The following is a 41,415-nucleotide window of genomic DNA, read 5'->3' on the forward strand; positions in this document are numbered from 1 at the left end:
TCTGCAAGAAGGCCAAGGACTACGATCTCATTTTTGTTCCTGCCGACGGCTTCGGAGCACCGGGATACTTCCGCATGGCTTACTGCATCGACACCGAGAAGGTTGAGAGAGCAATGGTCAAGCTCCGTGAATTCGTGGAGAAGGAATACAGAAAGTAATCTATTATATGATATGGGGTCAAAAGTCAAAAATGCGTACATGCTTGCATGTTAAGCATTTTGACTTTATGACCCGAACAAATATGAGGAATAAGCAATTTACGCAGTAAATTAGCGGTTTCCGAATATTTGCAGAATTGCGAAAATGACTTTAGTCATGGAGCAATTCGTATATCATATGGTGTCAAAAGGTACTTTTGACACCTACATCATTATATTTGAGGACGGAGATATTAAGAGTATGAAAAAAGAAGTGAAGATTCAGATCGGGGCAGAGGGGATCAAGGCTGCCTTCGTATACCTTATCATTACCGTTATTTATACTCTGCTTGTTATGAATGTGGACAAGGCGCCCATAGGACCAAATGATACAGTGGTGGGCTTTTCCAAGATTAACGGCAAGATGGCGGGAATATTTGGTTACAACTCTCTTTTTGACAAGATAACAGATGTCGCAATGCTTATTGCAATTCTTGTTGCGGCAGGATTTGCAGTGCTGGGACTTATTCAGCTGGTGAAGGGAAAGAGTCTTTTCAAAGTTGATAAGAAGATCTACGGACTGGCGCTGGTGTATGTTGTGGTTATGGTACTATATGTCTTTTTTGACAAAGTGCCCCTTAACTACAGGCCGGTACTGGTGCCCGGTGAGACTGAGCTGGAGGCATCATTTCCTTCCACTCACACCATGGTTATCTGCACGATACTGTCAACAGCTGTTCTTTTCTGGAGAAAGGTATTTGAAGGAGAGGGCAAGTATGTGAAGGATGTCAGTGTCAAGAACCTTGATGAGAAAAAAGGCGCAGCTTCTTCGGTATTTATCTCAGGAGACAGGGCCAAGCTTCGCAAAGGCCTTGAAACATGCGCACGCTTTATCATGTTCGTTGCGGTTATAGGAAGGATACTGGCAGGAGTTCATTGGATAACCGATATTCTCGGAGGCTTACTGATTTCCGCAACCATAACAGAGTTCTATAGCGCTCTTTTTATAGGAAAAACAGAGGAAGCGGACTGAAAGAGCGCATGGATGTTGAACAAATTGAGATGTTTTGTCAGCGGATGCGTTGACAATGCGGATTAAAGGGAGTAAACTCTATTTCGTAATCACTTTAGTGTTTTAACGAGCTGATTAAATCAAATGCGATTTTATGAGGAGGAGAACAAAAATGGCAGAGATTAAGAAGACAGATAGCACCGTTAAACCTGTTGCAGCAGCTACTGTAGTAGTTAAGAAGGCTGAAGTTAAGGCAGAGGCACCTAAGGCTGAGAAGAAAGAGACCAAGGTAGAAGCCAAGAAGCCTGCAGCTAAGAAGCCCGCAGCTAAGAAGCCTGCAGCAGCCAAGAAGGCTGAGCCCAAGAAGGCTACAGTTAAGAAGGAGACCAAGCCTGCAGCTAAGAAGGCTACAGCAGCCAAGAAGCCCGCTACCAAGAAGGCAGTAGCTCCCAAGGAAGATGTTAAGACCAACATCGTTCTTCAGTATGGCGACAGAGCTGTATCCTATGCAGATCTTGTACAGAATGCCAAGAACAAATTCCAGTACGATATGGGCGGAGACGCTGAGGCTGTTAAGAAGATCAATCTTTATGTTAAGCCTGAGGAGAACAAGGTTTACTTCGTAATGGACAACAAGGTACAGGGCAGCTACGATCTGTAATGTTCAATCCCGATATATATTCAGAGGCACTCACATCCGTGGGCGCCTCTTTTTTCTTAAAAAAAATTGGGGTCAGACCCCAATCACAGAATGTTCACAATCTCCTGATAGAATAGATCTTAGGCCCTGGTCAGGGCGACATGCCACATTCGTTGGCAGAGGCGATATCGCCGAAGAATACCCATATTACAATTCAATACAAGGAGAATTTATTAAGAAAAGACTTGACATTGCACAGTGTCAAACTTAAACTTAAAATTAACTTTTTGCAGATGGGGATATTGTACTCCAAACGCTTTAACACATAGAAGTGATAAAAGGCCAACGCTTTAAATCGCATTACGCTTTAAAATGTCACCGGGCCGAATATTATTCTGATAATTTGGAGAACTAAGCGTTTGTTGCAGGTACATTAGATGCAATAAGTCATGGAAAGAGTTTGTGTGGAGGTGTTTTTATGATTAAAGCTTCCTTTGAGAAGGTCAAAAGAGGTGCGTCCTCTGAGGCTTTTAAGGATGAAAACAGGCTTAATCTCGAAAAATCCGTCGGCGACAGTACATCTGAGACTGTCCGGGAGCATGTCTACATCGTCTTTTCCGGGGACATCAGCATCGAAAATGGCATAGAGACCATCGAGAACAAGGTCCTTTCAGGGGATCTGCTTGAGGTATCCAGATTTGATGTCAGAGGTCACGCAGCAGTGGCCATCGTAAGTACCTCCATTAGAAAAAAGATCGAGGATCTTCCTATTGTTGAGAAAGTCAAGGTTATGGAAGCTCTTCACCCAACCGTTGATAAAGCTGCACCGGTAACTTCATATACTAAGTAATCCTATTTAGTTTGAGACCGCTATCGATGCATTTTTATAAAGCACTACTATACTAACGACGGAGGAGAAAGTGTATGAAGAAAAAAATGTGCCCTGAAAAAGCGCTGGCTGTGATCCTTAGTGCATCACTGGCATTATCACCAGCAGTTACAGCTTCAGCTGCTTCAGGCGACGACGCTGAAGAGCTCTTTGAAGAAGTAGTATTAGAAGAGACAGGCGAAGAAGAGGAACTTAGTGAAGTTCCTGTAATGGAAAAGGTTGATCCTGCCAAGGTCGGCCTGGAGACATCCAAAGATGTCTTTGAGGGTAAGCTTGAGGATGTAGATGCCACCAAGCATGATCCCGACGAGCAGACCCGTGTAATTATCGTTATGGAGGGCGACAGCGTAATTGATGCAGGCTTTGATACTGCAGATCTTGCTGAAAATGACGCGGCCATGACTCTTTCCGATAATATCCTCAGTGAACAGGAGAGCACTGTTGAGAAGATCGAAGAGGAAGCTCTTGACGGAGACAAACTTGATGTTAACTTCAATTTCTCAATTCTCACCAATGCTGTATCAGCAGATGTAGCATACGGCGATATTGAGAAGATCAAAGAAGTAGACGGCGTTGCTGCAGTATATGTTGCTCAGCAGTACGAGCCTCTTATGTCAGCAGATCCCATGACAATTACTTCCGGAGATATGGTTGGAAGCTATTCAACATGGGCTAACGGCTATACCGGTGCCGGCACAAGAATTGCAATTATCGATACAGGTATCGATTCTGATCACCCTTCTTTTGACAGCGCAGCTTTTGATGCGCATCTTGCAGAGACAGCTCAGAAGGCAGGCAAAACAGTTGAGGATTACTCACTTCTTACAGCAGAAGAGATTGCCACTGTTCTTCCTAATCTTAATGCTTCCAAGATGAGCAAGGGTGATGATGAAGAAAAGGCAGTTGAACTTACAGCTGACCAGCTCTTTGTAAATGACAAGATTGCTTTTGCATATAACTATGTAGACAAGAACCTTGATATCACACATGATAACGATGAGCAGGGTGACCACGGAACACACGTATCCGGTATCGCTACTGCCAATGCCTATGTACCAAGCGCAGTTACAGAGACAGGCTTCGCTCAGCAGGCAGTAGGTGTTGTAGGTATCGCTCCCGATGCACAGCTCATCACCATGAAGGTATTCGGAACCAACGGTGGTGCATACAGTGATGATTACATGGCAGCTATCGAGGATGCTATCCTTCTTAAGGCTGACGTTGTTAACCTTTCACTTGGTTCATCCGTTGCCGGATATTCAGCTGATTCAGAGCAGTATATCAATGATATCTTTGACAAGCTTCAGGGAACCAGCACTGTTGTATCCATTTCCGCAGGTAACTCCGGACGTTGGGCAGACAGCTCACCTTATGGTGTTAACCTTTCAAAGGATGTTAACCAGGATACAGTAGGATCTCCCGGATCTTATTACAACGCTCTCACAGTAGCCAGTGCCAACAACAGCGGAATCACAGCCAACTACTTTGAGACAAAAGACGGTGCTAAGATCTTCTACAACGATGGTAATGACACACTTGCACCTAAGTTCAGAACACTTGATACATCAGCAGATCAGAACGGAACAGAGTATCCTTACGTTCTTCTTGCTGCCAAGGGTACTCCTGAAGATTACGACGGCGTTGATGTTAAGGGTAAGGTTGTATTCGTTCAGCGTGGTGGCATCACATTCGGTGAGAAGCAGCAGAACGCTGAGAACGCAGGCGCTGTTGCAGCTGTAATCTACAACAATCAGCCCGGCACTATCAGCATGACACTTCAGGGAAGCAAGGCAGTTATTCCTTGCGTATCCATCACTCTTGCAGAGGGAGAGGCTGTTGCAGCACTTTCCGAAGAAGTTGCTGAGGGTGTATATGAAGGAACCTTCAAGGTTGTATATAACGCAGCTACCAACTACAACGCAGCTGACGGCTACACAATGAGCTCCTTCTCATCCTACGGTGTTCCGGGAACTCTTGACCTCAAGCCTGAGATCACAGCACCCGGTGGAAACATCTACTCAACTATCGATAACGGCGATTACGGTCTCATGAGCGGAACTTCAATGGCAGCTCCTTCAGTTACAGGACAGAGCGCACTTGTTGAGCAGTACATCAGAGAGAACGGACTTGCAGAGAAGAACGGATTATCCGTACGTACACTTGCACAGTCACTTATTATGGCAACCGCAGTACCTCTTCACGAGGACAATGATCCTGAGAATCCTGAGGTTTCTCCCAGATCACAGGGTGCAGGTCTTGCCAATGTATATAACGCTGTAACATCACCTGTATATGCTCTTGTTGGTGCTAAGGAAGGCAATGATGGTAAGGTTAAGGCAGTTCTTGGCGATGATCCCAAGAAGAACGGCGCTTACAGCTTCTCATTTGACCTTTACAACCTTTCTGATGTCCCTCAGTACTATGTACTTGATGCATCTGTTCTTACAGAAGAGCTCTATGAGGAGTCAGGAATCAAATACTTTGTAGGATCATCACACAAGCTTAATCCTACAGTAACTCTTAAGGCAGACAAGACCAAGCTCGTATATGACCTTAACGGCGACGGCAAGGTTAACAAAAAAGACCGTGTTCCTTTCCTTAAGGCTGTAAACGGCTCTGTTGTTCTTCCTGCTCTTGAAGCTTGCCCGGATTATTTTGATTTCAACAACGACGGTGTTGTAAATACCAAGGACGTATATCTCTTCGGCAAACAGTTCATTAAGGGCGGCAAAGTAGTTGCTGACACCGCACTTAAGGCAGCAGTTGTTGAAGATAAAACCAATGTTAATGTTTCAATCAAACTGTCAGCAGAAGACAGAGAGTACCTTGCCGGATTTGAAAACGGTATGTATGTAGACGGATATGTATATGCTAAGGGTAATGTAACTCTTTCAGTTCCTTTCCTTGCATTCTATGGAAACTGGGGCGATTCCTCTATGTTCGAGGATTATGACTTCTACCTTGGCAAATATGATAAGGAATATGCAAGTAATGCATATATCTACAGTGGAGTTTCAGCAACCAACTTCCTCTCATTCTTCCCTTACGGAGATACAGATGAGGAAAATGAGTACTTCTTTGTTCCTAACCTGATCGCTACTGATGATGAGTACATTGCCGACAGACTTGCACTTAGTGCATCCAACGGAACAGCTCTTGGCAGCTTCTATTACACTCTTATCAGAAATGCAAGCAGACTGGTAACTACAATCAGCAACAAGAAGACCGGTGAAGTATACTTCCAGAAGCAGGAAGACGAGAACTACGCTTCCTTCGTTTACCAGCAGCAGTGGACAAACAACCTTCAGTCTCAGGATCTTATGTGGACAGGTACAGATGCTGAGGGCAATCCTCTTCCTGATGACACAGAGGTTGAAGTTAAGCTTACAGCAGTACCCAGCTACTATGATGGTGTTGATGATATCAGCACACTTACCGGTAAGGGATTAAGCATCGGATACTCATTTGCTATTGATAACGAGGATCCGGATATCGCAGAGATGTCAGCAAATGAAGACGGAACAATGAATGTCGTTGTTACCGATAACCGCTATGCGGCAGCAGTTATGGTTCTTGATGAGAACTTCGTGACTGTTGGCAAATATGCAGTAAACCAGAAGGTTAAAGGCGAAGATCAGACTCTTACAATCAAGGTTCCCGATGGAGAATTCTATGTAGAGGTTTATGACTATGCGCTTAATACCTGCATATATAAGTTCACACCTGCCGAGAAGGATACAGAGACAACTCAGTTCGTAACAAGCCTCACCGTTGAGAGCGAGGAGATGGACCTTGATGTAGGAAACAGAGCACTCATCAAAGTTACAGTAGGTCCCGAGAACCTTGAGAAAGGTTATGACGCAGTTGAGTTCACAAGCTCAGACGAGTCTGTTGCAACTGTAAGTGAGAACGGTACAGTAACAGCACTTAAGGAAGGCAGATGCACCATCCTTGTTACCACGAAAGCAACAGATAAGGATGGAAAGAACCTTACAGCAACAGTTTGGGTTACAGTAAGGGATTACGGCGGAGCAGATGATGATGAAGACTCAATAGTTGACATTTCAGAAGAACCATCTGAGGACGGAGTTCTGGAAGAAGTCGAAGAAATCGAAGTAGCCGAGGAAGTAGGAGGATCAACTAATGAATAAATTATTTAAAAGAGCAGCTGTTGCAGCTTTAACAGCAATCGTTCTTTTTGCCGGCATGCCTGCTAAATCCGTAAAGGCTGCAGAAGCAGCTCCTGTTCGCACAGTGGCAGAATTATCAGGATTGCCTGACAATCAGAAGATTGTATATAAGCTTAAGATTGAGAAAACAAAAGCAACCGACGGACAGATCGCAGTTTTATACGATCCCGAAGTGCTTAGCCTTGCTAAGAGCAGTGTAAACGGAATTTTTAGAGAGAGCGACGTAAACAAGAACTACACAGACGGCGATGAGACAGGACTTTCTATCGCATTTGTAGGCGACAATGCAGTTAAGGCTGACAGAACACTTCTGACACTTACCTTCAATGTTGCAAAGGGACTCGTAGCTCAGGATACAGTTATCAAGACCAAAGTTATCACACTTAACAATGAAGACGAAGTTCTTCTTGAAGATGTGACAATCGAGGACACCTTCAATGTAGGTAAAGGAAATATCATCGATCCTACGCTTGAGTATGTAAGCCAGACAATCCTCGGCGCAAAGGTTTTTTGGACCAGGGATGACAATGCTGACGGATTCCTTATTTATCGCAGAACAGGCAAGAATGGTGAGTTCGTTCAGGTTGGAGATGTAGGTAACAGAAGATCATTCTATGATTCCAAGGTTGCCAACAGAACAACATATTATTACAAGGTTGTTGCATACCAGAAAAACGGTGATGAGATTATTTACTCAAAAGAGTCAAACATCAAGTTTGTAACAATTGTAAAACTCTTCGGAATTTTCTAATCTGATTTATCCGTAAAGATTATAAAAGGGCTTGTCTCTGAATAGGAGGCAGGCCCTTTTTGCGGCGTTTTAGACAATAAACATTAACTATTTTTTTATAAATACATGGTTGACATTGATAGCCCATAGTGATAATTTATGATACAGAAGATGTTAGCACTCATATGACGTGAGTGCTAACACATTAAAAAGACTAACATACCTGCCAATGAATTTAAGCGCAAAATGCATAGGAAGGTGAACAATTTGGAACTGGATGAGAGAAAAAGAAAAATACTTCATGCCATAGTGAAGAACTACTTAGAGACCGGAGAGCCTGTGGGGAGCCGTACTATTTCCAAGTATACGGATCTTAACCTCAGCTCAGCCACCATCAGGAACGAGATGGCGGACCTTGAAGAGATGGGCCTTATACTTCAGCCCCACACTTCAGCCGGACGTATTCCTTCGGATCAGGGCTACAGAGTCTATGTGGATGAGATGCTCCGCGACAAGGAAAAAGAAGTGGAGAACATGAAGGAAATGCTCCTTGATAAAGAGGAGAAGCTTGAAAATCTCCTTAAGCAGGTAGCCAAGACACTGGCTGTGGATACCAACTACGCCACCATGATATCGGCTCCTCAGATCAGGAAGAACAAGCTGAAGTTCATTCAGATCTCCAAGGTTGACGAAGAACACCTTCTGGCCACCATCGTAATCGAGGGCAACGTGATCAAGAACAAGATCATCGCTGTTGAAGAGGTTCTGGATGATGCCACAATGCTCAAGCTTAACATTCTGCTGAATACAAGACTTGACGGTCTTGCAGTTGAGGACATCAACCTGGGACTTATAGCAGCAGTCAAGCAGGAAGCCGGAATACACAGCGAGATCATAGGCAACGTCATTGATGCAGCTGCCGAGTCCATAACAGCGGATGAGGACCTTCAGATCTACACCAGCGGCACAATGAACATTTTCAAATATCCGGAGCTTACAGACAACGCCAAGGCCAGCGAGCTTATAAGTACCTTCGAGGATACCAAGGATCTGTCGAGTATCGTGGAAGGAACCCTTGCCAACGAAGGCGAGGAGACAGGCATTCAGGTCTATATCGGCAATGAGACACCGGTTCAGGCCATGAAGGACTGCAGCGTGGTAACCGCCACATATGAGCTGGGCGACGGAATGAAGGGAACCGTCGGAATCATCGGCCCCAAGCGTATGGATTATGATAAGGTCATCACAACACTTAAGAATATGAGACATGCACTTGATGATTTATATAAAAAGAACTAGCAATAGGAGGCAAAGGTTTTGGGAAATACAGATAACAAGGCAGCTCATGACAAGAAGAAAACCATGAGTGAAAAAGAGATCCTTGAGAACATAATGGAGGAACTCGAGAATGAGGCCAATGAAAAGGCTGGGTCAGAGAAGTCTTCAGGCCAGAAGAGCAAGGATGAGACAGCTGAGGAAGCTGCAGGTAAAGCAGCTGCTGAGGAAGTAGCCAAGGAAGCGCCCGCAGCAGATAAGGCTCAGGCAGAAGAAACTTCTGATGAAGCATCCGCAGAGGGTGAGGAACCCAAGAAAAAGGGCCTGTTTGGCAAGAAAGACAAAAAGGATCCCCTTAAGGAGAAAGTTGACGAACTCAATGATAAGCTCATCAGACAGATGGCTGAGTTCGAGAACTTCAGGAAGAGAACTGACAAGGAGAAGGCTCAGATGTTTGAACAGGGCCAGGGTAACGTCCTTGAGAAGCTTCTTCCCGTTATAGATAACTTTGAGAGAGGCCTTGCGGCAGTTCCCGAGGAAGAGAAAGAGGGAGCATTCGCAGACGGCATGAACAAGATCTACAAGCAGCTTATCAAGCAGCTGGAGGACCTTGGAGTAACCCCGATTGAGGCTGTGGGTAAGGAATTCGATCCCAACCTTCACAACGCAGTAATGCAGGTTGAGAGTGCGGAATACGAATCCGGATTTGTTGCACAGGAACTTCAAAAGGGATATATGTTCCACGACACCGTACTCAGACACAGTATGGTAGCTGTTGCTCAGTAAGAAATTTAACCGGCGGAGTGGTTCGAATAGATTAAAACATTTGATTAAGTAAAACGGAGGAAAAAAACATGAGTAAGATAATCGGTATCGACCTTGGTACAACCAATAGCTGCGTAGCAGTTATGGAAGGTGGTAAGCCCACCGTTATTGCCAACGCAGAAGGCGCAAGAACAACACCTTCAATCGTTGCTTTCACAAAGAACGGAGAGAGAATCGTAGGTGAGCCTGCTAAGCGTCAGGCAGTTACCAACGCAGACAACACAATCGCATCAATTAAGAGAGACATGGGTACAGACCATGGCCGTACAATTGATGGCAAGAAGTATTCTCCTCAGCAGATTTCAGCTATGATCCTTCAGAAGCTTAAATCTGATGCAGAACAGTATCTCGGCGAAAAAGTTACAGAGGCGGTTATCACAGTTCCCGCTTACTTCAATGACGCACAGCGTCAGGCAACCAAGGATGCAGGCAAGATTGCAGGCCTTGAGGTAAAGAGAATCATCAACGAGCCTACAGCAGCAGCTCTTGCTTATGGTCTTGATAACGAAAAAGAGCAGAAGATCATGGTATATGACCTTGGTGGTGGTACATTCGATGTATCAATCATTGACATCGGTGACGGCGTTATCGAAGTTCTTTCAACCAACGGTGATACACATCTTGGTGGTGATGACTTTGACCAGGCTATCATCAACTGGATGGTTCAGGATTTCAAGAACAAGGAAGGCGTTGACCTTTCAGGCGACAAGATGGCTATGCAGAGACTTAAGGAAGCTGCAGAGAAGGCTAAGAAGGAGCTTTCATCAGCCACAACAACCAACATCAACCTTCCTTTCATTTCAGCAGGCGCTGACGGCCCTAAGCACTTCGATGTAGATCTTACAAGAGCTAAATTTGAGGAGCTCATTCACGATCTCGTTGAGAGAACAGCTATTCCCGTACAGAACGCTATGAAGGATGCAGGTCTTACAAACGCAGATCTTGGCAAGGTTCTCCTTGTTGGCGGATCAACTCGTGTTCCCTGCGTAGTAGAGAAGGTTAAGCAGCTCACAGGTCAGGAGCCTTCCAAGAGCCTTAACCCCGATGAGTGCGTAGCTATTGGTGCAGGTATCCAGGGTGGTAAGCTTGCCGGCGATGCAGGTGCAGGTGATATCCTCCTTCTTGACGTAACACCTCTTTCACTTTCAATCGAGACAATGGGTGGTGTTGCTACAAGACTTATCGAGAGAAATACAACTATTCCTACCAAGAAGAGCCAGGTATTCTCAACAGCCGCTGACAACCAGACAGCTGTAGATATCAACGTACTTCAGGGTGAGAGACAGTTTGCCAAGGATAATAAGTCCCTTGGACAGTTCAGACTTGACGGAATCCCTCCGGCAATGAGAGGAATCCCTCAGATCGAGGTTACCTTCGATATCGATGCAAACGGTATCGTTAATGTATCAGCTAAGGATCTTGGAACAGGTAAGGAGCAGCACATCACCATCACAGCAGGCTCCAACATGTCTGACGAAGATATCGACAAGGCTGTAAAAGAGGCTCAGGAGTATGAGGCTCAGGACAAGAAGCGTAAGGAAGGCATTGATGCCCGCAACGATGCTGACTCATTTGTATTCCAGACAGAGAAGGCACTTCAGGATGTAGGCGACAAGATCGATGCTTCTCAGAAGCAGACAGTAGAGGATGATATCAAGGCTCTCAAGGAAACTCTTGAGCAGACCAAGGATAAGGAGCTTTCAGACTCTGAGATTGATTCTCTTAAGAGCCAGAAGGAGAAGCTCATGAATGATGCTCAGGCACTCTTTGCCAAGATGTATGAGAATGCTCAGGGAGCAGCAGGTGCAGGCCCTAACATGGGTGGTGCAGCAGGCCCTGATATGGGCGGTGCTTCTTCCAGCTCATCATCTAACGATGACAACGTAGTTGACGGTGACTACAGGGAAGTATAACCTTAGTGGTATAATATGTAGCATTGCGAAAGCGTCAGCGGAGCAATGTGTATATCACGATGAGCATAGATGTAGATTAGGAGTAATATGGCAGAACAGAAGCGCGATTATTACGAGGTTCTCGGTGTCAGCAAGAGCGCTACCGAGGATGAGATTAAAAAAGCATACAGAGTCCTGGCTAAGAAGTACCATCCCGATATGAATCCCGGAGACCAGGCTGCAGCCGATAAATTCAAAGAGGCATCAGAGGCCTATGCAGTTCTTTCCGATCCTGAGAAGAAACGTCAGTATGATCAGTTTGGACATGCAGCCTTTGAAGGCGGCGGCAATCCCTTCAGCGGCGGTTTCGATTTTAACGGTGCTGATTTCGGAGATATTTTCGGAGATATTTTCGGAGACTTCTTCGGAGGCGGACGAGCAAGAGGCGGAGCAAGAAGTGGTCCCTCCAAGGGGGCTAACCTTCGTGCCAGCGTAAGGATCACCTTCCTGGAGGCCGTATTTGGCTGTGAGAAGGAGCTGGAGCTTACAATTAAGGATCCATGCCCTACCTGCCACGGCACCGGCGCTAAGCCCGGAACTCAGCCTCAGACCTGCTCCAAGTGCGGAGGTAAGGGACAGATTGTCTATACTCAGCAGTCCTTCTTCGGAACAGTCAGAAATGTTCAGACCTGTCCTGAATGTAGCGGAACCGGTAAGGTTATCAAGGACAAGTGCAGCGACTGTCACGGCACCGGCTATATCGCCAGCAGGAAGAAGATCAAGGTCACTATTCCCGCAGGTATCGATAACGGCCAGAGCGTAAGAATAAGAGATAAGGGTGAGCCCGGCATCAACGGCGGACCAAGAGGAGATCTTCTTGTTGAAGTTGTTGTATCAGATCATCCTATTTTCCAGAGAGAAGGCTATGATATCTATTCCGTAGTTCCCATGTCCTTTGCTATTGCAACACTTGGTGGAACCGTTATCATAGATACCGTGGATGGCAAGGTTGCTTATGATGTTAAGCCCGGAACCCAGACAGACACCAGAGTAAGACTTCGTGGCAAGGGTGTTCCTTCACTTCGTGATAAGGAAGTCAGAGGTGACCATTATGTGACCCTCGTTGTTCAGGTTCCTGAGAAGATTTCCAAGGAAGCCAAGGAGATTCTTAAGCAGTTCGATGAGAAAACCGGCGATTCCCTTACAGCAGCTGACCGTATCCTGGGCAGCGACGACAAGGGACCCTCAGACGGATCCGGCGGAAAGAAGAAAAAGGGCTTTTTCGGTAAGTGATATGAAATCCGCGTATGACCTATTTGCAAAAATGCTTGTTTTCGTCTGCGTGGTGATTTACTAAAACTCAAAAATGTGGGAGTGCTTCCTTTCAGCTTCGTTCAGAACAGTCAGCACCCCCGCATTTTTTCATTTTGTAAATCATCCTACTCGTCCGAGAACTACGTATTTTTGCAAACAGGTCTTACACGGATTTAAGTTTACATTTATTTAAATGGTAAAGTTTTGATATATGTGCTATACTTCGTTGGCTGGATTTATATTATACTTATGAGTGTAAAAACGGATTACCGTTTATTAAAACAATCATCAAACTATTTGAGGGCTTTAATTATGAAATGGATGCGTTTTAGAGTACGTACAAATGAAGAATCAGAGGATATCATTGTCAGCTACCTTGAGGATATAGGTCTTGAAGGAGCACAGATTGAGGATAATGCCCCTCTCACTGCCCAGGATAAGGAGCAGATGTTCATTGATGCTCCCGAGCTAGAGCCGGATGAGACTGATACAGGAATAGAGAGCGGAGTTGCCTATCTCAATTTTTTCCTTGAGATAGATGATGAGAACATGCTCACAGTTGAGGAGCCTGATGAGGACGGAAACTACGTTAAGGTTAAGAAGACTCCCGAGGAGATGCAGGCTCAGATCAGGGAGAAGCTGGATGAGCTCAAAGAGTTTTCTGATATCGGAGACGGCACCATATCTGTTGACGTAACTGAAGACATTGACTGGATCAATAACTGGAAGCAGTACTTCCACAAATTTTATATAGATGACATCCTTGTTATCCCTTCCTGGGAGAAGGAGAACGAGGAGGATAAGAATAAGGCAGAGATGGTGCTCCACATCGATCCCGGAACAGCCTTTGGAACCGGTATGCATGAGACCACTCAGCTCTGCATCAGAATGCTCAAAAAGTATGTAACCCCGGATACAGAGCTTCTGGACGTAGGAACAGGAAGCGGAGTTCTCTCCATCCTTGCCCTTATGTTTGGAGCGAAGCACGCTGTAGGCACTGACCTTGATAAGTGTGCAGTTCCGGCTGTAAAAGAGAATATGGAGAACAACGGCATTGCTGCCGACAAGTTCGACATGATGATCGGAAATATCATCGATGATAAGCAGGTTCAGGACAAAGTAGGGTACGACAAGTACGATATCGTTGTTGCCAATATTCTGGCCAACGTCCTTGTGCCACTTACCCCTGTCATCCTTGCGCAGCTTAAGAGCGGCGGAATCTATATTACTTCCGGAATTATCAATACCAAGGAAGAAGAGGTCAAAAAGGCACATCTTGATGCAGGACTTGAGATTCTCGAGATCCATCATCAGGGCGACTGGGTATCCATCACTTCGAGGAAAAACTGATGTATCATTTCTTTGTGGAAAGCAGCCAGCTCACACCGGATTATAAGAAGGTGGAGATAACAGGCGCAGATTACAATCATATAGCCCATGTCCTTCGTATGAAGGCCGGGGAGCAGTTTTCCGTCAGCATCAGAGATGATGAGGAGGGAAAAGAGCTTTTTTACGAGATAGAAGAAATAGACGACAGCCATGTAATAGGTAACCTCTGCTTCGTTGAAGAAGTGGGGAACGAGCTGCCTTCAAGGATCTATCTGTTTCAGGGACTTCCCAAGGTTGATAAGATGGAACTTATCATTCAGAAGGCTGTGGAGCTTGGCGCCTATCAGATAATCCCCATGGCCAGCAAGAGATGTGTTGTTAAGCTGGATGAGAAAAAGGCTCAGTCCAAGATCAAACGCTGGCAGGCTATCTCCGAGGCAGCGGCCAAGCAGAGTAAGAGAGCTATTATCCCTGAGGTCGCTATGCCAATGACCATGAAGCAGGCAGTGGAATTTTGCAAGGACATGGCTGTAAAGCTCATTCCCTATGAGAATGCAGAGCACATCGATGAGACCAAGAAGCTCATAGAGGGAATAAAGCCCGGACAGGACATAGCCGTTTTTATCGGCCCTGAAGGAGGATTTTCCGATGAGGAGATAGAGCTCTGCAGAAATAACGATATTAAACCCATAACACTTGGAAAGAGAATCCTCAGAACAGAAACTGCGGGATTCACTATCATTTCCTGGCTTATGTATCATCTCGAGGGATGACATAGCCAAAAAGGGTAACGATACAATTTAAATCATCATTACAAGGAATATTACAGCAATGGAAGCATATTTAGACAATTCAGCAACCACGAGAGTCTTCGATGAAGTCGCAGACCTGGTGGTTAAGGTTATGACAGAAGAATACGGCAATCCTTCCAGCGTCCATCATATGGGACATATGGCCTACGACAGGGTTAACGGCGCCAGGGAGACTATAGCAGCCACCTTGAAGTGCGAGCCCTCAGAGATTCTTTTTACCTCCGGAGGAACGGAGTCAGACAACACAGCAATAATCGGTGTGGCAAGGGCTAACAAGTGGCGTGGCAAGCATATTATCACCACCTCTGTTGAGCATCCTGCGGTATATGAGACCTGCGGATATCTGGAAAAAGAGGGCTTTGAGATAACCTATCTTCCTGTTAATGAGGAAGGTGTCATCAGCCTTGAGGATCTGAAAAATGCCATCAGGAAGGACACGATCCTTGTTTCGATGATGTTTGTTAACAACGAGATAGGCTCTGTGATGCCCATAGAAGAGGCAGGTAAGCTGATCAAATCCATTAACCCCGACACCTACTTCCACGTAGATGCGGTGCAGGCCTATGGTAAGCTTCAGATAAGACCAAGAAGAATGAATATCGATCTTCTTGCTGTCAGCAGCCACAAGATCCACGGCCCCAAGGGAATCGGCTTTTTGTATATCAAAAAGGGAACCAAGATCACTCCCATCAACTACGGCGGAGGTCAGCAAAAGGGCATGAGATCCGGCACCGAGAACGTGCCCGGAATCGCAGGAATGGCCCTGGCTGCCAAAATGTGCGACGAACATCTTAAGGCAGAGAAGGACAAGCTCTATGAGCTCAAAGAGTATCTTGTGAAGTCGCTTAATGATAAGCTGACCGACATCAAGATCAACGGCCCCAAAGGAAGAGACGGAGCGCCCCATATCGTGAGCGTATCCATCAGAGGCCTGGCAGCCGAGACCATACTTAATATGCTCAGCAGCAAGGGAATCTACGTGTCGGCAGGAAGCGCCTGCGCCTCCAATAATCCGCACATTTCAGGCACTCTTCAGTCCATCGGTCTTGAAAGTGACTTGCTTGAATCCACAATCCGTATTAGTATGTCATTCATGACTACCAAAGAGGAACTTGATCTTCTTGTGGATACCCTTAGCGAGCAGGTGGATACCATGAGACAGTTCTACAGACACTGATACATTAGTTTTTTTATAAAAAAGAGGATTAAAATATGCAGTACCATGCTTTTATCATCAAGTACGCCGAGATCGGCTTAAAGGGAAAAAACAGATACGTCTTCGAGGATGCTCTTGTTAAGCAGCTTAAGAGAGTTCTTGAAAAGTGCGACGGAACCTTCAATATTTCCAAGGTTGCCGGAAGAGTATACATCGAGGCTGAGGACTTTGACTTTGACGAGACTGTAGGCGCTCTTCAGACCGTATTTGGCGTAACCGGAATCGCTCCTGCGGTTACCATTAAGAGAGACAATGAGAATCACCTTCCGGATCTGGAGGGAACAGCTCAGGCTGTAATTGATTTTATAGCCGGAGTATATCCGGACAAGAACAAGACCTTCAAGGTAAAATGCCGCCGTGTTGACAAGAGCTATCCTCTTGATTCCATGGAGATGGCAGCAGCTCTTGGCGGCAAGATCCTTGATGCTTATCCGGAGATGAAGGTTGACGTTCATAATCCTGAGGTTCTTATCAATGTAGAGATCAGAGAGAAGCTCAATATCTTCTCAGAGGTTATCCCCGGGCCCGGCGGAATGCCGATAGGAACTGCAGGTAAGGCAATGCTTCTTTTGTCGGGAGGAATTGATTCTCCTGTTGCGGGCTATATGATCGCCAAGAGAGGTGTTGATATTGAGGCTGTATACTTCAATGCTCCCCCTTACACCAGCGAGATGGCCAAGCAGAAGGTAGTTGATCTTGCCAAGGTTATTTCCAAGTACACAGGAAGCGTCAAGCTTCATGTCATCAACTTTACCGACATTCAGATGTACATCTATAAGACCTGTCCTCATGACGAGCTTACTATCATCATGAGAAGATATATGATGAGAATCGCTGATATGCTTGCCAATAAGTCAGGCTGCATGGGACTTGTAACCGGAGAGAGCATCGGACAGGTGGCATCTCAGACTATGCCTTCACTTATGTGCACAGGAGAAGTTGTTACCGATATGCCTGTTTACAGACCGCTCATTGCCTTTGATAAGCAGGACATCGTTGATATTTCGTTAAAAATCGATGCGTACGAGACTTCAATCCTTCCCTACGAGGACTGCTGCACGATCTTCGTTGCCAAGCACCCTGTAACCAAGCCAAGAGCTGACATTATCAGAAGGCACGAGGAGCTTCTGGCCGAGAAGATCGACGAACTGGTTCAGACTGCGATTGACACTGATGAAGTAATAGAACTGTAAAAACAAAGCCTAATGAAGATACACTAAAGAAGATATACCTGCCAATGGGCAAAAAAAGACCATCAACCGATATTGATTGATGGTCTGGAATATCTTTTTAAAATAGATCTAATCCATAAAGATTAGATCATGTAAGGCTTCAATACTTCGAGAACCTCATCTGCGCCGTCTTCTGCATGGATGTTAAGATCGATAGGCTTAGAAAGATCGAGTGAGAAAATACCCATGATAGACTTTGCATCGATAACGTATCTTCCGGAAACGAGATCGAAATCATAATCAAATTTCGTAATATCGTTTACAAATGATTTTACCTTATCGATTGAATTTAAAGAAATTTTTACGGTCTTCATTGCGCAAATACCTCCTTCTTTTCTTTATAGTAAACGTGTAAAGTACAAAAGTCAATGACTAAATTGACCGATTTGGAAAGAAAATAGCATATGTTAAATAACGTTAATAATCTGAAAATTGCATTACACAATCTTGGTTGTAAGGTTAATGGCTATGAAATGGACGTAATGGCCCAGCGCCTCAGGGAGGCAGGGGCTGTGATCGTGCCTTTTTCCGAGCAGGCAGACATATATATCATCAATACCTGTACGGTTACCAATATCGCAGACAGAAAGTCAAGACAGATGCTGCACAAGTCCAAGAAGAACAATCCGGACTCCGTTGTAGTGGCTGTTGGCTGCTATGTTGAGACTGACACTGAGGGTGTCAAAAAGGATGAGTGCATCGACCTCGCCATCGGCAATAACAAGAAGGCTGAGATCGTTGACATATTAAACAAGTACCTGGAAACAAGAGCAGCAAGATGCGGAGCCGGAGAGCAGGCGGCCGCCGATGATAAGACTCTCGGAGGAACTTCTATCATCGACATCAACAGCACCCATGAGTATGAGAGCATGTTTTTGTCAGAGCTTCCCGAACACACGAGGGCTTATATTAAGATTCAGGACGGATGTAACCAGTTCTGCTCATATTGCGTCATTCCTTATGCAAGGGGAAGAGTTCGCAGTAGAGACCAGCAGGAGATAATAAACGAGATCAAGGGTCTTGTTCAGAAGGGCTGCAAGGAAGTGGTCCTCACCGGAATTCATGTCAGCTCCTACGGCAGCGATTTTGAGAACAAGGATGTGAATCTCATAAGCCTTATCGAGCATATCAACGAGATCGCCGGTATCAGAAGGATCAGATTAAGCTCCCTGGAGCCAAGGATCATGACTGAGGACAATGTTAAGAGACTGTCCATGGTGGATAAGCTCTGCCCTCATTTCCACTTGTCACTCCAGAGCGGGTGCGATAGCGTCCTTAAGAGAATGAACCGCCACTACACAGCTGAGGAGTTCAGACAGGGCGTTGAGATATTGAGAAAATATTTTGACAGACCTGCCATCACAACTGACGTCATCGTGGGCTTCCCGGGCGAAACAGAGGAGGAATTCGATGAGTGCAGGAAGTTTGTCGAGGACATTGATTTCTATGAGATGCATGTCTTTAAGTATTCTCCCAGAAAAGGCACCGTTGCCGCAGGCATGAAGGATCAGCTCACAGACAGGGAAAAGAGTGCGCGAAGTGATGTACTGCTGCATCTTACCAAGACCCAGGCCGAGAACTACAGAAACAGCTTCATCGGCGAGAAACTGGAGATCCTCTGGGAGGATGAGGAAGAGATCAAGGGCAGGAAATATATGACGGGACACAGCGACAGATATGTCAAGGTGGCCATTCCCTCTGATTCTCCTCTGTGCATACCCTGCGTCACCGGAGAGATAACATCGGTAGTGCCGACAGGGTTTCTGAATTCTGATACATTGCTTATTTAAAAACCTTAGTGTAATATTAATATATATGCGCCGACATAAGTTCGGGCTTGAAGATGTTTTTTTCAAATAGAGCAAGAGGCCCCCGGGGCTAAAAAAATACACAAGGAAAGGTAGAGACAATATGGCAGAGCAGGATTTAGGAAACACCCAATTTTTTAAGGTTGAGGTTGAGCCGGAAACAGGCGTTAAGAAGGTTCTTTCTGTTGTTTACGACGCCCTCATGGAGAAGGGATACAATCCGGTTAACCAGATTGTTGGATACATCATGTCCGGAGACCCCACCTACATCACCAGCCACAAGGGCGCTCGCAGCCTTATCATGAAGGTTGAGAGAGACGAGCTTGTGGAAGAGATGCTTACTGAGTACATCAAGAACAATGATTGGGGACAGAAATAAGACCTGATGCGTATTATGGGACTTGACTACGGCTCCAGGACCGTGGGCGTTGCCATCAGCGACGAGCTGCTGTTAACAGCCCAGGCCAGGGAGATTATCCGCAGAAAAGAAGAGAACAAGCTGCGCAGGACACTTGCGCGTATCGAAGAGCTGATCGTGGAATACGGGGTGGAGAAGATTGTACTCGGACTCCCCCTTAACATGGATCAGTCTGATTCAGAGCGCTCTAAACTAAGCCTTGAGTTCAAGGACAAGATAGAGCGAAGAACAGGAATACCTGTTATTATGTGGGACGAGCGTCTCACCACAGTTGAAGCTGATGAGATAATGGATGAAGTCGGCATCAGGGGCAAGGATCGCAAGGAATATGTTGATATGATCGCAGCCCAGATCATACTTCAGGACTATCTCGACAACAGCAAGGATAAGGCCTGATATTATTAGGCCCACATGGAGAGTTTATTTTGGAAAAGATAGTATTTAGTCCGGATGGAGAAGAGTCAGTAGAATTTTTTTGCCTGGAACAGACTATTATTGGGGCGAAAACATATCTTCTCGTAACAGATGAGGAAGATGGTGACGGAGAAGCGCTGATACTGCGCGATGACTCCGATTTAAAAGATGAGGAAGCGGTTTACGTGATCGTAGATGATGACCTGGAGCTTGAAGCTGTCGCAGGTGTATTTCGTAAGCTTCTTTCTGAGGACGGCATAGATTTAGACATCTAACGGGGAATTGGTTTTTGTGTATCTCTATGCCCTCCGCCAAGATTATATGGAGGAACGAATTTGGCTAAAAAGAAAATTGAAAATGCGTCCAAGCTGCAGATCATCCCTTTGGGTGGTCTTGAGCAGATTGGAATGAACATCACTGCCTTCAGATACGAAGACAGTATTATTGTGGTGGACTGCGGTCTGTCATTCCCTGAGGATGAGATGCTGGGAATCGATCTGGTTATCCCGGATATCACCTATCTTCAGGACAACATCGACAAGGTCAAGGGCTTTGTAATCACCCACGGCCACGAGGATCATATCGGAGCACTTCCCTATGTTCTTCATGAACTTAATATTCCGGTTTATGCAACTCGCCTTACCATGGGTATCATCGAGCACAAGCTTGAGGAGCATAACCTTCTTAAGACAACAAGAAGAAAGGTTGTCAAATTTGGACAGTCCATTAACCTTGGACAGTTCCGTGTAGAATTTATCAGAACCAACCATTCCATCGTTGACGCAGCTGCTCTTGCAATCTATTCACCTGCAGGAACAGTGGTACACACCGGTGACTTCAAGGTTGACTATACCCCTGTTTTCGGAGATCCGATCGACCTTCAGAGATTCGCTGAGATCGGTAAAAAGGGCGTACTGGCTCTTCTGTGTGATTCAACCAACGCAGAGAGACCCGGATTTACTCCCTCTGAGAAAACAGTCGGAAGAGCTCTCAGAACTCTTTTTGAAGAGCATGAGAATTCAAGGATTATCGTTGCTACCTTTGCCTCCAACGTTGACCGTGTTCAGCAGATCATCAACGTTGCCCACAAGCACGGCAGGAAGGTTGTGGTGGAAGGCCGCAGCATGGTCAGCATCATCGATATAGCTCAGAAGCTTGACTGCATCAAGATTCCGGAGAACACACTTATCGATATAGATGAGCTCAAGAACTATCCTGAGAACAAGACGGTTATCATCACCACCGGAAGCCAGGGTGAGTCCATGGCGGCTCTTAGCAGAATGGCCAATTCTCAGCACAGGAAGATTACCATTGGCGCAGGAGATACGGTTATTTTCTCATCTCACCCCATTCCGGGTAATGAGAAGGCCGTTACCAATATTATCAACGAGCTGCAGATGAAGGGCGCGGATGTTATTTTCCAGGATGTTCACGTTTCAGGACATGCCTGCCGCGAGGACATCAAGCTTATCTATACCCTTGTTAAGCCCAAGTATTCAGTGCCTGTTCACGGCGAGTACAGACATCTTATGGCTCAGAGAAGCATTGCCAAGGAGCTTGGAATCCCCAAGGAGAATATCTTCATTCTTCACTCGGGAGAGATCCTCGAGATGGACGAGGAGAGCGCCAGGGTTAAGGGCAAGGTGCCTGTAGGAGCAATCCTGGTTGACGGTCTTGGAGTCGGCGATGTAGGAAATGTTGTACTTAGGGATAGACAGCACCTTGCGGAAGATGGTATTGTGATAGTTGTATTCGGAATCGATAACGACACCGCACAGCTTATTTCGGGCCCCAGCATTGTTTCACGAGGCTTTGTATACGTAAGGGAGTCCGACAAGCTGATAGACGATGCGACGGATCTTGTGCTTGATGAGGTCACTGAGGCCCTCGATAAGGGAATCACCGACTGGGGCAAGCTTAAGAGCATTGTCAAGGACGTTCTTAGTGACTACATCTGGAAAAAGACTAAGAGAAGGCCTATGATAATGCCTATAATCATGGACACAAATTATTAAGGAGCAATATGAGCATTAAAAGAATCGGCCTTGGTCTTCTGGATACCATCGTCAAGGTGGTATTTATTGTAGTCATCGCTATGCTTATCATGAAATATGCCAAGGTTGCTTATGACTACGGCTATCATACTTTTAACCAGACTCCCGTTTCTTCCGGAACCGGCAGAACTGTTACAGTCACCATAGGAAGGGGCGACGGTGCCAAGGAGATAGGTAGGAAACTGGCTGATGTGGGCCTTATTACCGACAGGAATCTTTTCTGGTTCCAGGAACTTCTGTCAGAGTATCACGGCATGGAGAAGCCCGGAACCTACGAGCTCAGCACAGCTATGACACCGGAGGAGATGCTGAGGATAATGTCAGCGGTTTCGGAGGGGGATGAGGATGCCGCAGCGGCTACTCCCGCAGTGGAACCCGAGGAATCGACAGAGACTGAGGAATCAGCACAGACAGAGGAATCAAACGGTGGTTGAACAGGACAGAATGAAAGCTTTCATCAATTCAATGGATGCGGGGAACGCTCCTTATCTTGATGAGCTTGAGAGAATAGCAATTAAGGATGAGGTGCCTATTATCCGTAAGGATACACAGGCACTTCTTAAGTTTTTAATGGCACAGGCAAGGCCGGTGAATATCCTGGAGGTGGGCTGCGCCATCGGCTTCTCGGCCCTTCTTATGGCTGAGTATTCCGGTGCGGATACCAGGATCACCACAATAGAGAAATATGAGAAGAGGATTCCTGTAGCCAGGGACAATTTTGATAGGTATGACAAAAACAAGAAAATCACACTTCTTGAGGGGGACGCACTGGAGATCTTAAAGACTCTGCCTGAGGGGTATGATTTTATTTTTATGGATGCAGCCAAGGGGCAGTACATCAATTTTTTGCCGGATTGTCTGAGAATCCTTAATAAAGGGGGACTGCTGGTGTCGGATAATGTCCTTCAGGACGGCGACGTCATCGAGTCCAGATTTGCAGTTACAAGGAGAGACCGGACGATCCATGCGAGGATGAGGGAGTATCTCTACGAGCTCAAACACAATGAGGCCCTTAATACAGTTATACTTACGGTGGGAGACGGAATGACGCTGTCTGTCAAGCTGTAAGCTTTGTTTGGAAATGGAGAAAGATTATGAAAAAACCTGAGTTACTTATACCTGCCAGTAGCCTGGAAGTGTTGAAAACAGCTGTTATTTTTGGCGCAGATGCGGTATACATCGGAGGCGATGCCTTTGGCCTCAGGGCCAAGGCCAAGAACTTCAGCCCCGAGGAGATGAAGGAAGGAATAGCCTTCGCCCATGAGCACGGAGTTAAGGTTCATGTTACTGTGAACATCCTTGCCCACAACTATGATCTGGACGGAGTTGAGAAGTATCTTCATGAACTCAAGGAACTTAAGCCTGACGCTCTTATTATCGCAGACCCCGGAATCTTCATGAAGGCCAGGAGAATCTGCCCCGAGATAGAGATTCATGTATCCACTCAGGCCAATAATACCAACTATGAAACCTACAATTTCTGGCATCAGCTGGGAGCCAAGAGAGTTGTCGCCGCAAGAGAGCTCTCTCTTAATGAGATCAAGGAGATCACTTCCAGAATACCCGAGGATCTTGAGATGGAGTGCTTCATTCACGGAGCAATGTGCATCTCCTATTCGGGAAGATGCCTTCTGTCCAATTACTTCACAGGAAGAGATGCAAACAAAGGCGCCTGCACTCATCCCTGCAGATGGAAGTATTCCATCGTGGAGGAGAAGAGACCCGGTGAGTATCTGCCGGTATATGAGAATGACAGAGGAACCTATATCTTCAACTCCAAGGATCTGTGCATGATCGATCACATTCCTGAGCTTGTGGATGCCGGCGTCGACAGCTGCAAGATCGAGGGAAGAATGAAGACAGCCCTCTATGTTGCCACCGTTGCCAGAACCTATAGGAAGGCAATAGATGACTATTTTGAGTCGGAGGAGAAGTACAGGCAGAACATGCCCTGGTATCTGGAGCAGATCTCCAAGTGCACCTACCGTCAGTTCACGACAGGCTTTTACTTTGGCAAGCCCAGTGAAGATGCTCAGATATATGATAACAACACCTATGTTAACGAATACATCTATCTTGGTATAGTGGGAGAGATAGATAACATAGGTTATGCCAAGATTGAGCAGAGAAACAAGTTCTGCGTTGGCGACAATATAGAAATCATGAAGCCCGACGGAACCGACGTCAAGGTAACCGTCAAGGCCATGTATAACGAAGAGGGAGAGAGCGTTGAGTCCTGTCCTCACTCCAAGCAGGTGATATATGTTGAATTGTCAGAGCCTGCGGAGGTTTATGACATCCTCAGAATGGAATCCGAGACCTGATATATATGATTCGCGATACAAACTTCAGAAAAAACACTACAGTTTTTTCTGAAGTTGTTGTATACTGTGACGGATTAAAATAAAAAAGCGTTACATATCAAAATTTTTGTACAAAGGGGTGCATAATGGGAGAGAGAGTTAACGTAGAAGAGATCTTTGGAGAGAACGTCTTTACCATCGAGAAGATGAGAGAGCGTCTTCCCAAGAATGTTTACAAGGAAGTTGTAAGCGTAATTGAGGGAGGCGGAGAGCTTTCCAAGACAAGCGCCGATGTGGTGGCCAATGCCATGAAGAATTGGGCTGTTGAGCACGGGGCAACCCACTACACACACTGGTTCCAGCCACTTACGGGAATCACAGCCGAGAAGCATGATGCTTTTATCGGAAGTCCCGACAAGGACGGCAAGATGATCACAGCTTTTTCGGGAAAAGAGCTGATCAAGGGTGAGCCTGATGCTTCTTCCTTCCCGTCAGGCGGCCTTAGAGCTACTTTTGAGGCAAGAGGCTACACAACCTGGGATATCACTTCACCGGCTTTCCTCAAGGAATCCGGCACCGGAGTTACTCTTTGCATACCCACTGCATTCTGTTCATACACAGGAGAAGCGCTGGATAAGAAGACACCGCTTCTTCGTTCAATGGAGGCTGTTAACAAACAGGCTCTCAGAATTGTTAAGCTATTTGGAAATACCAGAGCTACCAAGGTCAACGTATCCGTTGGACCGGAGCAGGAATATTTCCTTATCGACTGGGACAAGTCCATGAAGCGTGAGGACATCATCTTCACCGGAAGAACTCTCTTCGGTGCAATGCCTCCCAAGGGGCAGGAGATGGAGGATCACTATTTCGGAGTTATCCGTGAGAATGTCGGCGAGTTCATGAAGGATCTCAACAAGGAGCTGTGGAAGCTCGGAGTTCCCGATAAGACTCAGCACAACGAGGTTGCTCCCGGACAGCATGAGCTCGCACCTATCTATGAGACTGCCAATATCGCAGTAGATCACAACCAGATCATAATGGAGACCATGAAGCGTGTTGCAGAGCATCACAACATGAGATGCCTTCTTCATGAGAAGCCCTTTGCCGGCGTTAACGGCTCAGGTAAGCACGATAACTGGTCACTTTGCACCGACGACGGAGTTAATCTCCTTGATCCCGGTGATACACCCAACAAGAATGTTCAGTTTCTGTTTGTTCTTGCCTGCATTCTGAAGGCTGTTGACACTCATGCAGACCTCCTTCGCCAGAGTGCTGCCGATGTAGGAAACGACCACAGACTTGGAGCAGATGAGGCACCTCCGGCTATTATTTCCGTATTCCTCGGAGAGCAGCTTGAGGACGTTGTTAAACAGCTCATCGAGACCGGTGAAGCCAAGTCCAGCAAGAAGGGCGGCAAGCTCAAGACCGGCGTATCAACACTTCCTCAGTTTGAAAAGGACGCCACTGACAGAAACCGTACTTCACCTTTTGCCTTCACGGGTAATAAGTTTGAGTTCAGAATGGTTGGTTCTTCGGATTCCATGGCCAGCTCCAATACTACACTTAATACTATCGTAGCCGAGGCATTCTGCGAGGCAGCAGATTTCCTTGAGAAGGCCGATGACTTCGATATGGCTGTACACGACCTTATCAAGAAGTATCTCACAGAGCATCAGAGAATTATTTTCAACGGCGACGGATACTCCGATGAATGGAAAAAAGAGGCCGAGAGGCGCGGACTTCCCAATATCAAGTCCACCATCGAGGCAGCAGATACACTGACCTCCAAGAAGGCAGTAGAGCTCTTTGAGAGATTTGGTGTCTTCACAAAGACAGAGCTCTCTTCCAGACAGGAGATCATCTTCGAGAACTATGCCAAGACCATCAATATCGAGGCTCTCACCATGATCGATATGGCTTCCAAGCAGATCATTCCTGCAGTTATGAAGTACGCAGGACGTCTTGCCAAGGATGCGAACGAGATCAAGGCAGCAGGCGTAGATGCTACTGTTGAGGTATCTGAGCTCACTGAGATCCAGAAGGAGCTTACCAAGATGAAGAAGGCCCTTGAGAAGCTCAAGGCTGAGGAAGCCAAGGCCAGAAAGATCACTGAGCCCAGAAAGATGGCTTTTTATTACAAGGATCATGTTCGCCCTGTAATGGACAACCTCAGAGCACCTGCTGATGCGTTGGAGATGCTGGTTGCCAAGAATGATTGGCCGTTCCCTACTTACGCGGATCTACTTTTTGAAGGATAACGACTAAGGGGACAGTCCCCATCAACAAACTGTGAACAACAAAACCTTCCGATAATCTGAGAAGTTCACAATTTGTTAATGGGGACTGTCCCCTATATACAGCCTATTATTAAAAAAATAAAAAAATTTTAAAAAAGTGCTTGCATTTTTAAAAAAAGGTGCGTATAATACAATCTTGTCGATGGGCTATCGCCAAGCGGTAAGGCAACGGACTCTGACTCCGTCATTACGTAGGTTCGAATCCTACTAGCCCAGTTAATTCAAACGAGACTGGTTCATCAGTCTCGTTTTTTTTATAGGTAACAGGAGGCGCTCATGTATACCTTTGATTCCCGAATCAGATACAGTGAAGTGGATAAAAATGCTATTTTGACCCTGGAATCCCTGATAGATTATTTTCAGGACTGCTCCACCTTTCAGACCCAGCAGGGACCTGCAGACATTGCGTTTATGAAGGAGAGGAATGTGGCCTGGGTTTTGAACTTCTGGCAGATAGAAGTTAAGAGACTTCCAAAGCTCTGTGAAGAGGTTGTGATCGGTACCGTTCCCTATGAGTTGAAGGGCATGTTCGGTCTCAGGAACTTTTTTATGGATACGAAGGATGGCGAGAGGCTGGCAGTTGCCAATTCCATTTGGACTTTGTTTGATTTTGAAAAGCAGGTTCCGGCAAGAGTAATGCCTGAGATGATAGAGACCTATCCAACCGGTGACAAGCTTTCCATGGACTACGCAGACCGTAAGATTGCTATGCCTTCTGAGGGGGATCGGAGGGAATGCGAAGAGATAACGGTCAGGACCTACCATCTTGACACCAATGACCATGTCAACAACGGTCAATATGTCAGAATGGCCAAGGAATGCCTTCCGGATAAGAATATGAATATCACCTCCATGAGAGCTGAGTACAGAATGCAGGCAAGACTTGGAGATACAATTTATCCGGTTGTGGTTACAAACAGGCAATCGGCTCGAAAAGTATACACCATCAGCCTTAATAATCATGAGGGCAAGCCCTACTGCCTTGTGGAATTTAAGACCAGATAAATATTCGTTGAAAATGATTCGCAGAATCATTTATCATATATATGAAAAAAGCAATAAACTACAGAAGTAAACAGCATGTATGGGGACATGCTACCAACGAAAGGACGGAAGACAATTATGATTCAGATTGGAACAAAACAGACACTTACAGTTGTTAAGACAGTAGACTTCGGAGTATACGTGGCAGAACCCGGCAAGGAAGAGGAGAAGGTCCTTCTTCCCAAGAAGCAGGTACCTGCCGGCATTAAGGTTGGCTCTGAGATAGAAGTTTTTATTTACAAGGATTCCGATGACAGACCCATTGCCACCACTACCCAGCCCAAGATCATGCTAGGGGATGTGCGCGTGCTCAAGGTCAAGGAAACCGGCAAAATCGGTGCATTCATGGACTGGGGCCTGGAGAAGGACGTTCTTTTACCCTTCAGAGAGCAGACCAGGAAGGTGCACAAGGGCGAAGAGGTTCTCTGTGCTCTTTATGTGGATAAGAGCGGAAGACTCTGCGTGACAATGAACGTTTACCCTTATCTTAAGAACGAGAGCCCTTACAAGAAGGATGACAAGGTTATCGGCACAGTATATGAGATGAGCGATAACTTCGGAGCCTTCGTTGCGGTTGATGATATTTATTCGGGACTTATTCCCAAGAAAGAGCTTTACGGCAATATTCAGATAGGCGACAGCGTCAATGCAAGAGTTGCTTCGGTTAAAGAGGACGGAAGGCTTAACTTAAGTCTTCGTGAGAAGGCCTATCTTCAGATGGATACCGATGCAGACAAGCTCCTTGCCATGATGGACAAGCAGGGCGGTAAGATTCCTTTTACCGACAAGGCATCTCCCGAGCTTATCCGTGAAAAGACCGGAATGAGCAAGAACGAGTTTAAGAGAGCCGTTGGACGTCTCCTTAAGCAGGGACTGATAGAGATAAAGGAAAGTGCAATAGAGAAAAAATAACGCTAACGCCGATAAGGGGGCCAGTCCCCATTAACAAATTGTGAACTTCTAAGATTAACGGAAGACTATGTTGTTCACAGTTTGTTGATGAGGACTGGCCCCCCAATTAATAGTTGGCCACTACTCTACTCATACCCTGATGTCAATATTGTTCCCAAGATTAGGATCAAGTGAAGGGGCCGGAGCAGCCTCGATGGTATTAACCATTGCAGCTCCTGCGCTTTCCATGTTATCCAGACTCTTTGAGAGCATTGCAACACCAAAGTCATTCATTACTTTGTTCTGAGCAAGCGCCATTGATACAGCAGGAATATCCATAAGCACCTCCTTGTACTCTGCACCATGCGGGCCTATAAGGGGCCGGTGCGAAAACCAGATTATTCCTTATCTATAAATATATCGACTCATTTTCGTAAAACTTTATATCGCATAAACATCCATGATTACAAAAAGCGAAGGCTGTTTTTGGTGGTTTTGACGAGGAAATCAAAAAAATATACAAAAAACGCCTTTATAAAGGTGGATTTTTTTGTGTATTTATATTAAAATGTCTATAGTTTTTATTATTAGCAGTCCTATGCGGCTGCGGAAAGAGTGAAAGATGATTTCCAATCAGATTCTCCAGAATACAATTGACGGGCTTAAGACCATTGCCCATGTTGATCTTTGCGTTCTAGACCTTGACGGTAAGGAAGTGGCATCCACCACCTCGGATATGGGAGCCGTATCTGCAGTGGCCAGGGATTTTGTCAGCTCTCCCGCTGATTCCCAGGAAATTCAGGGCTATCAGTATTTCAAGATCTACGACGAGCAGCAGCTTGAGTATATCCTTATCTGCACAGGCAGCGGTGAGAACACCTATATGCTCGGCAAGATGATCGCTTATCAGATCCAGAGCCTTCTGGTGGCTTACAAGGAGCGATTCGACAAGGACAACTTCATCAAGAACCTGCTTCTGGATAACCTGCTTTTGGTTGATATTTACAGCAGAGCCAAGAAACTGCACATTCAGACCGACGCCAAGAGAGTCGCGATGATCATTGAGTCTGAGAACGGCCGTGACAACAACGCTCTGGAGCTTACAAGAACTCACTTCGGCAACGGCAATGACTTTGTCACCGAGGTTGACGAGGACAACGTGATCGTGGTCAAGGACGTAAGCGACTTCGGCAAGTCCGGAGATATCAGCAAGGCTGCAGAGGAGATGCTCTCTGTGCTTGAGAAGGAAGGTCTTTCAGGCGTACGAATTGCCTACGGTACCGTTGTAGGTGAGATCAAAGAGGTCAGCCGTTCCTTCAAGGAAGCCAAGATGGCCCTTGATGTAGGCAAGATTTTCTTCGATGAGCGCAAGGTGATCTGTTACAGCGAGCTGGGCATAGGAAGACTTATTTACCAGCTGCCCATTCCTCTTTGCAAGATGTTCATCAAGGAAATTTTCGGGGGCAGAAATCCTGATGACTTCGACCAGGAAACACTTACCACCATCGATAAGTTCTTCGAGAACAGCCTTAACGTTTCGGAAACCTCCAGACAGTTATTCATACACAGAAACACTCTTGTCTACAGACTTGATAAGCTTCAGAAGAGCACAGGCCTTGACCTTCGAGTGTTTGATGATGCCATAACCTTCAAGATCGCGCTTATGGTTGTCAGATACATGAAGTATATGGAGAGATTTACGTAAGCGAAGCGGAGTCATGCGTATATTACCAGGAACTTTTTGGGGGAGATTTATGGAAAGAGTTTACAGAAAAAGAAGAAATAACAGGCAGATACCCGAGGATGAGATCATCACGCTGGAGAACGTGACCAAATCTTATTCTACGGGTGCACCGGCCTTGAACGGAGTCAACCTTCACATCAAGAGGGGGGAGTTCGTATTTATCGTAGGTGACAGCGGATCCGGTAAGTCCACGCTTATCAAGCTCCTTCTTCGCGAGCTTGTGCCCACCGACGGAGAGATCACAGTTCTCGGCTACAATCTCAGGAGAATCAAACACAGGAAGATTCCCAAGTTCAGAAGAAATCTCGGAATCGTGTTCCAGGACTTCCGTCTTCTCAAGGACAGAAATGTCTATGAAAACGTAGCCTTTGCCCAGAGAATCGTTCAGGTTCCGGGCAGTCAGATCAAGAGAAACGTCCCATCAATACTGGCAACGGTTAACCTTGCCGGCAAATACAAAAATAAAATAAGTCAGTTATCAGGAGGCGAACAGCAGAGAGTTGCCCTTGCAAGAGCTCTGGTCAATAAGCCTGCCATTCTTTTGGCGGACGAGCCCACCGGTAACCTGGATCCCAATAATTCCTGGGAAATCATGAAGCTCATGGAACAGATCAACGAGAATGGCACAACCGTCATTGTGGTAACCCACAACAGAGAGATAGTCAATGCCATGAAGAAGAGAGTTATCACCATGAAGAAAGGCGTCATCATAGAGGACGAGGAAGAGGGTATGTACATCGATGAGGATTAGTAGCTTCTTTTATACCATAGGACAGGGATTCAAGAATCTTGGAAGAAACAAGTGGTACACACTGGCTTCTGTAGCCACCATCAGTGCATGCCTTTTCCTTTTCGGTATATTTTATTCAATCATTACAAATTTCCAGAACGTGGTTAAGACTGCAGAGGAAGGCGTCTCCGTAACGGTTTTCTTTAACGAGGGAACCAGCGAAGAGGAGATTCTGGCAGTTAAGAGCGACCTTGAGAAGAGGTCGGAGGTTAGAGAGATTGATTACGTTTCCGCAGACGCAGCCTGGGAAGGCTTCAAGGAGGAGTATCTTGGTGAGTACGCCGACGGCTTCACGGAGAACCCCCTTGCGGATTCAGCCAACCTGCAGATCTATCTCAACGATGTGTCGATGCAGCAGGCTCTTGTAACCTACATTGAGTCCATAACCCTTGTAAGAGAGGTTAACCGCTCCGAAGTAACAGCCACCACCTTGAGCGGTATCAACAAGCTGATAGCCTATGTATCTGCAGGAATTATCCTGATACTTCTTCTGGTTTCGATCTTCCTTATCAGCAATACCGTAACCATGGGTATTTCCGTCAGAAAAGACGAGATCAACATCATGAAGTACATAGGTGCTACCGACTTTTTCGTAAGAGCTCCCTTCGTTGTTGAGGGTATTCTCATCGGAATCATCGGATCACTTATTCCTCTTGTGATCATTTACTTTGTTTATACACATGCAATTGAATACGTTATTTCCAAATTTACGGTGCTGAGCTCACTCCTTAAATTCCTGCCGGTTGGTGTTATTTTCAACAAGCTTACACCTATATCACTGATAATCGGCATAGGAATCGGCTTCTTCGGCAGCTTTGTGACCGTAAGAAGACATCTGCATGTATAAAGAGTAAAAGAGGAATTTCTTTGTTTTGAACATACATTTGAAGAGACTATCAAAAAGAATACTGAATCTGTTTCTTGTTGCAGTCCTTCTGACAGCAGTGGCTGGACCCTCCATCAGGGCAGGGGCTACAGTCACCGAGGAGAGTATCAAGCAGAAGGAGAATCAGATCGCCAATTCCAAAAAAGAGCGCGACAGCCTTAAGAATGCCAAGACCAATCTTGAGAAGCTTAAGAAGGACCTTGAGACCAACAAGTCCAATCTGAACGCTTATATCAAACAGATTGACTCATCGTTGTCCGACATTCAGGCCAAGATCGATTCCCTCAATGAGCAGATAACCGAAAAAGAAGCTCAAATAGATGAGACCACACGGGAACTTGAGGAGGCTGAGATCACCCAGCAGAACCAGTACGAGGCCATGAAGAAGCGAATCAAGTTCATGTACGAGAAGGGGAACATCATTTATGTGGAGCTTCTTATTGAGTCCGGCACTTTTGCGGATATGCTGAACAAGGCTGAGTATATAGAGATGCTCTCTGAGTATGACAGAAATAAGCTCAATGAGTACATTGCCACCACGGACCTTATCAGAGTTACCAAGCAGGCTCTTGAGGAGGAAAAAGAGACTCTTGATGCCATGAAGGCTTCCAGCGAAGAGGAACAGGCCAATCTTGAGAGTCTTTTAAGTGCCAAGACCACAGAGCTAAACAACGTTAATGCCGATATCAGCAACAAGGAAGCGGCCATCGCCGAGTATGAAGCCCAGATCAAGGCTGAGAATGCAGCGATCGCAGCTCTGGAAAAAGAGGTTGCGGCTGACAAGGCAGCCCTTTACAGCAAATATACTTATGACGGCGGTATGTTCACCTGGCCCTGCCCCAAATACACCAGAATTTCCGACAACTACGGAATGAGAATACATCCCACTCTCGGAATTGAGAAGATGCATAACGGCATAGATCTGGCAGCTCCCGGAGGCAGCCCTGTTCTTGCGGCTTATCAGGGAACAGTTGTGGCCGCAGCCTATGAAGCATCCATGGGTAATTATATAATGATCAACCATGGAGGCGGATTATATACGATTTACATGCACTGCTCCGCTCTGTATGTTTCCAAGGGACAGGATGTGACAGCGGGAACCAAGATCGCAGCGGTGGGATCTACAGGAAGATCTACAGGTAACCATCTGCATTTTGGTGTACGTCTCAACGGCGCCTACACAAGTCCCTGGAATTACCTTAAATAATGAGGAGATTATGAGAAATGGATATGAACAATAATGATGTAAACAATCAGGACAACGGAGGCCGCAAATTTGCAGTCGGCCTTCTTGTAGGCTTTTTATGTGCCTGTCTGGTGCTGACGGGGGCCTATGTATTTCTGAATGCAGCAGGTTCCATGAAGAAGGGGGCACAAACCGCTTCATCCCAGGAACTTCTTGATAAGGCAACTCAGGACAAGATAGATCTTTTGAAGAAAACCATTGACGACAACTATTACAAGACCGATGTTGACATAGAGGATGTGAGAAACGGCATGTACAAGGGCCTTCTTGATTCCCTCGGAGATCCTTACTCCGTATACTACACAGAGGAAGAACTGGCTAAGCTCATGAGCGATACCCAGGGTGTTTACTACGGCATCGGCGCCTATGTGAGCCTTGATAACACCATCGGAATGCCAAGAATAGCAGGTGTTATTCCCGGAACTCCGGCTGAGGAGTCGGGTCTTGCCATTGATGATATCATCTATGAGGTTGACAAGAATTCAACCCAGGGTCTTACCCTTGAAGAGGTTGTCAATATGATCAAGGGACCTGAAGGTACCACCGTGCATCTGACACTTGTAAGAGGAACTAACAGCGATAATCTTGAGATTGACGTTGCAAGAGCCCAGATTGAGGTTCCAACCGTTAATACAAGACTTCTTGATGACAACATCGGCTACCTTCAGATCACTGAGTTTGACGATGTTACCTATGATCAGTTTGTAGAGGGAATGGCCGAGCTTAGAGGCAATGACATCAAGGGGCTTATAATCGACCTTAGAAGTAACCCCGGAGGAAACCTCTCAACTGTCTGCGATATAGCACGTCAGCTCCTTCCAAAGGGCACCATTGTTTATACCATGGACAGAGACGGTCACAGAGAGAACTATGATTGTGACGGCAAGCATGAGATAGATATTCCGGTAGTTGTTCTGGTCAACAAGTATTCTGCCAGCGCTTCTGAGATTCTTTCCGGAGCCCTTAAGGATTATGAGAAGGCAACTCTTGTGGGCACAACAACCTATGGCAAGGGAATCGTTCAGAGAATCATCAATCTCAAGGACGGCACTGCAGTCAAGCTTACAGTAAGCAGCTACTACACCCCAAGCGGCGTAAACATCCACGGAATAGGTATTGATCCTGACGTTGAGGTGGAGTACGATCCCGATTCCGTTGATTCCGAGAATAAGATGGACAATCAGCTTGAAAAGGGCATTGAGGTCCTCCAAAAACTTATTGACAACTAAATTGGATTATAGTATTAATGGACTGTGTCTAAGACACAGTCCTTATTTTTTTGTTATCACAGCCCGTTTCGGGCAACAATTCCCATTTTGGAAGTTGATTTGTACTTACTTGATTTTGGAAGGAAGGATTTTTTTATGAATGTGAAGGCATGTATATGTACGGATGCCGGTGACCATCGCAAAATCAATCAGGATGCGGCACTGGTGAAGGTAGCTAATTCAAGGAGTTTTGGAAGGATAGCGCTTATTGCAGTCTGTGACGGTATGGGCGGACTTCCAAAGGGTGAGGTTGCAAGCTGCAAGGCAATAAGAGCACTTGAGACCTGGTTCCACGAGGAACTGGTGCTTATGGTGAACATGAGCCTTGAGAGGTTCTGGGAGACTGCAGAGACTTCCTGGAACAGGCTGATTGCCAAGATCAACGGCGATATCAGAAGATACGGAAGGCACAGAGGTATCAGCCTTGGGACTACACTGACTGCTCTCTTGCAGGTGGGGAACCGTTATATGTTTATGAATATCGGTGATTCCAGGATCTATTACACCAAGGACGGTGACGTGGTGCAGCTTACTCGGGATCAGAGCCTTGCTCAGCGCATGGTGGATATGGGACATGCAACTGACGTGGATGACATTGATGAGGATAAGAGAAGCGTGCTTCTTCAATGCGTGGGCTCGCATACACCGCCGACGCCTCAGGTAGGAAAAGGCTTTTTTGACAAAAATACCACAGTGATAGCCTGCACAGACGGACTCTGGCGCAAGATCACAGGACAGGAACTGTATACGAGGCTGTGCCCTCAGATGTGCCTGACTGACGAAGATATGATGCATCAGTGCCGCAAACTCATCGACACCGTTCAGGAGCGGGATGAGAAGGACAATATTCTGGTAGCGGCCATGTGCCTGGAATTCTAGGAGGGCAGCCATGAACCGTGGAAAATACATGAAGATTAAGACTCTGGGGGAGGGCGGCAACGGCACTGCCATTCTCGCCAGAGACAGCGGCGGCAGGAAGGTCACTATCAAGAGGATCAAGGCTTCGGAAGGCCCGGACTACTGCGCTGCCAAAAAGAGCCTGGAGAACGAGGCGCAGATTCTGCGGGGCTTAAACCACCCCGGGATACCACAGTTTATAGAATATCAGGGTGGCTACCTGGTACTTGAATATATGCCCGGTGTCAGCGCCGAAAAGAAGATATTGCAAAAGGGGCTTTTTACCGAGAAGGAAGCTGCCGATATAGCCCTTAAACTTACAGATATTCTTGGATATCTCCATTCCGAGAAGATTCCTGTGATCTACAGGGATCTGAAACCCTCAAATATTGTAATAGGTCCGGGAGGCAAGGTGTCTCTGATTGATTTTGGAACCGCAAGGCTCTACAGAAAAAGCGACAGGGCTGATACAGCCAATCTGGGGACTCTTGGCTATGCCGCACCTGAGCAGTACGGTAATCTTGGACAGACCGACAAGAGAACAGATATATACTGCCTTGGAATGACTATGCTGCAGCTTGTGTCCGGCGTGGATCCAAGGGATGATGAGATGGTTTTTGCCTACAAAGCCGGAGGAGTAAAGGGAATATCCCCGGAGTTTCTTAAGATTATTGATAAATGTACCAGACCCGACAGGGAGGACAGATTTGAGGACGTCAGTGAAGTTGCGGCTGAGCTTAGGAGTTATCCGGGGAAAAAGAAGCTTAGAAAGATAAGGGGATGTGTGAAAGTGGCCCTTGCTTCTGCGGCGGTATCCTTTGTTCTGGCATTTGGAGTCGCTTCAGCCGGTGAGATTCAGAGCGTTGCAGCTTACGGATTTGAACAGAGACTCCCGATCATCAGGGAGAAGATGTATAACGTTAGGATAAGAATAGACGGATTTATGGGAAAACAGCTTGGAGAAAACGGATAATGATGATTTTTGTATATACTTTTATACTTGTATTTTTGGCAATGATAATGATATTGGGGGTTGGGTCTTATCTGGCGGATGATAGGAATGAGCCGGAGGATCCCCTAAGCGCAGGAGCGACGGCCTCTATGTGCACCACCAGACTTCTGGGCAAGGAACATGCCTTGCCCGAATATCTGGAGGATGATTTTGTGATCGAACAGGATCTGGTTTATACCTACGATTCTGTTAATCTGTGAAAAACTAGAAGAATGGTATTGTTATTGCTTATTTAATATGCCAAGGAAGGTCTTTGGCTCCTTAGGCTTGATGGTGAATTTGAGTGTTTTGGTGCCGCCGTAGATACCTCTTCCTCTGAGTACAACGCTGGCGGTGCCGGGTTTTGTATTGTTCCTGTATTCCTCCACCACGAAATCAGTATCCGGTTCAAGATAAGTACCGGGGTTCTTCTTGGTTCCGGTGGCAAACATCTCATGCAGATCGGAATAGGTGAGCTCTGTGGGATTACCGTCAAAGGTCTTAGGACTTATGCTCTTCCACACCGTAGTCTTACTGAGGTCATTCTTTTTGTCGTAGTACATATAATAGCCGAAGTTATCGCCGCAGTAATTGCCGAGGCCGGATATCGTCACCATAATGAGGCATGTTTTCCCATCTTCGGTCATTGGAGAATAGGAATTTGATTCATTGTCAGTCAAATAGGCTTCAATCTTATATTCAGTACCGGCCTTAAGCTTTTTGCCCTGAGGGTCTGTGATCGTTATCTGAGGATTCTCATAACCTTTTCCCTTCGTCGGAAGCTTGGCGGGGATAACTTTATCCTTAACTCTGACGGTCATATCGTCGATGGGGCAGCGGACAACAGTGAAGTCGCGGGTTATGGTTCCCTTGTATTTTCCCTTTCCTTTGATGATGAGTTTGGCGTTTTTGCTACCATCGGAAGGGGTAAGGCTCTTGTTGTTCTTATAGCTTATGGTGTAATCTCTGCCTTTTTCCAGGAGTACTCCGTTATCATACAGGATTACCCAGGATGGTGTAGCACCGCTCTTTGAGTATCTGACATAATTCTCATAGTAGATCTCGTTGTCTGCAAGAGAACTAAGGTCTTTGCCTTTCTTTATAGTGAAGGTTGCGGTTACGCTGCCGGTAAGTCCCTTGTCATTTCCTTCTACGGCGTTGAAGACAACCTCAGCTTTTCCCGGTTCAGTATTGTTTCTGACGCTGCTTACTGTGTAATCAGAACGCTCGGTGAGGGTTGTGGGTGTCTTTCCGTCAAGCTTAAGCTGCAGTGTGTAGGTCCCTGCCTCAGGGATAATAGCCTTGCCGGTGTAGGCGTAGGTATTTGGAGTAAAGGTCACCTTGGCATTCTGAAGCAGCTTATTTTTATCATTTATAACACTGAGATGGGCAGTCATTTTGCCGGTAAAATAGGATTTTGCATCCTTGGGTTCGATGATAATTGTGTACTCACCGGCTTCAGCTATAGCGGTTACTGCTTCTGAGGCGCCTTCCTTGAGATAACTTAATTTGAAAGTGCTTGCGCTTATTTCTTTACCGTCGTCACAGTTGTATTTTAATATCGGAACAGGCTTGATGCTCTTTCCTGTGTAGGCAGTTGTGGCATCAAGGGCAACAACATCGGATTCCTCGGCGGTATCTGACAGGGAGGCCTTCGCGATCCTATAGGTCTGAACTACGGGCTGGGTCTTGGAGTAGTCACCTTTGAAGGTGATGGTAAGCTTGCTGTCCTTGCCACTTATCTCAGTGGGTTTGGTGTTATTTGAGTAGGTGATCTTATAATCTTTTTCCGGGTTAAGAAGCTGTGTGCCGTCATAGACATCTATCTGAGGTGTCACAGGTACGCCCAGATAAGTATATTCCGGGAAAAGATTCTTTATCCATAGCTTTGAGGATACCGTAGTTATGTTGTTGTTGACATCGACGATCTTAACAGCAACTTCCTGACCGTTAACTTTTTCAACGATTCTTTTGCCGGACGGATCTTCTGTACATTCCTCAGTGAAGTCGTCGTTAGATGTAAAGTCTTCCGGAATATCTTTTACCGGTATGCTTACAGATCCTGCGTTACTGCTTAACATGATGTCCACATCGGAATCTATGCCGTCCATACCCGGGATGAGATAGAGCCACAGATAATGTCCGGGCTGGATCGTATATACCGTTGGAATCATGTGTATGGTGTAATCATAATAAGTATCAGCTGATATGCTTCCCTGGGTTGCAGTCCGTGGATAATAGCCGGCGTTGGGGCTTCCCAGATCTATCATACCCTTGGTGATGAGTTTCTTCTTTACAGGTGTCTGCTTGAAGGTCTCGATATTATAATTGGGTATTCCATCGCCTCTGTAGATTCCTTCGTATAGATACAGCGATCTGCTGATATTGGCAGATTCCAGGTTATAAGCAGGGAAGGAAGTGTCGGATATGTCATAGAGGAAGGCTCCAAGGACCATTCGCTTACCCTCTTCGGGAAGTGTGGGTACCTTGGCTTTGACAGTAACTGTGGCTTTGCCCTGAAGGGTGATCTCTTCGGGAACTCTTTTTACCAGTGATTCCCAGTAGAGGCCGTTTTCTTCATTGGCCTTAGGAGCATCGGCTTCAATGCCCAGGGCGCTGATATAGTCCTCCATGGTGAAATAAGGGTCATCGCCTGACATCATAATGTCACTGTAACCGTCATGATATTCGGGATTGGGCTCTTCGGTGTTTTCTTCCGGCTGGGCAGGATCAGCTGCGTCCGGATGAAGAAGAGTTAACTCCTCACTGTTGGCGAAATCATAGCGCAGGGCCTCATCGCCGTACCACTTGTCATATCTTAGGAAATCACCGTTTACATTACTCTGAACATATACAGGCGGAAGATCATTTGGCATGCCGTTGTCTACATCAAGAAGGTAGTGGCAGTACCATTTGTTCAGAATCTCTTCGTAGAACATTCCATCTATCATGATGGTCTCAAGGGTCTCATGGGCACCCTGGTGAAGGATCATTCTGACATCCTGACTGTTTCTTTCAAAGGCCTGTCTCATAAGGTCGGCCTGTTTGGCATTGACATTATAGTCGTTAAGTCCCGTAACTATAAGGGCAGGGATGTGAATCTTGTCGGAATAAGAGTACTCTCTGGATTCCCAGTAAGGACCGTAGTGACCGGCCAGCTTTTCCTGGGCGATGTTAAAGAAGCCAAAAAGCTTGGAACACAGGCTTCTTAGCGTTGCCTGGGCAGCGGATGCTTCTGCCTCCGAAGGGGCAGGTGTGAAGAATCTGCTGGCACAACCGGCTGCAAGAAAACTGGTATACCTGTTGTCTGCATAGTGGGAAACACCCTGAGTATTACTATATTCGTACCAGCTGGCAATTCCGGCTTCGGGAACTATAGTCTCAAGACCTTCAACGCCTGTGGCAGCAACCTCATAGGCCATGGTGCCGTTGTAGGAACAGCCCCTCATGGCCACTCTGCCGTTGGACCAGTCTGCTTCAATGGGAATGGTTCCGGCTTTGTCGGCGAAGGCATGTCTTCCTTCTTTGTGGTTGATCCATTCCACAACGTTCTTGAAGGCAGAAACTTCTGCAATACTTCCGCAGGTTTCAAGACCTTCAGAACCTTTGGTTCCAAGGCCCGCCGATTCGACAACGGCAAAACCTCGGATAAGGAAGTAGTCATGCCCTGTCAGACTATTGTAAAAGTAACCTGAGTTTTTGGGAGCATCAGGGTAATTGTAGAACCAGTTATGAGATGAAAATGCAGCTTCGTCATCTCTGCCTGCCAGTGCAGAGGAACTGATTATATCGCTTGCATTATAGGTGCGCCTTGCTCCGGCAGAAGTATCATACAAAGAAGACTCGTTCCAATTTCCCACTTCGTCCGCTGAAGCTCCCTGGGGAATTGTCGGGTCTTTGTCACTAAGACCGAGATCAGAACTGGTGCCTGCAAAATAAGGGCTGGCTTCAAATATGGTGGGAGCATCGTATTTCTGTTCCGCAGCGGCCCTGGGAACCTGGACTACTGCCTGAACAAGATCTTTTTTTCCATCTTCGTCGGTGTCATAATCGGTTTCCACGTATACTGCAAAACGAAGGATATCACTGTTTTTATTCGTGTAGCCGTCGGCAATCTCAGAATACTTGACCATGGGCTGGGCCATGCCATCCTCGATGATCATCTTTACGGCGGTTACTTCTTCTTTTTCCTCCTCTAAGTCCCAAGTTATTTCTTCTTCATCGAGGGATAGGGAGTCTTCTTCTAAGTCCAAAGAGTTATCTTCGCCATAGGTCAGAGATATCTCTTCATCGGATAGGGAGGGTTCATCTTCGATGGATAGAATGGAGTCATCCTCATCGGATAGAATAAAGTCGTCCTCATTGGATAGGACATTTTCGTCTTCATCGGACAGGACGTACGAGTCCTCTAAAAGGACGTCTTCCGCAGCGCTTACAGTGAACTGCGCAGCAGCAGGTCCTGAGACGATCATGGCCAGGGCCAGTACAACAGATACTTTTTTTCTCATTAACATACCTCCGGAAAATTGATGGTAGTGTCAAATTAACTACCCGTTTTTTAGTTCTAAAACCTTGATTTATCGGGAGTTCAAAATAAAAAGAGCATTGACCTCCCTTTTTGGTATAATGTCAGCGACCAAACTCACAAAATAACCAGGAGACAATGCTCGTGAACATTATACTTTATTTACTTCAAATCATTCAACAACTCTATCAGCAAAACTGCTGGCTGATTAATTTCATCTGCAGATATATACCTCTAAAGCAGTGGGCTTTCGATGATTCTCATTCTCCCAAATATCAAAAGTTCAAAGTCGATGAACTCCCTAAGATTGTCTATTACCATCAGGATTGGGACTGGAAAGATCTCA

Annotated in this window: 35 protein-coding genes, 1 tRNA gene and 1 pseudogene; 34 read left to right on the forward strand and 3 right to left on the reverse strand. The window is 46.1% G+C overall.

The window, feature by feature from the left end:
* Positions 1-399: 399 nt before the first annotated feature.
* The 13 genes from G588_RS0113820 (at position 400) to thiI (ending at position 17,454) form a co-directional block, all read left to right on the forward strand.
* Positions 400-1,170, forward strand: coding sequence for a phosphatase PAP2 family protein (locus G588_RS0113820; RefSeq protein ID WP_196804986.1), 771 nt, complete (start codon positions 400-402; stop codon positions 1,168-1,170).
* 151 nt (positions 1,171-1,321) lie between these two features.
* Entirely contained in the window at positions 1,322-1,810 is a 489-nt protein-coding gene (locus G588_RS20360; RefSeq protein ID WP_022779329.1) for a DUF6465 family protein, read from the forward strand.
* Positions 1,811-2,267: 457 nt separating this feature from the next.
* The gene (locus G588_RS0113830) at positions 2,268-2,639 is read left to right on the forward strand and encodes a hypothetical protein (RefSeq protein ID WP_022779330.1); all 372 of its coding nucleotides are present in this window, start codon (positions 2,268-2,270) and stop codon (positions 2,637-2,639) included.
* Between the two features lie 74 nt (positions 2,640-2,713).
* Positions 2,714-6,829: a S8 family serine peptidase gene (locus G588_RS20365; protein WP_022779331.1), complete on the forward strand. Its 4,116-nt coding sequence runs from the start codon at positions 2,714-2,716 to the stop codon at positions 6,827-6,829.
* Positions 6,822-7,619 carry a hypothetical protein gene (locus tag G588_RS0113840; protein WP_022779332.1) on the forward strand — a complete coding sequence of 266 codons (798 nt, stop codon included), beginning with the start codon at positions 6,822-6,824 and terminating at the stop codon, positions 7,617-7,619. The genes G588_RS20365 and G588_RS0113840 overlap by 8 nt, the downstream gene beginning before the upstream one ends.
* A gap of 225 nt (positions 7,620-7,844) precedes the next feature.
* Positions 7,845-8,897 carry a heat-inducible transcriptional repressor HrcA gene (gene hrcA, locus G588_RS0113845; protein ID WP_035788579.1) on the forward strand — a complete coding sequence of 351 codons (1,053 nt, stop codon included), beginning with the start codon at positions 7,845-7,847 and terminating at the stop codon, positions 8,895-8,897.
* A 63-nt stretch (positions 8,898-8,960) separates the two neighbouring features.
* Positions 8,961-9,659 (forward strand): nucleotide exchange factor GrpE, encoded by a 699-nt coding sequence (gene grpE / locus G588_RS0113850; protein ID WP_026668792.1) that lies wholly within the window; start codon positions 8,961-8,963, stop codon positions 9,657-9,659.
* A gap of 68 nt (positions 9,660-9,727) precedes the next feature.
* Positions 9,728-11,611, forward strand: coding sequence for a molecular chaperone DnaK (gene dnaK, locus G588_RS0113855; protein ID WP_022779335.1), 1,884 nt, complete (start codon positions 9,728-9,730; stop codon positions 11,609-11,611).
* Between the two features lie 87 nt (positions 11,612-11,698).
* Positions 11,699-12,883, forward strand: a complete 1,185-nt coding sequence (gene dnaJ / locus G588_RS0113860; RefSeq protein ID WP_022779336.1) for a molecular chaperone DnaJ — start codon at positions 11,699-11,701, stop codon at positions 12,881-12,883.
* A gap of 333 nt (positions 12,884-13,216) precedes the next feature.
* Positions 13,217-14,254, forward strand: a complete 1,038-nt coding sequence (gene prmA / locus G588_RS0113865) for a 50S ribosomal protein L11 methyltransferase (protein WP_022779337.1) — start codon at positions 13,217-13,219, stop codon at positions 14,252-14,254.
* Positions 14,254-15,006, forward strand: a complete 753-nt coding sequence (locus tag G588_RS0113870) for an RsmE family RNA methyltransferase (protein WP_022779338.1) — start codon at positions 14,254-14,256, stop codon at positions 15,004-15,006. The genes prmA and G588_RS0113870 overlap by 1 nt, the downstream gene beginning before the upstream one ends.
* A 58-nt stretch (positions 15,007-15,064) precedes the next feature.
* A complete protein-coding gene (locus G588_RS0113875; protein ID WP_022779339.1) occupies positions 15,065-16,222 on the forward strand; it encodes a cysteine desulfurase family protein in 1,158 nt (385 codons plus the stop codon).
* 35 nt (positions 16,223-16,257) lie between these two features.
* A complete protein-coding gene (thiI, locus tag G588_RS0113880) occupies positions 16,258-17,454 on the forward strand; it encodes a tRNA uracil 4-sulfurtransferase ThiI (protein WP_022779340.1) in 1,197 nt (398 codons plus the stop codon).
* A 122-nt stretch (positions 17,455-17,576) separates the two neighbouring features.
* Here thiI and G588_RS0113885 read toward each other — a convergent pair whose 3' ends face one another.
* Positions 17,577-17,807, reverse strand: coding sequence for an HPr family phosphocarrier protein (locus G588_RS0113885; protein ID WP_022775464.1), 231 nt, complete (start codon positions 17,805-17,807; stop codon positions 17,577-17,579).
* Positions 17,808-17,897: 90 nt separating this feature from the next.
* Between G588_RS0113885 and mtaB the strand changes: the two genes are divergently transcribed.
* The 12 genes from mtaB (at position 17,898) to G588_RS0113945 (ending at position 28,743) form a co-directional block, all read left to right on the forward strand.
* Positions 17,898-19,283, forward strand: coding sequence for a tRNA (N(6)-L-threonylcarbamoyladenosine(37)-C(2))-methylthiotransferase MtaB (gene mtaB, locus G588_RS0113890; RefSeq protein ID WP_022779341.1), 1,386 nt, complete (start codon positions 17,898-17,900; stop codon positions 19,281-19,283).
* A 121-nt stretch (positions 19,284-19,404) separates the two neighbouring features.
* The gene (locus tag G588_RS0113895) at positions 19,405-19,680 is read left to right on the forward strand and encodes an IreB family regulatory phosphoprotein (RefSeq protein WP_022779342.1); all 276 of its coding nucleotides are present in this window, start codon (positions 19,405-19,407) and stop codon (positions 19,678-19,680) included.
* A 6-nt stretch (positions 19,681-19,686) separates the two neighbouring features.
* Positions 19,687-20,115, forward strand: a complete 429-nt coding sequence (gene ruvX / locus G588_RS0113900) for a Holliday junction resolvase RuvX (protein ID WP_022779343.1) — start codon at positions 19,687-19,689, stop codon at positions 20,113-20,115.
* Between the two features lie 29 nt (positions 20,116-20,144).
* Complete coding sequence (locus tag G588_RS0113905; RefSeq protein WP_022779344.1) at positions 20,145-20,408, forward strand: DUF1292 domain-containing protein; 264 nt, start codon at positions 20,145-20,147, stop codon at positions 20,406-20,408.
* Positions 20,409-20,468: 60 nt separating this feature from the next.
* The gene (locus tag G588_RS0113910) at positions 20,469-22,148 is read left to right on the forward strand and encodes a ribonuclease J (protein ID WP_022779345.1); all 1,680 of its coding nucleotides are present in this window, start codon (positions 20,469-20,471) and stop codon (positions 22,146-22,148) included.
* Between the two features lie 8 nt (positions 22,149-22,156).
* Entirely contained in the window at positions 22,157-22,621 is a 465-nt protein-coding gene (locus tag G588_RS20370; RefSeq protein WP_022779346.1) for an endolytic transglycosylase MltG, read from the forward strand.
* Positions 22,614-23,255, forward strand: a complete 642-nt coding sequence (locus tag G588_RS0113920) for an O-methyltransferase (protein ID WP_022779347.1) — start codon at positions 22,614-22,616, stop codon at positions 23,253-23,255. The genes G588_RS20370 and G588_RS0113920 overlap by 8 nt, the downstream gene beginning before the upstream one ends.
* Before the next feature lie 26 nt (positions 23,256-23,281).
* Entirely contained in the window at positions 23,282-24,511 is a 1,230-nt protein-coding gene (locus tag G588_RS0113925; RefSeq protein ID WP_022779348.1) for a peptidase U32 family protein, read from the forward strand.
* Between the two features lie 125 nt (positions 24,512-24,636).
* Positions 24,637-26,748, forward strand: a complete 2,112-nt coding sequence (locus tag G588_RS0113930) for a glutamine synthetase III family protein (protein WP_022779349.1) — start codon at positions 24,637-24,639, stop codon at positions 26,746-26,748.
* A 182-nt stretch (positions 26,749-26,930) separates the two neighbouring features.
* Positions 26,931-27,003 (forward strand) — tRNA-Gln (locus tag G588_RS0113935).
* A 60-nt stretch (positions 27,004-27,063) separates the two neighbouring features.
* Positions 27,064-27,792 carry an acyl-[acyl-carrier-protein] thioesterase gene (locus tag G588_RS0113940; protein ID WP_022779350.1) on the forward strand — a complete coding sequence of 243 codons (729 nt, stop codon included), beginning with the start codon at positions 27,064-27,066 and terminating at the stop codon, positions 27,790-27,792.
* 117 nt (positions 27,793-27,909) lie between these two features.
* Positions 27,910-28,743 carry a CvfB family protein gene (locus G588_RS0113945; RefSeq protein WP_022779351.1) on the forward strand — a complete coding sequence of 278 codons (834 nt, stop codon included), beginning with the start codon at positions 27,910-27,912 and terminating at the stop codon, positions 28,741-28,743.
* 129 nt (positions 28,744-28,872) lie between these two features.
* Here the strand turns inward: G588_RS0113945 and G588_RS0113950 are convergent, their stop codons facing one another.
* Entirely contained in the window at positions 28,873-29,061 is a 189-nt protein-coding gene (locus G588_RS0113950) for a YjfB family protein (protein ID WP_022779352.1), read from the reverse strand.
* Positions 29,062-29,344: 283 nt separating this feature from the next.
* On the opposite strand from G588_RS0113950, the gene G588_RS0113955 reads away from it, so the two are divergent.
* The 8 genes from G588_RS0113955 to G588_RS0113990 all read left to right on the forward strand — a co-directional run bounded on the left by G588_RS0113955 (position 29,345) and on the right by G588_RS0113990 (position 36,765).
* On the forward strand, positions 29,345-30,427 hold the full coding sequence (locus G588_RS0113955) for a PucR family transcriptional regulator (RefSeq protein WP_022779353.1): 1,083 nt from the start codon (positions 29,345-29,347) through the stop codon (positions 30,425-30,427).
* 103 nt (positions 30,428-30,530) lie between these two features.
* Positions 30,531-31,217, forward strand: a complete 687-nt coding sequence (gene ftsE, locus G588_RS0113960; RefSeq protein ID WP_026668795.1) for a cell division ATP-binding protein FtsE — start codon at positions 30,531-30,533, stop codon at positions 31,215-31,217.
* Positions 31,207-32,103, forward strand: a complete 897-nt coding sequence (gene ftsX, locus G588_RS0113965; RefSeq protein WP_022779355.1) for a permease-like cell division protein FtsX — start codon at positions 31,207-31,209, stop codon at positions 32,101-32,103. Before ftsE ends, ftsX begins: the two co-directional genes overlap by 11 nt.
* Positions 32,104-32,140: 37 nt before the next feature.
* The gene (locus G588_RS0113970) at positions 32,141-33,349 is read left to right on the forward strand and encodes a murein hydrolase activator EnvC family protein (RefSeq protein ID WP_022779356.1); all 1,209 of its coding nucleotides are present in this window, start codon (positions 32,141-32,143) and stop codon (positions 33,347-33,349) included.
* A 17-nt stretch (positions 33,350-33,366) separates the two neighbouring features.
* The gene (locus G588_RS0113975; RefSeq protein ID WP_022779357.1) at positions 33,367-34,617 is read left to right on the forward strand and encodes a S41 family peptidase; all 1,251 of its coding nucleotides are present in this window, start codon (positions 33,367-33,369) and stop codon (positions 34,615-34,617) included.
* A 135-nt stretch (positions 34,618-34,752) separates the two neighbouring features.
* The gene (locus G588_RS0113980) at positions 34,753-35,535 is read left to right on the forward strand and encodes a PP2C family protein-serine/threonine phosphatase (RefSeq protein ID WP_022779358.1); all 783 of its coding nucleotides are present in this window, start codon (positions 34,753-34,755) and stop codon (positions 35,533-35,535) included.
* Positions 35,536-35,545: 10 nt separating this feature from the next.
* Positions 35,546-36,526 (forward strand): serine/threonine protein kinase, encoded by a 981-nt coding sequence (locus G588_RS0113985; RefSeq protein WP_022779359.1) that lies wholly within the window; start codon positions 35,546-35,548, stop codon positions 36,524-36,526.
* Positions 36,526-36,765, forward strand: coding sequence for a hypothetical protein (locus G588_RS0113990; protein ID WP_022779360.1), 240 nt, complete (start codon positions 36,526-36,528; stop codon positions 36,763-36,765). Before G588_RS0113985 ends, G588_RS0113990 begins: the two co-directional genes overlap by 1 nt.
* A gap of 21 nt (positions 36,766-36,786) precedes the next feature.
* Here G588_RS0113990 and G588_RS0113995 read toward each other — a convergent pair whose 3' ends face one another.
* On the reverse strand, positions 36,787-41,052 hold the full coding sequence (locus G588_RS0113995) for a CocE/NonD family hydrolase (protein WP_022779361.1): 4,266 nt from the start codon (positions 41,050-41,052) through the stop codon (positions 36,787-36,789).
* Between the two features lie 161 nt (positions 41,053-41,213).
* Here G588_RS0113995 and G588_RS23450 point away from each other — a divergent pair.
* Positions 41,214-41,415 (forward strand): annotated as a pseudogene (locus G588_RS23450) (transposase); the annotation flags it as partial.

Origin of the sequence: Butyrivibrio sp. AE3009 (assembly GCF_000420845.1) — a bacterium.
Classification (GTDB): domain Bacteria; phylum Bacillota; class Clostridia; order Lachnospirales; family Lachnospiraceae; genus Butyrivibrio.

What these genes read in the sequence shown, in the direction of transcription:
- G588_RS0113895 (WP_022779342.1), top strand. Translation starts at nt 19,405, where the DNA reads ATGGCAGAGCAGGATTTAGGAAACACCCAATTTTTTAAGGTTGAGGTT.
- prmA (WP_022779337.1), top strand. Translation starts at nt 13,217, where the DNA reads ATGAAATGGATGCGTTTTAGAGTACGTACAAATGAAGAATCAGAGGAT.
- G588_RS0113975 (WP_022779357.1), top strand. Translation starts at nt 33,367, where the DNA reads ATGGATATGAACAATAATGATGTAAACAATCAGGACAACGGAGGCCGC.
- G588_RS0113930 (WP_022779349.1), top strand. Translation starts at nt 24,637, where the DNA reads ATGGGAGAGAGAGTTAACGTAGAAGAGATCTTTGGAGAGAACGTCTTT.
- G588_RS0113955 (WP_022779353.1), top strand. Translation starts at nt 29,345, where the DNA reads ATGATTTCCAATCAGATTCTCCAGAATACAATTGACGGGCTTAAGACC.
- G588_RS20370 (WP_022779346.1), top strand. Translation starts at nt 22,157, where the DNA reads ATGAGCATTAAAAGAATCGGCCTTGGTCTTCTGGATACCATCGTCAAG.
- ruvX (WP_022779343.1), top strand. Translation starts at nt 19,687, where the DNA reads ATGCGTATTATGGGACTTGACTACGGCTCCAGGACCGTGGGCGTTGCC.
- G588_RS0113885 (WP_022775464.1), bottom strand. Translation starts at nt 17,807, where the DNA reads ATGAAGACCGTAAAAATTTCTTTAAATTCAATCGATAAGGTAAAATCA.
- G588_RS0113870 (WP_022779338.1), top strand. Translation starts at nt 14,254, where the DNA reads ATGTATCATTTCTTTGTGGAAAGCAGCCAGCTCACACCGGATTATAAG.
- hrcA (WP_035788579.1), top strand. Translation starts at nt 7,845, where the DNA reads ATGCATAGGAAGGTGAACAATTTGGAACTGGATGAGAGAAAAAGAAAA.
- dnaK (WP_022779335.1), top strand. Translation starts at nt 9,728, where the DNA reads ATGAGTAAGATAATCGGTATCGACCTTGGTACAACCAATAGCTGCGTA.
- G588_RS0113820 (WP_196804986.1), top strand. Translation starts at nt 400, where the DNA reads ATGAAAAAAGAAGTGAAGATTCAGATCGGGGCAGAGGGGATCAAGGCT.
- G588_RS0113950 (WP_022779352.1), bottom strand. Translation starts at nt 29,061, where the DNA reads ATGGATATTCCTGCTGTATCAATGGCGCTTGCTCAGAACAAAGTAATG.
- G588_RS0113995 (WP_022779361.1), bottom strand. Translation starts at nt 41,052, where the DNA reads ATGAGAAAAAAAGTATCTGTTGTACTGGCCCTGGCCATGATCGTCTCA.
- G588_RS0113990 (WP_022779360.1), top strand. Translation starts at nt 36,526, where the DNA reads ATGATGATTTTTGTATATACTTTTATACTTGTATTTTTGGCAATGATA.
- G588_RS0113980 (WP_022779358.1), top strand. Translation starts at nt 34,753, where the DNA reads ATGAATGTGAAGGCATGTATATGTACGGATGCCGGTGACCATCGCAAA.
- G588_RS0113840 (WP_022779332.1), top strand. Translation starts at nt 6,822, where the DNA reads ATGAATAAATTATTTAAAAGAGCAGCTGTTGCAGCTTTAACAGCAATC.
- ftsX (WP_022779355.1), top strand. Translation starts at nt 31,207, where the DNA reads ATGAGGATTAGTAGCTTCTTTTATACCATAGGACAGGGATTCAAGAAT.
- dnaJ (WP_022779336.1), top strand. Translation starts at nt 11,699, where the DNA reads ATGGCAGAACAGAAGCGCGATTATTACGAGGTTCTCGGTGTCAGCAAG.
- G588_RS0113925 (WP_022779348.1), top strand. Translation starts at nt 23,282, where the DNA reads ATGAAAAAACCTGAGTTACTTATACCTGCCAGTAGCCTGGAAGTGTTG.
- G588_RS20360 (WP_022779329.1), top strand. Translation starts at nt 1,322, where the DNA reads ATGGCAGAGATTAAGAAGACAGATAGCACCGTTAAACCTGTTGCAGCA.
- G588_RS0113945 (WP_022779351.1), top strand. Translation starts at nt 27,910, where the DNA reads ATGATTCAGATTGGAACAAAACAGACACTTACAGTTGTTAAGACAGTA.
- G588_RS0113985 (WP_022779359.1), top strand. Translation starts at nt 35,546, where the DNA reads ATGAACCGTGGAAAATACATGAAGATTAAGACTCTGGGGGAGGGCGGC.
- G588_RS0113875 (WP_022779339.1), top strand. Translation starts at nt 15,065, where the DNA reads ATGGAAGCATATTTAGACAATTCAGCAACCACGAGAGTCTTCGATGAA.
- G588_RS0113830 (WP_022779330.1), top strand. Translation starts at nt 2,268, where the DNA reads ATGATTAAAGCTTCCTTTGAGAAGGTCAAAAGAGGTGCGTCCTCTGAG.
- thiI (WP_022779340.1), top strand. Translation starts at nt 16,258, where the DNA reads ATGCAGTACCATGCTTTTATCATCAAGTACGCCGAGATCGGCTTAAAG.
- mtaB (WP_022779341.1), top strand. Translation starts at nt 17,898, where the DNA reads ATGTTAAATAACGTTAATAATCTGAAAATTGCATTACACAATCTTGGT.
- G588_RS0113940 (WP_022779350.1), top strand. Translation starts at nt 27,064, where the DNA reads ATGTATACCTTTGATTCCCGAATCAGATACAGTGAAGTGGATAAAAAT.
- grpE (WP_026668792.1), top strand. Translation starts at nt 8,961, where the DNA reads ATGAGTGAAAAAGAGATCCTTGAGAACATAATGGAGGAACTCGAGAAT.
- G588_RS20365 (WP_022779331.1), top strand. Translation starts at nt 2,714, where the DNA reads ATGAAGAAAAAAATGTGCCCTGAAAAAGCGCTGGCTGTGATCCTTAGT.